This is a genomic window from Sphingobium sp. 22B, from assembly GCF_001580035.1.
Classification (GTDB): Bacteria; Pseudomonadota; Alphaproteobacteria; order Sphingomonadales; family Sphingomonadaceae; genus Sphingobium; species Sphingobium fuliginis.
This window is the reverse complement of the sequence record NZ_LTAB01000014.1, coordinates 1-55,609: the sequence shown is the minus strand read 5'-3', so window position 1 is coordinate 55,609 and position 55,609 is coordinate 1. Positions and strand designations below refer to the sequence as shown.

Here is a 55,609-nt window from a genome sequence, read left to right as displayed (position 1 = left end):
AAGCCAGCGCATTCCAAGCGCTCGAATACTGGCGGTACGATGCCGCTCCAGACCACCTTGCGGCGACATCAGCATGAACCGCCTCGTAAGGCTCCGCCGGAAAGTCGACGTGTGGAATGAGTCCGTTAGGCGCCAGCGGCGACATACCCAGCAACCATATGTGATCCTCCATTGACCGGCCAAGCCTGGTGATTGCAGTTAACTATTGCACTGTAAAGGCGACTGTCATGCTGACAGGGTGGTGAACGGCCTCGGTGTATTGTGGGGTGGTAGGGCCGCGGTTAATAGGCTGAATCTCAGTCAATCACTGGAGCAATATGACAGGCACATCCAGCACCCGCGGCACGGCTCGCCTTCGCCTGTTGCTAGCCCAACTCATCGCGGACCACTTCAAGGCTTACGATTTGCCGTTGCTTGGAGAGCGCCTAGGTCTCGCACCAGGTACTGAGGGCGAGGCGTTCAGCAGCAAAAGGATGTACATCAGCAAGCGACTGAATGCGTTGGATGATGCGGGAGTAAGACGCGCGGGGCGGGAGTTAGCCCGAGACATCGCGAACGATGAGTTGGACGAACTGGTGGGTAACGGCAGTCCGGCCGACGAGGCGATTTCCAACGCGCTACACCGCTTCGATCGCGAAGTAGTTCACCGGCGTTGGACTGACGCATTGGAACGGCGGGCCACCGATCCCGAGGGGGCGATCACTCTAGCCCGCACGCTGCTGGAGGACGTGATTAAATGGCTGCTATCGAAGCAGAATGTTGCATATGAAGAAAAAGCCGATTTGCCCGCGCTCTATCGGCTGATCGCGGCTGAGTTGCGCCTCGCTCCCGACGCGCATACCGAGGACGTGTTCAAGCGCATCCTGGGAAGCTGCCAATCCGTTGTGGAGTCGCTAGGTACGCTTCGGAACAGGCTAAGTGATGCGCACAGCGTTGGACCCATGCGTGTAAAACCGCACGGCCGGCATGCGGAACTCGCGGTCAACCTCTCGGGCACGATGGCTACCTTTTTGGTCGCTACCTGGGAAAGTCGCATGACATAAGGCCAATCGGCCAAAGGTCTGACACGAGATCCCGAGGTGACGCCTTCCGTGTCTCAATTGATTGGACATCCCGGCTTCTTTGGACCGGTGATTGGACCGCCCAATGCCGCAGAAATCCTAGCTTTTTATTCGCCGGTCCAATCAGTCCAATCAGTCCATAGAAAAGACTATACGTGAGTGAAATCCTGCCTCCAGCAATAGGCTAAATGGCGGTGCACCTGCAGACGGATTCAAAACGTATAAAAGATTTCCCCTGTGGACCGATGGGACACATTGGACATGCATTATATTTCAATAACTTATGCCTTAATCTGTTTGGACCGTTCATTGGTCCGCATTGGACCGGCTGAAAGCGCGACGGGTCCCTTTCCCTTATTCAGCCCTACGGCGGCGAGCGCTGAGCCGCGGATGCTGACAGCGGTCAACTACACGTAGGGGGCAGACGCAATTTTTCCGAAAGAACCGCTAGGGGCAGACGGCAATTAGATACCGCCTTGGGATATGGCACGGAAAATTCGACGCTGGAAACTGGTTTGCGGGTTTGCCTTCAACGTGAACCTTCTTCGCACCGATGCACTCAGCAAGGCTATAGCGCCCGCGCCTTGCCGCCCCTGCTGCCAAGTTTAGCAGCAGCGGATTTGATCGGCTCGCGTTTGTCCTCTTCTTCGCCTGTAGCAATGCGGGCGATCTTGATGGCGTTGCCGATCACATCCGCTGGGCGCTTCTCTCCGCGTGGACCTTAGGTATTTTTGTCCCCAACGCCCAACAGAAGCGCGTCGATGCTTTCAACAATCCGCTGGAACCGTTCCAAATTCTCAGCTCGGTCATCCTGCACCACACCACGCACACGGCGCTCAACCGGATAGGTTCCGGCTTTCACTTCTTCTATCCTCTCCGCATACCAATCGCGTTCGCGTATGAGATGGTCCATAACCTCTTTGTCAGCCGTCATATAGCCTCCATGCTTTCCGCTAAACATATAGGAAGCATGGGGCCGATGCGACACGCGATCCGTCAAAATTCAAACTGAGACACTACAAGGCTGGCTCATAATCGGGAATTGCCGCCTTCGTTTTCCCACTGGTCGATTGCCGCCTCCAACTGACGCTCGCGACCATGCACAGTGTGAGCTGCGCGAAACATGCGCTCCCGCGCTGCGCCCAAGGCAAAACCCTGTCGCTCAACGCTGGTGTGCAAATTGAGGCGTCGCGTTGATGGTGATGACAGAAAATTCGGTGAGACGGACATGTCGTGCTCCTTGCCAAACGGGAGCACAGGCCTCTCTCAGTCGCGGCATGTCTGGTACATGGAAGCCGTGATACCGCAGTATAACATATCGCGCGATGAAGGCCTAACCGTCTGCGTCGGCGTGATGCGCCTATGAAAGGAGTGCATTAAGGCAGCAGCCCCACTCTCAGAAGAGCAGGATGGTTGTATCCTTCGATATATTGTTCCGGTCGCGCAATTTCCGTCAAATTTCCGGCAACGAACATAACCGAGTCGCGCCAACATCATTCGCCTTCAGGGGGAAAGTGCGACATGGGTTATTTCAAGCTGGCGCTGGGGGCAGCGCTCACCATCATCCCTGCAATGCCGGTCCAAGCGCGTGACCCCGTGCTAATTCAGGCTTTGCAGGTGGGGCCGGAAACGGTGCGCTATTACAAGGGCAAGCCGACGCTGGATCTGGAACAGCAGTTGGGCGCGGTGCAGGTTTCACCCTTTACCATCGATCGAGGCAGCCTCGTCTTCACAGTGGCGGTGTTCAACCGCAGCGGGGCGCCCATCAATGTCGGTATCGAGAATGTGACGGCAACGGTTGATGGCGTGCCGCACAAGGTGATGACCGTCGAAGAGCTGATTAAGAAAGAACAGGACCGGGCGCGGTGGCAGCAGATCGGGCTGGCCTTTCTTGGCGGGCTGGCAGCGTACAGCGCGACGCGGCCGACGACATATCACAGCACCTATAGTTCGCCTTGGGGCAGGTCGACGTATACGGCGCGCTGGTCCAATCCTTATGCTGGATACAATGCGGCGGTGATCGGCGCAGGGACAGGCTTGGCTATCAACGCGGTTCAGGAACAGTTGGACCGCACCACGGATGCACTGGGCGAAAATGTCATGCAGATCACCACCGTCGACCCCGGCGACAGCTATGCCGGCAAAGTGGTGCTGGCCAAGCTGCGCGACAAGCGATTGCCCAAGCGGGTGCGTCTGCTCGTATCGGTGAGCGGCGAAACCTATCCGTTCGAATTCCAGGTGGTGAAGATGGGGACCCCGGCGCCGGTATTCGCCGCCGTGGCCCGAGAAGCACCACCGGCTGCACCGCCACCGGTAGCTCCCCCTCCGATGCCGGCGGTGCAGACCATTACGGCCCAGGCGCCGCCGACCGCTGTGATCCAAAGGGCCAGCATTCCAGCGCGACCCACTGTACCGCAGCCCGCAATGATCCCCGCAAAGCAGGACATCGTCGCACCGGCAGTCCCTGGCGGACCGCCGCGGCGATTGGCCAATACGGCGTCTGGCTACTGCCTCTTGGTCGGTCCGGACTATCGGGGCAGCGGTTCGCTTGACCGGCCAGCCGTGACAGATGCCCTGCCTCGATGCACCAACTGAGGCAGGCATGAGCCGGATATTTGTGCCCTCCAATGGGGCAGACGATTGGCAGCAGCTTCTGGCAAAGCCTGATTTGCATTGGGCGATCGGGTATAGCGCCCGAACCTTGGCGCATTCATGGGAGGCGGCGAACGGCTTCCCTCCCGAAGTGAGCCATGTTCTTTCTCAGGCACTCGGTCCCACGGAACTGCTGGTGGCCATGCCGGAATGGAAAACCCCGCTGCCAGGTGGGCGCAGGGAGAGTCAATCGGACGTCTTTGCGTTAGGCCGACATCCTACGGGCACGGTGGCTTGCGCGATCGAGGGGAAGGTTGATGAACCCTTTGGCCCGACGGTGGCTCAGCGGATGGAGAACGCCACGCCCGGCAGGGTAGAACGGCTGAGCTATCTTTGCGAAATGCTTGGGTTGGATGAATGCCCGGCCGATGTCCACTACCAGCTCCTGCACCGGACAGCGTCAGCCATCATCGAGGCTGACAGGTTCGGCGCGACGGATGCCGCCATGATTGTGCATTCATTTTCACCAGACCGCCGATGGTTTGAGGCGTTGTCGCGGTTCGCGGATGCGCTGGGCGTGAAATTGACGCCGGATGAACCGGTGAGCCTCACTACGCCCACTGGCCGCCGCCTGGTTCTGGCCTGGGCGACCGGAGATCAGCGTTTCCGGGCAATGTAGATTCGGATCAACGAATTGGGAGGCGCTCGATATGTCTGTTGGGCTGGGCAAACACTTTGCTTTCCTTAACGCCCCTCTTAGAAACAGCCGATGGTCGTGGGGATCGGAGCGCGATGATGGCACGATCGTCCTCCGTGTGTGGCAGGACCAGCGTCATCAGGCAGATGGTAAAAACTATGTGCGGCTAACCCACCACGAGGCCTACACTGACGATCCTGACAATCTCGGCCACCGCGAGCGCGTAACCCATGTGGAACGGGTCAAAGGAGGTGCTACTGCCTATGCGGTCATGTGCACCCCAAAGGATGCAATGGCGCGGCCGCGTGAAGTAGGATCATTCGACCGGCGCGAACTCATTCTCTTAGGCGAGTTGAGAGAAATCGGCGGAAATATCTGGGGTGAGATAGCCGGGCGAGTACCGGTCTCAATCGTGCGATGAATCATTTGCGCTGACGTCTGTGGCAGCACCGAAGCGAGGAAACGCGGGAATGCTGAAGTCGATTACCGCAGTGGAGATGGCGCGGGCAGCGCGGATTGAACCCAAACGATTCAGGGCGGCTTTAAGAGCGGCCCGCCTCCCTTGGCATCGCTACGTGATGCCTTGGATTGCAGTGGAGGGAAGCGTCGAACACCGTGACATGATCGCGGTTTTGAATTCCCTTATGGGTAGATTGGCGGCCCCCGTTTCCCGAAATGCGTCTCCGGCGCCTCGCGGGCGCTCTGTTCGGGCGGATTCAGACGAGCACTATATTATCGATTTGTGTGATCGCGCCCTGGGCAGCACCGCCTCCCGCGGTCACCGTTTCCCTTTTCTGTTGGGAGACCCTGATCGTAACGGAACACGTCGATCGCTTCCGGTCGATGCTTTTTACCCCGCTCATCAACTGGTCATCGAATATTGTGAGCGGCAGCATAGTGAGACAGTCCCATTCTTCGATCGCCGTGCAACCGTGTCCGGTATCTCCCGCGGCGAGCAGCGGAGGCTGTACGACCAGAGGCGCCGCGATATGCTGCCACAACACGGGCTGGTGCTGATCGAATTTCACTATTCCGATTTCAATCACAGTCCGGCCAAGCGCCTCCGGCGGGACACTGCTGATGCCGAGATTATTCTAGGTCGGCTGAAAACGGCTGGCTTTCTATAAGGCAGCGTTAGCTGTGTTGAACTATGGGCCTTCATAGCCAATCACAGCCGTTTTAGCCTAACCGCCAACCGCTGAAACCAACCTCCGATCCAAAGGAGGTTTTCAGTGACAGGGTATTCCACGATCTCAGCTCTACCGCCAGCGCTTCACCAACGCGGGCACGCTCTGGACCTGTACAACGAACGCGCCAATCGCCGTCGGTTCAACCGCTCAACTTACCTAAGTCGCCGCCCCGTGATCTGCTTCGGCTTTGAAGTTTTCCCCTGCGCACCGCGAGCGGCTGCTGGGGCTCATTGGAAAGGATTAAATGATGGCTGATTTTACGATCGGTGACTTACCTGAAGCGACCAGCGTCGGTGACGACGACCCCCTGGAATTGCAAACCACTGCAGGCAATTCGCGTAAGGTAAAAAGACGAACTTTGCTTGGCGGCGCGGGTCTTGGGGGCATCGGCGGCAGTTTTGATTCAGAGTATGCCGCGCTGGGGAGCTTCACCAACTGGACTGCGGCCAAGGCACGTGGCTCGACTGCACCGCTGGATCGCATTTATCGGGGATAGCAACGTCATGGGGGCTGGCGCAGGGATGGGCACGTTGAACCTGACGGGCGGGCTTGCCGCCGGCATGGCAAAATTATTCGCCACGGCAGCCGGGTATCATACAGACGCTTTCTTCGGAGAACAAAACGTCACAGGGGCGGGCGTTGCCGTTAACACTCACGACCCGCGATTGACCTTAGGGTCGGGCTGGGCGGCCGATACTACGGCAAGTATCGTTGGCGGAAGGTTCCTCATCGGAAACGCCGGTGCCTCGGGCAAGCTCCGGTTCACGCCGACTGGTTCATTCACCAAATTTCGCTTCTGGTATCCGACTGCGTCGATCTGCAACACCGCTCTGACAGTGTCGGTCAAAGGCAGTGTGATCGATACCTTCAATCAGACTGGCAGCAACAGCCTGACTTACCGCGACTACACGGCTGCGGGCAGTTATATCGAAATCGGCGGTGGGACGACCGGGAAAATGTATGCTGCGGGCATTGAGACTTTCGACGGCACGGCAACCCCGCTGTTGCTCACCTGCGGGTACTGGGGCGCCAAAGCCGTAGATTTGAACCTAACGGCTGATCCTTGGAGTCACAGAAACGAATTAGTGGCGTTGGACCCTGACTATGCCATCATCTATTGCACCATCAACGACACCGTGGCGGGCACGGCGGGAGACAGCTACTACGCCAGCATCGAAGGCACGGTCGCAGCACTGAAGACCGCGGGGGCGGATGGCTGCCTCGTCGTCGGGATGCCGCCGAACTCGAGCAACGCCACCGGATCTTATCTGGCCAACATCGCGCGGATTCTCCGCAACATTGCGCTCGACTATGGCTGGTCATTTTACGACAGCCGCACGGCCGTCGGCTTTTCGCAAGCTCGCATGATCGCCAGGGGATATCAATATGATGGCTCGCATCCCAACGTTGCTGGGCATTCAGCAATAGCAACTGGGCTTTACGCCTTCCTGAGTGCAAATGGCCTTTAAGTCGCTTGTATCGAGACACCAGGAATCGTTACAAAGTTGTAGGTTTTCATTCCAATTAAGTTGGTTTCATTGCGTATAATTTAAAATATAGGCGAAAAATTATTTTCCAATAAGCAAAATCAACTTTTACGTGCATTGACAAATAGAATGTTGATTTCTTGTTTGATTGATAGAGAGTATTTTATTTCATAGCATTATTGATAAGATATCTGCCGTGACGCAGAGGAGTCTTCCAGTGAACGAAGATATCGAATTCTGGCCAATTCGGAAGGTCATCCAAGCAGTGGGTCTCAGCAAAACAGAGATCTATCGCCGGATCGCAGATAATCGCTTCCCGCCAAGCCGTAGATATGGTGATGGCAGCAAGCGATGCTTCTGGCTGTCGACCGAAATCAAGGCTTGGCAGGAAACCATCCTCTCGGGTCAGTGAAGCCGCGCCCTCTTGTATGACGTGCGGCCTCAAGCAGTGCCGCCACTTCCGCCGGATTCATCACGTCATCCCACACCACACCATTTCCTTGGAAGCGCAGCCGCCACATCTCACCCTCTTGGGCAACCTGTTGCATCGTGAACTCGTCGACTACCAGAGACACATTCTCCTCGTACTGGCAGCTCACATAGCAATTATCGATGCGGCGCTGCGTCATCAATCGGCCTGAAGTCAGGCCGCCAGGATGCGAGTAGGTGCCGACGCTGTAGAAGCGCCAGCCACCGACATACCTGATGAAGCCGTTGATCTGGTAGATGGTACGGCCGGTTCTCTTATCGATGCCTGCCGCCAGCCACGTGTCACCTTCCCCTTTTGATTTATATGCCGCGTGTGGTGATGACGGCGACCGACTCCATATCGTCATCACGGATTTCGACAGCGCGGCGGAAATCGGCTGGAGACGTGGCCTCCATTTTCGCCCGGTTCCTCTCCATCTGCGATCCCGCCTAGGCAGGGACAGAGGATAACATTACCGCGCCGATCAGCAGGCCGATCAAAGACTTAGCCATAAATCCTCCTACATGCAGATGAGGGGCCGCTACAGCGCGGCTACGCATATCGTTGTGGCGAAACCGATCTCAAAGGCAGACCATTCGCCACCTTCAACCGCGTTGCGGATTGCGGATAGGATCAGGATTGGGTTGTCGGTGTCGCGCGCAACCGCAAGCAACTCCCGGGCTGCAGCCTCCCCGGCCGCACAATCCTTAGAGTAATCCCCCGAGCGAACGGGCAGCCACGCGAAGCGTTGTCCTTCGATCGGGTTAGCTGATTCGGCATCCATAGACAGAATATTCATTTTTAAACCCCCAAAAAGCTAAAGACGACTCGCCGCCTCCAAATCGAAAAATTCCACGAGTATGAAAATGAGTCAAACTATAAATTTCCCATATTGGACCATGCAGTCCCACAGTGTCTAAATCTACACTCACGTCAGACGTGACAAATCACCATTCAACGTGATTTTACTTGAACTCAGTAATTTGGTATTTCTGTCTTCAGGGGAACATGGAGACAGACACATGGCCAATCCCGTTACCCCGCAACATCTCAATCAACTTTTGGATAGTTTCCCGGAAGTGGCGGAACAGATCGCCGCTTGCGATCATGCCACCGAAACTCCGCTGGTGGAGAGGCTAACGCGCGTCATTTTTGAGAATGACGAACTGGTGCGCCACCTGGCAGCAATCGGCCGGGGAGTTTCCGTCGACGCGGTCAGGCTTGGCTCCATGCTGAACATGCTGTCCGCACTGGGTTGTCTCGCCGCCACAAGCCGCAGCCCGCATGTCGTCGAAATGGTGGAGATTGCCGAGGAAAGGCTATCGCCATCTACTGCCGTGAGAAATCATCTCCGTCTAATCGGGAGCAATGATCAATGAGCAGCCGTAACAGCGACGTTCAGCTAGTCATCAAGGCCCGCGACGAAGCCCAGAAGACGATTGACTCGGTTTCGGGTGCTCTGACGAAGTTGTTCGGCATCCAGAACAAGGTGTCGGGATCTGCGGAGGAGACCGGCGCCAATATCGGAAAGTTGGCGTCCGTTCTCGGTACGCTGGATAAGGCTTACTCATCGATCGCAGGTGTGACCGAGCGCGCCGAATCCGCGTTCAATCGGCAGAAGACGGCAATCGCCGGGCAAAAGGCCGAGTTGCAGGCCTTGCAGGCACAGGCCACCGCCGCCGCAGCGGCTCTCGAACGTCTCAACAGCGGCGACGCTATCGTCAACGCCGGACGCGATCAGGCGGGGCGCCTGTCACAACTCAAGGCGGTTCAGGCTGAATATGATCGGTTGAGCGGTCAGATCGACAAGCTGGCCCGCTCGATCGCGACGCAGGAGGCTGGTCTCAATACCGCCGCGTCGTCGCTCCAGCGTGTTGGCAGCACCGCCAATGCCGCTGAAGCAGCCGTGGCAGGCGCTCGCCGGGAGATCGAGCAGCAGACCAGGGCATTGCGCGAACAGGCGGCTGCCGCGGAGACCGCAGCCAATGTGCAACGCGTCACCGGCACCGGTCGAGGTGCGGCGGTCGACAATGGCGCCGGTTTCGAAGCCTTGGCGCAGCGCGAAATCCAGCTTCAGCGAGATCGGGAACAGGCAGCCCGCGAGGCTGCCGCCGCCGTCGCGGCATCGGTGCGCCAGTCGGTAGGTCTCGGCAGCGGCCGCGCCACCGACAATGGTGCAACCTTTCAGGCGCTGGCCGCCCGTGAGGAGGCAGCGGCGCTCAAGGAAGCCGGTATCGCGCATCAGATGTTCGAGAACCGGGTGAAGGAAGGCGTCGCCGCGATGGCGGAAGCCACCCGCCAGGAACAGGCGATGGCCGATGCCGCCGCGCGTTTGCGGGCGCAGCTTAACCCGATCGCAGACATTGAGGCCAAGCTCACTGTCGAACAGGGCAAGCTGAACAACCTGTTCGAAAATTTTAAGATTTCCGCAGACGAACTCAGCGCCGGCATGAAGTTGCTGCGTGGCAACGCCGATAACGCGATTAAGGCAATCAACGGGCAGAACGGCCTCGATTCCCGCGGCCGTCCGTCCATGTTCGGCCTCAAGCCGTATGAACTGACCAACCTTGGCTATCAGATTAATGACGTCGTGACGCAGCTTGCGTCGGGCACTTCTCTCGCGCAAACCTTGGGGCAGCAAGGTGGGCAGATCCTGCAACTGTTCCCGCGTGTTGGCGCAGCTATTGTCGGCGCATTGGCGTCCGGGCCTTTCCTTGCCGCTGGCGCAGCACTGACCGGCATCGTCGTTATCCTCAAGGATGCCTATGAACGGGCCGAACGCATCCGGCAGTTTGGTGGTCTGCTGACGCTGGCAGCCGGTTCCGGCAGCGACGCGACGGCCAAGGGGTTGAATGCCGCCACCGAAGCCTTGGACCACTATGGGCTATCGGCTGAGAAGGCCGTTGCCGTCGTCCGTACCTTGATGAAGGAGGGCTTCGACGAAGCTCAAATCGTCAAGTTCGGCAAGGCCGCGCAGGACATGGCTGATGTCCTCGGCATTGATGTGGTGGAAGCCGCCAAACAGATTGGTACCGCGTTCAACGGCGGCTACGAGTCGATCCTCAAACTCGGCAAGGCCACCGATGCTTACACCGCGGCCGAATATGCCCGTATCAAGGCGCTATTTGATGCTGGGAAGGCGGAAGACGCGCGTTCACTCGCATCCAGCATCTTCGTCAAACGGCAGGACGAAGCCGCGCAAAAGGCAGTCGGTCCATGGACGCACGCTGCGCGGACATTCGGTGATGCGTGGGATAGCGCACTTGCTGGCCTGGCGAACAGCAAGCCGGTGCAGGCGCTCGGCGGTTTCTTCGATGATCTGGCGAATTCGGTCAACAAGGCCGTCAACGCGCTCAAGAACATGGATGAGTCCGACTGGGTCAACGCACTGGCCAAGTTGAACAGTAAGCTTTCGTTCGGTCTCACAGATGCATTCAACCGGCAAGCCGGACTGCCTACCAGCACGGGACCGGAATTCCCGAACAGTTTGACCGGTGGCAAGTCTACCGGGATCGATCCGGCTGTCTTCAAGCAGCAACCAACAGCGAAGCCCGCTGCGCCAACCTACAACGCAGCCGCCACAGCCGCCGCGTCGAAGGCGGCTGATGAAGCGGAGCGCGAAGCCCGCGCGCAGGCCGAAGTAACCAGCGAAATCCAGATCCAGAACCGGCTGCGGGATCTGCGTATCAAGCTGCGCGAGCAGGCACAGGATCAGTTCGGCGCCAATGCCGACCCGAGGCAGGTCGACCGTTTCGTCAATGCGGGCGTCGATCAGGAGCGGATCAAGCTCGAAAAGCAACTGACCGAATATCGGGAGCGACAGAAGAACGCCGCCGAAGCCGCTGCCCGCGCCGATGAACAGGCGCTGCGCGCCTATGTGCAGCGCGTCGTCAAGGCCGAAAACAGTACCGGTCGCGCCGATGCCCGCAACCCGTCCTCTACCGCGACCGGCAACGGGCAGTTCATCGAATCGACCTGGTTGAGCCTGTTCCGGAAATATTTCCCACAGGAAGCCGCCAACATGGGTCGCGACGCGATCCTTGAATTGCGGAAGAATGCTGACGTTTCCGCGAAGTTGATCGAACTGTATGCGCGCGAAAATGCCGCCGCGCTGCAGAAGTCCGGTCAAGCGGTCACCGAAGCCAACCTCCAGCTTGCCCACTTCCTGGGAGCCGATGGCGCGGTCAAGGTGCTGAAGTCGGCCGCTGGCACGCGGATCGCCGACCTGTTCACCAGCGCCAAAGAGCGCCAGGCCATCGCCGCTAATCCGACCATTCTTGGCAACGGTGCCACCCGTGAGTCGGTGCTGGCCTACGCCGATCGTCGTGCCGGCGGGACCGGCAAAGGGAATGTCGGTTCCACGGTCCAGACCGCCATGGAAGGCGAGGCTGCCCTGCGGAAGATCGAGCAGGACCGCCTCGACGCTCAGGACAAGTTCAACGCGAAGGTCGACGATGAGAACGAGAAGCGGAAGCTCGGCATCGATTCGATGCGGGCGCAACTCGGACTGGTCGGCGAAGCACTGCTGGCGAAGCAGCGCGAACAGGCTATCAATGAAGCCGTCCTCGCGAAACAGCAAGAAATCGACAAGCTGAACGCCGATCGGACGGCCAAGGGGCTGCCCGAACTGGAGTTCACGGACAAGCAGCGCCAGGAGATCATCAAGACGACCGGCGCCTATTTCGACCTCGCACATGCGCGGGAGATGGCGACGGCGGCGGCCGATGACGTCCAGAAGCCCGTGGACGATCTGACGGCGCAGCGTGACGCCATCCAATCGCAGATGGATTTCCTGAAAAATCAGGGATTGGGTGAGGCGGCCAACGCGCTGCAGCCGACCCTGAATGCCATCAATGGGCAATTGGACACGGCCGTCCAGAAGGCGATCGAGTTTTATCGGAACCTCGACCTGGTGAACGATCCGCTCGGCCGCACACAGGCGCAGATTGACGCGATCATCACGCGACTGGAAACCGCCCAGGCCGGAACGACACAGTGGGTGAACATTCTCGGTGTCGGTGGACAGCAGATCGCGCAGGTGTTCGCCAACCAGGCCACCAATGCGATCGATAAATTCGCGCAGGCGGTGGCGGAAGGCAAAAACGTGTTCTCTTCGCTGAAGGATGCCTTCCTCAGCTTCGCGGCGGATTTCCTGCGGATGATCGCGCAGATGATCCTGCAGGCGATCATTTTCAACATCGTGTCCAGTTTCCTGCGCGCCGCTGGCGGCAGCGCGGCGGGCGGTGGTGGCGCAGCCCCCAGCGCTGGTAGCCTTCCCAGCAGCTACGGCCTCAACCCGAGTTTCGCGCACACCGGCGGCGTGGTCGGTGAAACCTCGCTGCTGTCGAAGCCGGTCAGTCCGGCATGGTTCGCCAACGCGCAGCGCTACCATGGTGGCGGCATCGCCGGGTTGCGGCCCGATGAGGTGCCTGCTGTCCTGCAACGCGGCGAAGAGGTGCTGACGGCTTCCGATCCCCGTCACCGGAACAACGGTTGCCTTAGTGGCGACGGGCAAAACATCAATATCGTGAACAGTTTTGATCCTGATGAAGCGGCACAGGCGATCCTCAATACCCCAGCCGGGGAAAAGGCCGTGCTGAACTTGGTCACACGGAATCGCCGTGCGTTTCAGAACGCCCTTAATGGATAGCTGATCGCCAGTTCCGCTGCCGCGAGGGACCGCCAATCAAAGGACAGCGGGAAACATCTCGCTTTCTCCAATTTCACTGGCCAACATCTGGTTCCTTCGGGAGAGGGTTTCGCGATACTCTTGCGCCTCGACGTCCCTGAAGAAGGTTGCATCGGGCGCGAGCCGCTGAACTGCAGCTTCAACATATTCAATCGGCGGAAAAACTCCTTCCGGAAGTTTTGCGCGTTGATTCGGGTACCTTCAAACTCGCCATGTAGAGCGCGTTCAAGCGCGGGTGCATCATCGCTGTAAATGATGGCGTGTGTATCGAAAACAAAGGGAACGCTGGCGTCACCCAGTTCGCGCATGCGCTCCTGGCGTGGCTTGCCATGCTCCGCGCCTTTCAACATTGCGCATCTGTAGCCGCCCCAGACCAGTCGATTGCCCACCATGGGGTGGTTGTCGATAATCCAACATAGCTGATACTTAATCCAGCGCGAGCGGTTAAGAGAGGGGGCACGAATGCAGCACCAAAGCCATCTGGAATTGAACGAGGATGAAAATCTGAACAGGACCGTCGCGCGCTATATGCTGGACACGCTCCAGGATCTCGCGAAAACCCTCACCGTAGAAACCGTCGCCGTTGCAAAATGGCTGCTTTCATCCTTGCTCGCCGTAAATGGTGCAGCGGCAGTAGCGACATGGCCCATCGCAATGTCGCCGGGCATCAAAATTGCTTCGTGTACTTCTTTCGCCATCGGAGTGCTTCTCCCACTACTGGCAGGTTACACATCACTGAAAACGTCCAAAACCATGTCGGCGGAAGTCGGGAAAATGATTGGTTACTGGCTGGCCGTGGCAGACGACGGCGAGCGAGTTGCATCTATTGAAGCTGAACACGCGGACCTTCCTCGGAAAGCAGAGCAGGCAGGGCAACCAGCAATGCGCCTTGGATGGACGTCTATTCTGGCGTTTGTCGTCGGTCTGATTTTCGCTGGCGTCGGGATAATCATCAACCGCTGACTTACCCAAAAGTTTTTATAGGCGACTCGGGTCAAAAACGGGGTCACTGGCCGCTTTGGTTTTCGCATTTTCCAGGTAGGACCCGCCAATTTTCCTTGCTTTCACGCGGGTTTCGGCGCGTCATCCCTCCATGCTCACAGTCCGCAACATGCCCGACGTCCTGGCGACCGTGCGCCTGTTCGCGCCGCCGGCATTACCCGAGCGTGACCCTCGTTTCGCGCATGGTCCTGCGGAACTCTGCGCGCTCGCTGTGAAGTGGGACGGCACGGTTCCGACTGGCGGGCTGATCGTGCAGGAGAAGTTGGACGGCATCCGCGCGCTATGGATCGACGGGCAACTGGTCACGCGCGGCGGCACCGCGATCGGCGGGACCAGCCATATCGCCGCAGCCCTTGCCCCGCTTGAACGGGTTTTCGGGCGGCCCATGATGCTCGACGGAGAGTTTCAAGTCGACGGCGCCTTACAGCCCACGCTCCGCCACTTCGCCAACGGTGGGCGCTATGGTGACGCTGGACGCCTATTCCTGTTCGACGCGGTGCCCTTGGACGACTGGAGGGCGGACAGATGCCCTATGCCTCTCACGGCCCGCCTGAATGCGCTGGACGCGGCCGGGGCTGCCTTAACTGGCGATGCCGTCTCTGTGCTGCCCTGGCGCCCCTGTTTGACCCCGGGCGCGGTGCAGGCAGAAGCGGCAAGGGTATAGGCGCGTAACGGGGAGGGGCTGGTCGCCAAGGTGCCCGGTTCGCTCTATCGGCGACGGCGTGACTCTGTATGGGTCAAGGTCAAGGACCAAAATGCCGAAGCAAAATGATTGCCGCTGGCTTACGAGAGTCCTCTAGCTGTCGGCAGATTTGTCGCCTGCCGATTGGCTTTGCGAAGATGGTGGCCCTTACTGAGCCTTCTTGCGCTTGCGCATGACTGGCGTGACCAAAAGAGGCTCTTGCAAGTCCATCGGCAACTGAGCGTTCGTCTTTCCGCCAGTAATGGGCATCGGTGGCAGTTGGGGCTCTCGACGGAGTTGCTCGGGAGTGGGGGCGGCTGGTTTAGTGCGCCTTCTCGCAGCCTTCGCCTCTTGGGCGGCTTGTACTGCATTGAGCTCAGTGAGAATTCCCAGATTGGGGCCTGCAATCAAGTCCTTGATGGTTAGAATTTGAATCTTTGACCGGGAGCCACCGGGTAGATCGATACGACCCGCGATTGCCGCCTCTTTTCGCATCTCGGTTGTTGGATTGTCTAGGCAAACCAGTACGCCGAGATCGGCCCTTTCCCTCTCCACCACACTTTTCAACACTCGCACAGCGTCAGGCCCAACCTGTCTTCCCGCCTTTACGGAAACAATCCCATGGCCATATTTTCGGGGACCAAGCAGGAAAGCAATTTCACCGTCGATACCTCTGTCAGGCCCCTTCCCACGAGATTGACCACCAACGCGGCCGACAGCCCACTCTTGGAAGGTGAAGGGATCGAGGCGCGCCAGTTGGCGACCAGCGAATTCGTCTTTGGGAATGCCATCGACGTCGTATTTGGCGTGCGGCAACCATGATTTGATGCGGTCCTGAATGACCTGGATTGCGAGGAAAGTCACGTCAATTCCGATCCACTGGCGGCCCTGCCGTTCCGCTGCATGAATAGCTGTTCCGCAACCGCAGAAAGGGTCGAGTATCAAATCCCCTGGGTTGGACGAGGCTTTTATAATCCGCTCTAGAAGGGCCAGGGGCTTCTGGGTCGGGTATCCAATTCGCTCTTTCGCCTGAGAATTTACCGGCGAAATATCATCCCACATGTCGCTCAGAGGCACGCCGGGCATTTCGTCGAGAAAATGACGTAGCCTCGGCATGCCAGACTTGGCGGCATATTGAAGCCGTCCCTCCTTTTCAAATCGCTCCATATTTGCGCGCGAATAAGCCCAGTAACGGCCGGTCGGTGGACGAACCCCTTTCCATTCATAGCTTACATCGCCGCCCGGTTTCGCTGCCGTCAAATCAGACGTTTTGTACCTCCGACCGTCTGGCATAACGTTGGAATAATGCTGCTTCTTGTAGCCATCGGAGTAATCGGAATATTGCAGATTCCATACGCCGCCCGCGCCTCTGCCATAAAACAAAATGACGTCATGAGTTCTGCCATATCGACTTAGGCCTTGTGCTGCATCATTATGAGAGCTGGTTCTTTTCCATATTATCTCATTTCGATAATTTTCTACGCCAAAGATCCCGTCTAATACGGCTTTGAGGTAATGGCTCGCCGTTGGATCGCAGTGTAAGTATAGCGTGCCGGTCGGCTTAAGGACACGGCGCATCTCAATCAGCCGAACTGTCATCATAGCCAAGTATGCCATCAGGTCACTTTCGCCGAGAAAATCTCTCAGAGACCTGAGCATCTTAAATACCTTGATGTCTCGGATTCGGACTTGATCCATGGCCTCTTCCGCGCCGTCTTCCCAGCGCCAAGTGTCCTCAAAGGCCTTCCGCTGAGCATCGGCGCCCACCGGGGATTTATAAAGAATGTTATAGGTAGCCTTCGAATTGAAAGGAGGGTCGAGGTAAATGAGCTGGATGGTTTCATCTGGTATGTGCTTACGAAGCACGTCAAGGTTGTCCCCGAAATACAGCCTATTCATTGAGTTGATCCCCCAAAAATCCACTCACAAGGGAATTATGTTACATCATTCTTTTATGGAAAGGGTTAACGCCATTCGGACAGGCAGGGAAGTTTAGGAGGCTGGCTCATGGAAGGCTTTGCCGCGTACATTTGTGGCGGCGATCACTTGCGTAGCATGGGGCGAAAAATAATTTGGGGGCCAGATAGGGGGCCACATGTCAAATCATATCTATAAAACGCACAGGAATTAGCCATTTTATAGGCATAATGTGTTGCCGTCCCCGGCACCATTTCCCGTATATTCCATAGGCCTATGACCGTCGGGAATGACGGTATATATTTGGCCGGCTTGCGGTATATCGTCCACTGCCATCCGGGGGATAGCTCCGCGACGATACTGGCGCACCCGTTCAAGCCACGCGCTTATTTCGGCTTTGGGAAAATCTGCATCACAGACAGATGAGGAAAAATGGTGCTGCCGGTGAGGATTGAACTCACGACCTCAGCCTTACCAAGGATGCGCTCTACCACTGAGCTACGGCAGCACTATTTTCAGTTCCATCCGGCTTATCGCGCCGGCGGAGCCGGGCCTATGGCTGCCTCCTCGCGCCATGTCAAGGCGGCTTGCGGCAGAAGATGCAATTTGATTATGGGCGGGCCATGACAAACGGTCAGGACGAACGGAAAGAGCGCTTGGCGCAGGCGTTGCGGGACAATCTGCGTCGCCGCAAGGCACAGTCCCGCGAATCGCGCGACGCGGAAACCCCCCGGCGCCCCGATGGCGCCAAGGGGTAATTCCGATCCGTTACAGCGGGGCGCAGGCCGCCTTCAGCCAGTCGAGCGCGCCGCCCTCCAGTTGCGGGCCGACGATCTCCAGCACCCGGGCGTGATAGGCATCCAGCCACGCGCGCTCCTCGTCCGTCAGCAACTCCGTCGCGATCGCATTCCGGTCGATGGGCGCGTAGGTCAGCGTTTCGAAGCCCAGCATCTCCCGCTCCGCTCCCGGCACGTCGCGGGGTTCGACCAGCACCAGATTCTCGATGCGGATGCCATATTCGCCGGTCTTGTAATAGCCCGGCTCGTTGGAAAGGATCATCCCCGCCTGAAGCGCTTCGTCCCCGCCGCCGAAGGTCGCGATCCGCTGCGGCCCTTCGTGCACCGACAGGAAGCTGCCGACGCCATGCCCGGTGCCATGGGCATAATCCAGCCCTTCCGCCCAAAGGAACTGACGCGCCAGCACGTCGAGCTGCCCGCCCCGCGTCCCCTTGGGAAACTGCGCGCGGGCAAGGGCGACATGCCCCTTCAGCACCAGCGTGAAGCGGCGCTTCATCTCCTGCGTCGGCGTGCCGATGGCGACGGTGCGGGTCACGTCGGTCGTGCCGTCGCGATATTGCCCGCCCGAATCGACCAGATAGAAGCTGCCCGTCTCGATCGGCCGGTTCGTCTTCTCCTCCACCCTGTAATGCACCACCGCGCCATTGGGGCCCGCTCCGGAAATGGTGTCGAAGGACAGGTCCTCCAGCAGCCCGGTCTCCTTGCGGAACGTCTCCAGCTTCGCCGCCGCGCCCAGTTCGTCGACGCCGCCCTTGGGCGCCTCGGTCGCGATCCAGTGCAGGAAACGGCTGAGCGCCGCGCCGTCCCGCGCCTGCGCCGCCTTGTGCCCGGCGATCTCGACCGGGTTCTTCACCGCCTTGGGCAGCACCGCCGGATCGCGCAACGCCAGCACATGCGCGCCGCCGGCCTCCAGGCCCGTGAAGATCGCCGCCACCGCCCGTTCGGGATCGGCGGCGACCGTCTTGCCCGCAAAGCCCGCCAGCGCATCCGCGAACGCCTCGCGGTCATGCACCCGCACCGCATTGCCCAGATGCTTCACCACCGCTTCGTCGATCTTCTCCGGCGCGACATAGAGGTCCGCGGTCGCATCGGCATGGACGATGGCATAGGCGAGCGCGACCGGCGTCCGCTCCACATCCTTGCCCCGGATGTTGAAGGTCCAGGCCAGCGAATCGAGTGCGGACAGCACCGCCGCATCGGCATGCTTCGCCACCAGCCAGTCGGCCATGGCCTGCCGCTTCTCCGCCGCCGACTGCCCGGCATAGCGGTCCTCATGCACTACCAGCTTGGCGTCGCTGGGCGCGGGGCGGTCGGGCCATATGGCGTCGACCGGATTGGTGTCCACCGCCACCAGTTCCGCGCCGCGTTCGGCCAAAGCCTCGCTCGCGGCCTTCACCCAGGCGCGCGTATGCAGCCAGGGATCATAGCCGATCCGCCCGCCGACCGGCGCATGCTCGCCCAGCCACGCCGCGACGGAGGTTTGCGGCACGCTCTCATATTGCCAGTGCGCGCCATCCACCTGCTCGCGCACCTGCAAGGTATAGCGGCCGTCCACGAAGATCGCGGCCTCCTCCGGCAGCACCACCGCGCTGCCCGCCGACCCCTGGAAACCGGTCAGCCAGGCCAGCCGCTGCGCATAGGCGCCGACATATTCGCTCATATGCTCATCGGTCAGCGGCACGACAAAGCCATGCAATTCATCGCGCACCAGTTGGGCGCGCAGGGCTTTCAGCCGGTCTTCATAGCTAGACATCAAATTTCCCTTGGACTTGCCGGCCCTCTTGCGCAGGGCCTATGGCCGCCAACATAAGCAGACCAGCACAGTTTCGCCAGATCAGGACATTGAATGACCGTTCCCGCCCAAGTCCCTGCCGCCGCCCGCCGCCCGCACAGCTTCACCCGTCACGGCATCACCGTGCAGGACCCCTATGCCTGGCTGCGCGATCCCGGCTATCCGGAGGTGAAGGACAGGGACGTGCTCTCCTATCTGGAGGAGGAGAATGGCTTCTTCGAGGCCGCGATGCAGCCGCACAAGGCGCTGACCGACCGCCTGTTCGAGGAGATGAAGGGCCGCATCAAGGAAGATGACAGCTCGGTCCCGCAGAAGGACGGCGACTATATCTACTGGCGCGCGTTCGAGGTCGGCGCCCAATATCGCAAATGGTATCGCAGGCCCGTGGCCGCCCGGGACGACGGCGCCGAGGATCAGCTCATCCTGGACGAACCCGCGCTGGCGGAGGGGCATGACTATTTCCGCCTCGGCGCCCTGTCGGTCAGCCCGGACGGCCGCTACCTCGCCTATGCCATCGACAATAATGGCTCCGAACGGTTCGAGGCGCGGATCAAGGATCTCTTCACCGGCGAAATCCTGCCGGAGGTGATCCCCGATACCCTATCCTCGCTGGTCTGGACGAGCGACAGCAGGGGACTGCTCTACGGCATCGCCAATGAACAATGGCGCACCGACAATGCCCGCCTCCACTGGCTGGGCCAGCCGGTGGAAAGCGACGTCGAACTCTTCCATGAGGATGATGAGGGCTTCCGCGTCTCGGTCGGCCTCACCTCATCCGAAAAATGGATCGTGATCGCGACCGGCGACCATGTGACCAGCGAGGTCTGGCTGCTCCCCGCCGACAATCCCGCCGCCCAGCCGCTGCTCGTCGCCCCGCGCAAGCCGGGCCGCGAATATGAGGTGGATGAGCATGAGGGCACGCTCTACATCCGCACCAACGACACGCATCCCAATTTCCGGCTGGCGAAGGCGTCGCTGGAAAATCCCGGCGACTGGGCCGAAGTGATCGCCCCGGACGCGCATTTCTACCTGACCGACTTCACGCTGTTCAAGGGCTTCTACGTCACGGAGGGGCGGCAGGACGGCCTCGACCAGATCGAACTGCGCGACTATGCGACCCACAGCGCCAGGCGCATTCCCTTCCCGGAGGCGAGCTATTCGGCGTCGCTGGACGATAATCCCGAATATGACGTGACGAAGCTGCGCATCGGCTATGAATCGATGGTCACGCCCGACACCATCTACGACTATCACCTCGCCACCGGTGAGCTGGAAGTGCTGAAGGTGCAGGAGATTCCCTCCGGCTATGATGCGACCCGCTACGCGACCGAGCGTCTCATGATCCCGGCCCGCGACGGCACGCCGATCCCGGTGTCGATCGTCTATCCCAGGGATCTGCCCCGCGACGGCAGCGCGCCGCTGCACCTCTATGGCTATGGCGCCTATGGCATTGCGATGGAGCCGGGCTTTTCCACCAGCCGCCTGTCGCTGCTGGACCGGGGCTTCGCCTTTGCGCTGGCCCATATCCGGGGCGGCGACGACCTCGGCCAGCAATGGTATCTGGACGGGAAGCTCGACAAGCGCACCAACACCTTCACCGATTTCGTGGACGTGGCGAAGGGGCTGATCGAGCGTGGCTACACCTCGAAGGGGCGGATCAGCATTTCCGGCGGATCGGCGGGCGGCGAACTGATGGGGGCAGTCATCAATTCGGACCCCGACCTGTGGGGCGCGGTGGTGGCGCATGTGCCCTTCGTGGACGTGCTCAACACCATGCTGGACGAAACGCTGCCGCTGACGCCGGGCGAATGGCCCGAATGGGGCAATCCGATCGAGGACAAGGCGGCGTTCGAGACGATCCTGTCCTACGACCCCTACAGCAATGTCAGCGCCCAGGCCTATCCGCCGCTGATGGTGACGGCGGGGCTCAACGACCCGCGCGTAACCTATTGGGAACCCGCCAAATGGGTGGCGAAGCTGCGCGCCACCAAGACGGACGGCAACATCCTGCTCCTGAAAACCAATATGGGCGCGGGCCATGGCGGCAAGTCGGGCCGCTTCGAAAGCCTCCACGAAACGGCGGAGGAATTCGCCTTCATCCTCTGGCAACTGGGTATCGAAGAAGCATGAAGGCGCCCGCCTCTCCTCCGTTCGCCCTGAGCTTGTCGAAGGGGCTCTCTTTTCTCGAAGAAGGAAGGGGCTTCGGCAGGCTCAGCCCGAACGGAGGGAGAGGATAATGCCCTCCACCTACACCACCCAATTCACCGCCGGTCCCGGGCATATCGACATTCTGGGCCATGTGAACAACGCTGTCTGGGTGCAGTGGATGGAGCAGGTCGCCACCGAGCATTGGACCCGCGACGCCGCGCCGGAGCATCTGGACGCCTATGTCTGGGTCGTGACCCGGCATGAGATCGACTATCGCGGCAATGTCCGGGAAGGCGAAACCGTCACCGCCCGCACCTGGATTCCCGAAGGCCCGCGCGGCGCCCGTTTCGACCGGCACATGGAATTCACCGGCCCGGACGGCAAGGTGAAGGTCGCGGCCAAGTCCACCTGGGCGATCATCGACCGGGAAACGGGCCGCATCCTCCGGGTTCCTCCCGAAGTCGCGGCCCGCTTCCTCACCTCCTGACCCCCTCCAACCCATGTCCGTCATCCCCGCGCAGGCGGGGATCCATCTCCCGGCATAAGGTGCGGACGCAAGGCCGAGGTGTCGCTTACGCCATCCGCTTTTCCTCTTCCCGCGTCTTCCACAGCGACCAGCCCACCCCCGCGCCGATCAGCGCGAAGGTGACGCCCAGGCTGAGGACCGGCGGAAACTTGTCGCCGCCTAGCAGGAAGTCCGCCACGAAGATCTTCGCTCCGATGAACACCAGGATCGCGGCCAGCGCATATTTCAGATAGTGGAAGCGGTGCACCATCGCCGCCAGCGCGAAATACAGCGCCCGCAGGCCCAATATCGCCATCACGTTCGACGTGTAGACGATGAACGTGTCCGTCGTGATCGCGAAGATCGCGGGCACGCTGTCCACCGCGAACACCAGGTCCGCGAAATTGATCACCACCAGCGCCAGCAGCAGGGGCGTCGCCGCCGTCACCGCCCGGCCGGTCTTCGGATCGGTCATGCGCGCCAGGAAATGCTCGCCATGCAGCTCCGGCGTCACCCGCATATGGCGGGAAATGAAGCGGATCGCCGGATTGTTGCCGACGTCCATCGGCTTGTCCCCGGTGAACATCATCCTGATGCCGGTGAAGATCAGGAAGGCGGCGAACAGGTACAGCACCCAATAGGCCTGATGCAGCAGCATCGCCCCGCCCGCGATCATCAGGCCGCGCAGCACGATCACGCCGATGATGCCCCAGAGCAGCGCGCGATACTGATATTTGGCCGGAATCGCGAAAGTGGAGAAGATCAGGCTGATGACGAAGACATTGTCGATGGACAGCGCCTTCTCGATGAAGAAGCCGGTGAAATATTGCATGCCCGGCTCAGGCCCGCGGACGAACCAGACCCAGAGGCCGAATGCGCAGGCGATGCTGATGTAGAAGACGGAAAGTTTCAGGCTCTCCCTGATGCCGATTTCCTTGTTCTCCTTGTGCAGGAAACCAAGGTCGAAGGCGGTCAGCGCCACGACGATGGCGAAAAAGGCGAGCCAGAACCAGGCGGGCGTCCCCAGCCAGTCCGTGACGAGAAATTCCATGGGATATGCTCCTCTCGTTCAACGACAAAGGTCGATCGGAGAATCCGCTGCCATGAATGGGGGATGGGGTGAGCCAGACCGCCATGCGCATCGGATAGTCCGATGCGGTCCGACATCACGCGCTGGGAAAAGCGCGCCAGAGGGGCCCGGTCCGCGAGGGGGGAGGATAAAGGGTGAGGCGGCAAAAATCAACCGGCCTGAGGTGTTCCGGCGGGTTTTGGCCAATTCAGGACTTCCCCTCCCGCAGGCGGGAGGGGTTAGGGGCGGGCGCGAGCGTAGCGAGCTTCTGACTTAGCCGTTGCAAAACAGCGCAGATCTCGCGCCAGCCCACCCCCTAACCCCCTCCCGCCTGCGGGAGGGGGAATGTCCGCTTCCCACCCAAGGCAGCCGTCACCCTCTCCCGCCAGGCCCTTCCACCACCTCAAACACATCCTCGATCCCCGGCTCGACCGGCATATCGTCCCGCTCGGTCGCCTGCCGCGCCCACATCGCCGCATAAAGCCCGTCCGCCCGCACCAGATCGCCATGCCGCCCGCGCTCGACCACGCGGCCCTTCTCCATGACGATGATCTCATCGGCATCGACCACGGTGGAAAGCCGGTGCGCCACGATCAGCGTCGTGCGCTTGCGCGCGATGCTGCGCAGCACGTCCTGAATCTCCGTCTCGGTCCGGCTGTCGAGCGCGCTGGTCGCTTCGTCCAGCACCAGAACCGGCGGGTCCTTCAGCAGCGTCCGCGCAATCGCCACCCGCTGCTTTTCGCCGCCGGACAGCTTCAATCCCCGCTCGCCCACCCGCGTCTCATAGCCCTGCGGCAGGCCCATGATGAAATCATGGATCGACGCAGCCTTTGCCGCCGCCTCGATCTCTTCCTGCGTCGCGCCCTCGCGCCCATAGCCGATATTATAGCCGACCGTATCGTTGAACAGCACCATGTCCTGCGGCACGATGCCAATCGCTGAACGCAGCGACTGCTGCGTCACCGCCGATATGTCCTGCCCGTCGATGCTGATCCGCCCACCCTGTATGTCGTAGAAACGGAACAGCAGCCGCGCGATGGTGGACTTGCCCGCGCCAGAAGGCCCCACAATCGCCAATGTCCTGCCGGCGGGCACGGTGAAGCTCACCCCGTGCAATATCTCCCGCTCCGGATCATAGCCGAAATGCACATGGTCGAAGCGCACTTCGCCCGCCTCGACATGCAGCATCGGGGCGTCCGGCGCGTCGCTGATCTCCGCCTGCGTGTCGATCAGCCTGTACATCGCCTCCATGTCGATCAGCCCCTGGCGGATGGTGCGATACACCATGCCCAACAGGTCGAGCGGCCGGAAAAGCTGGCTCAGCAGCGTGTTCACCAGCACCACGTCGCCGGTAGAGAACTGACCCCGGCTCCACCCCCAGACGGTATAGCCCATCGCCCCCGCCATCATCAGGTTGGTGATCAGCGACTGGCCGATGTTCAGCCAGGCAAGGCTGTTTTCCGACTTCACCGCCGCGTCGGCGTACCGCCGCATCGCCTTGCCGTAACGCGTGGCTTCGCGCTCCTCCGCGCCGAAATATTTGACCGTCTCGAAATTCAGCAGGCTATCGACGGCATGGGCGACCGCATTGGTGTCCATGTCCACCATGTCGCGGCGCAGCTGGTTGCGCCATTCGGTGATGGTCCGGGTGAACCAGATATAGAGCGCCACCATGACCAGCGTCGCCGCGACCAGCCCGGCTCCGAACTTCACGAAGAAGATCACGCACACCGCCGCCAGTTCCAGCACCGTCGGCGCGATGTTGAAGAGGAGGAAATAGAGCATCGTATCGATGCTCTTGGTGCCGCGCTCGACGATCTTGGTGACGGCCCCGGTACGCCGGTCGAGATGGAAGCGCAGCGACAGCCGGTGCAGGTGGACGAACACATCGTCGGCCAGCCGCCGCCCGGCTTCCTGCCCGACCCGCTCGAAAATGGCGTTGCGCAGATTGTCGAACAGCACGCTGCCGAAGCGCGCGCCCGCATAGGCGACGACCAAGGCGATGGCGAGGCCCGCGCCGGATTCCATGCCCGGCGCCATGCGGTCGATCGCGCCCTTATAGGCGAAGGGCATGGCAAGGCTGACGACCTTCGCCACCAGCACCAGCGCCATGGCGATGGCGACGCGCCGCCGCAGGGCCGGGGCGTCGGCTGGCCAGAGATAGGGAAAGAAGCGCCGCATCGTCGCCCAGACGGGCGGAAGGGGGCTATTGTCGGGCGTGGATGGCGGCATGGGGGTTATGTAATGGGGAAGCCTTCACCTCACAATAAGCCCCTCCCCTTCAGGGGAGGGGAGTGAGGCAGCCTTCAATCCCGCAGCAGCTCGTTGATCCCGGTCTTCGACCGCGTCTGCGCGTCGACCCGCTTCACGATCACCGCGCAATAAAGGCTCGGCCCCGGCGTCCCGTCGGGCAGGGGCTTGCCGGGCAGGGATCCGGGCACGACCACCGAATAGGGCGGCACTTCGCCGATGAACACTTCGCCCGTGGCGCGGTCGATGATCTTGGTGGACATGCCGATGAACACGCCCATCGACAGCACCGAACCCTTGCCGATGCGCACGCCCTCCACGACTTCGGACCGCGCGCCGATGAAGCAGTCGTCCTCGATGATCACCGGATCGGCCTGCAACGGCTCCAGCACGCCGCCGATGCCGACCCCGCCCGACAGATGGACATTCTTGCCGATCTGCGCGCAGCTTCCCACCGTCACCCAGGTGTCGACCATCGTGCCCTCATCGACGAAGGCGCCGATATTCACGAAGCTCGGCATCAGGATCACATTCTTGGCGATATGCGCGCCCGCGCGGGCGAACGACCCCGGCACCGCGCGGAAACCGGCGGCGCGAAAGGCGGCTTCATCCCAACCCGCGAACTTGCTCGGCACCTTGTCCCACCAGTGGCCCGCGCCCGGCCCGTTGCCGATCATGACATTGTCGTTGAGGCGGAAGGACAGCAGCACCGCCTTCTTCGCCCATTGATTGACCTGCCAGCCTTCAGCGGCCGGCTCCGCCACGCGCAGTTCGCCCTTGTCCAGCAGGGCAAGCGCCCTGTCCACCGCCTGACGGACCTCGCCCTGCGTCTGCAGATTGACATTGGCCCGGTCCTCCCAGGCGGCGTCGATGGTCGCGATCAGTTCGTTGCTCATGGCTGCTCCCCAAAAATATCCGCCAGAAACGGCGTCAGATGGTCGGTTTCGAAGTCGATGAAGTCGGGATGATGCTCGTGATTGCCCGCCTCGGACCCGTTATTGACCCAGATGGTGGTCATGCCGATCGCCTTGGCCGGGCGCAGGTTGCGCGCCATATCCTCGAAAAAGGCGGCGCGGCCCGGCTCCACATGATGCACCCGGCACAGTTCGGCATAGCCCGACGGATCGGGCTTGGGCACATATTGGCAGGCATGGATGTCGTGGATCAGCTCGAATGCGCCGGTCAGGCCCAGCTTGTCGAGCACCCGCGTCGCATAGGCGCCGTCGCCATTGGTGAAGATCAGCCGCCGCCCCGGCAGCGCCGCGATATGGGCGTTCAGCGTCTCGTCCACCTCCAGCCGGTCCATGGAAATGTCGTGGACATAGTCCAGAAAGGCCTGCGGCTCGATCCCATGATGGTGCATCAGGCCGGACAGGGTGGTGCCATGCTCCAGGAAATAGCGCTTCTGCGTTTCCTTCGCGACGACCGGATCGCAGCCGAGCAGGCCCTGGATGAACTCGCCCATCTTCACGTCGATCAGCGCGAAAAGGTCCGCCTTCGCCGGGTAGAGCGTGTTGTCCAGATCGAAGATCCAGGTGTCGACATGGGCGAGATCGGCGCGCATGGCCGGGCCCTAGTCCCGTGCGGCGGGCAGGGCAAGGGCCATGGCCTACTTCCCGACAGCCAATCCCGACCACGCTCCTGCGCGCGCAGGAGCGCGACGCGCATCACCCGCAGCCCGGCGCTTCCGAATCCTGGTAAAAGCTCTGCACCGCTTTCCACGCTTCCTCGGCCGTTTCCACCCAGGTCAGCAGGTTGAGGTCCGACGGAGAGATCACGCCTTCGTCCGCCAGCGCCTCGAAATCCACCACGCGCGTCCAGAATTCGCGCCCGAACAGCAGGATCGGGATCGGCTTCATCTTGCCGGTCTGGATCAGCGTCAGCAGTTCGAACATCTCGTCGAACGTGCCGAAGCCGCCGGGGAACACCGCCAGCGCCCGCGCCCGCAGCAGGAAATGCATCTTGCGCAGCGCGAAATAGTGGAACTGGAAGCTCAGCTCCGGCGTGACGAAGCGGTTGGGCGCCTGTTCATGGGGCAGCACGATGTTCATGCCGATGGTGGCGGCGCCCACATCGTCGGCGCCGCGATTGGCCGCCTCCATGATCGAGGGGCCGCCGCCCGAGCAGACGACGAAATGGCGGCATCCCGCCTCGTTCACCGGATATTGCGCCGCGATCCGGGCCAGCTTGCGCGCCTCGTCATAATAGCGCGCCTTTTTGCCCAGATTTTCCGCGATCCGCCGCTGTTCGGGCGTGGTCGCGGCGTCGATGCGCGCCTGCGCCTGCTCCGGTTCGGGAATGCGCGCCGATCCGTAGAAGACGAAGGTCGATTCGATCTTCGCCTCGTCCATCAGCAATTGGGGTTTCAGCAATTCCAGCTGGAACCGCACCGGCCGCAAATCCTCCCGCAGCAGGAATTCGGTGTCCTGAAAGGCCAGGCGGTAGGCGGCGCTGCTGGTCTGCGGTGTTTCCACCCCCTTGCGGGCGTCGGCGGCTTCCTGACGGGCGGGGCGGAATTTGCGTTCTTCGATTTCTTTTCTGGTCATTTTCACCAAGGTAGGCGGCCAAGGCGGCAAAGCCAAGGCGGTTAAGATTAAATGCCGTTAAGTTCGGCCCGCTTCTTCCGCCCGCCCAGCGGCCAAAGCCGCCGCGTTCCCGTTTCCGCTCAGCGGCAGAAGCCGCCGCGGCCGCCCATGTCGAAGTGAAAATGGTCGTGATGGGCGGCGTTGTAATCGGGGCTCAGCACCGTGCGGAACCGCTTGCAGGCGCTGGCGTGGATGATCTCCAGAAACTGGCGGACGCGCCGGTCGCCGTTCCAGTCGTTCTGGATGGTGATGCGCCGCCCGTCGCTCAGCACGAATCCCGACACGTCGACCGCATTGCTGTGGGCATGTTCGCTCAGCTTGCCGCTGCCCGCGATCGGCCGGCAATTATAGGTGCCGAACGTCTCGATCTTCTCGACCTCCGCCCCCAGGATCAACCGGGCGGCAGGCTGCACGCCGAAGCGGGCCCAGGCCGCGAAATTGGCCGCCAGATTGCAGGTCATCGCACCCAGATTGGTCGCGGGCACGCCGATGTCGAGCAGCTTGACGCTGCCATAGGCGCTGCACCCGCCGCCGAAATTCTGGTCCGGAAGGGGCGTGAAGAGGACGGATTGCGATTGCAGCTTCGCCATGCACTGCCGCACTTCCATGGGCGGCGGGGCGGCTGGCCGGGCGGTCTTAACGGGCCTTGCCGGGCGTTCCACCCGGCCGCGCGGGACGAGGTCGCCGCCGCAGCCTGCCAGCGTCAGCGCGGCAGCCGCTGCGGCCGCCAGCGCCAGGCCGCGAAAAATCGCTTTCCCCCTAACCCGCTCGATCATGACGGGACCATTTACCACGTCCGGCTGGCCCAAGGGTTAACGGCATGCTCGGTTCATCGCGTCCAGACATTCAACTTGACTCTTTGGCCGGAGACTTTAGGGCGGCCAGCGGGCCACGCGGTCCCAACGCCGCGCGTGCTCTCTGTAAGGAGACGCATTACATGACTGACCTGACTGCCGTTGACGCCACCCTTGCGCCTGCTGAAAAGCCCGCCAACCGTCCGGCCAAGAAACCCGAGCGCCCCTATTTCTCTTCCGGTCCCTGCGCCAAGCCTCCGGGCTGGAGCGCCGACAAGCTGAGCGCCGACTCCCTCGGCCGCTCGCACCGCGCCAAGATCGGCAAGACCCGCCTCGCTTATTGCATCGACCTGATGCGCGAGCTGCTGAACCTGCCCGAAACCCACCGCATCGGCATCGTCCCCGGTTCCGACACCGGCGCCTTCGAAATGGCGATGTGGACGATGCTGGGCGCCCGCCCGGTGACGACGCTGGCCTGGGAAAGCTTCGGCGAAGGCTGGGTGACGGACGCTGCCAAGCAGTTGAAGCTCGATCCGACGATCATCCGCGCCGACTATGGCCAATTGCCCGACCTGAACGGTGTGAACTTCGCCCATGACGTGCTGTTCACCTGGAACGGCACCACCTCCGGCGTGCGCGTGCCGAACGCCGACTGGATTCCGGCCGACCGCGAAGGCCTGACCTTCGCCGACGCCACCAGCGCGGTCTTCGCCTATGAGATCGACTGGACCAAGATCGACGTCGCCACCTTCTCCTGGCAGAAGGTGCTGGGCGGCGAGGGCGGTCATGGCGTGCTGATCCTCGGTCCCCGCGCGGTCGAGCGCCTCGAAACCCACACCCCGGCCTGGCCGCTGCCCAAGGTCTTCCGCCTGATGGCGAAGGGCAAGCTGGCCGAGGGCATCTTCAAGGGCGAGACGATCAACACCCCCTCCATGCTGGCGGTCGAGGATGCGATCTTCGCGCTGGAATGGGGCAAGTCGATCGGCGGCCTCACGGGGCTGATCGCGCGCAGCAACGCCAATGCGGCGGCGCTGAACAGGATCGTCGAGGAACGCGACTGGCTTGGCCATCTCGCCGCCGATCCCGCCTCCCGCTCGACCACCAGCGTCTGCCTGACCGTCGAGGGCGCGGACGAAGCCTTCATCAAGAGCTTCGCGGCCCTGCTGGAGAAGGAAGGCGCCGCCTATGACGTCGCGGGCTATCGCGACGCCCCGGCGGGCCTGCGCATCTGGTGCGGCGCGACGGTCGAGACCGCCGACATCGAAGCGCTGGGGCCTTGGCTCGACTGGGCCTACGCCACCGTCAAGGCTGCTTGATCTTTATTTGAAGCCGTCATTCCCGCGCAGGCGGGAACCCATCTCCTGAACGTCCCGCTTGACGCTTCTTATGGGAGATGGGTCCGCGCTTCCGCGGGGATGACGGGCATATTTCCAAAGGAAACACAGATGCCCAAGGTACTCATCAGCGACAAGATGGACCCCCGCGCCGCCGCGATCTTCCGGGAGCGCGGCGTGGAAGTCGATGAAATCACCGGCAAGACCCCCGAAGAGCTGAAGGCGATCATCGGCCAATATGACGGCCTCGCCATCCGCAGCTCGACCAAGGTGACGAAGGACATTCTCGACCACGCCACCAACCTGAAGGTCATCGGCCGCGCTGGCATCGGCGTCGACAATGTCGACATCCCGGCCGCCTCGTCCAAGGGCGTGATCGTCATGAATACGCCGTTCGGCAATTCCATTACCACCGCCGAACACGCCATCGCGCTGATGTTCGCACTGGCCCGCCAGTTGCCCGAAGCCAATGCCCAGACGCAGCAGGGCCTGTGGCCGAAGAACGGCTTCATGGGCGTGGAAGTCACCGGCAAGACGCTGGGCCTGATCGGCGCGGGCAATATCGGCTCCATCGTCGCCAGCCGCGCCCTGGGCCTCAAGATGAAGGTCGTCGCCTTCGACCCCTTCCTGACCCCGGAACGCGCCGTCGAGATGGGCGTGGAAAAGGCCGATCTGGACACGCTGCTGGCGAAGGCGGACTTCATTACCCTGCACACGCCGCTGACCGACCAGACCCGCAACATCCTGAGCAAGGAAAATCTGGCCAAGACGAAGAAGGGCGTGCGCATCATCAACTGCGCGCGCGGCGGCCTGATCGATGAAGCCGCGCTCAAGGAAGCGCTGGATTCGGGCCATGTCGCTGGCGCCGCGCTCGACGTGTTCGTGACCGAGCCGGCGAAGGAATCGCCGCTGTTCGGCACGCCGAACTTCATCTGCACCCCGCATCTGGGCGCGTCGACCGACGAAGCGCAGGTCAATGTCGCGCTCCAGGTGGCGGAACAGCTCAGCGACTATCTGCTCGACGGCGGCATCACCAATGCGCTGAACGTGCCCAGCCTGTCGGCGGAGGAAGCGCCGAAGCTCAAGCCCTATATGGCGCTGGCTGAAGAACTGGGCAGCCTTGTGGGCCAGCTTGAGGGCGACCGCATCCAGAGCGTCTCGGTCGAGGTCGAGGGCCATGCCGCCGAACTCAACCAGAAGCCGATCACGGCCGCGGTGCTGGCCGGGCTGATGCGCGTCTATTCGGACACGGTGAACATGGTCAACGCGCCCTTCCTGGCGAAGGAACGCGGCCTCGACGTGCGCGAAGTGCGCCATGACCGTGAGGGCGACTATCAGACGCTGGTGCGCGTGACCGTGAAGACCGAAGGCGGCGACAAATCCGTCGCCGGCACGCTGTTCGGCAATGCGCAGGCGCGCCTGGTCGAACTGTTCGGGATCAAGGTCGAGGCGGATCTTGCGGGGCACATGCTCTACATCGTCAACCAGGACGCGCCGGGCTTCATCGGCCGCCTGGGCTCGACCCTGGGCGAGGCGAACGTCAACATCGGCACCTTCCACCTTGGCCGCCGCAACCAGGGCGGTGAAGCCGTGCTGCTGCTGTCGGTCGACGGCGTGGTCAATGAAACCGTCCTCAACGACATCTGCAAGCTGGCAGGCGTCAAGACGGTGAAGCTCCTCCGCTTCGCCTGACACCGGTTCGGGCCTGACACCGGTTCGGGCCTGACACCGGTTCGGGCCTGATATGGTTCGGGCTGGCCTTGCGCGCATAATCCGCTAAAGGCCAGCCCATGACCACGATCCCGCCCGGCCTTCTTCCCGAAGGACTTTCCGACCGCCTGCCGCCGCAGGCAGAGGCTTCCGCGCGTCTTGCGCGCCGCGTGCTCGATACCGTCGCCGCCCATGGCTATGAGCGGGTGATGCCGCCGATCGCGGAGTTCGAGGATTCGCTGGTCGGCCGCCTGAAATCGATGAAGGCGCAGGATCTTGTCCGCGCCATCGATCCCGTATCCCAGCGCAGCCTGGCGCTGCGTCCGGACATGACCGCGCAGGTGGGCCGCATCGCCGCCACCCGGCTGGCTGCCGCACCGCGTCCGCTGCGCCTGTCCTATGCCGGGCCGGTGATCCGCCTGCGCGCGAATCAGCTTCGTCCGGAACGGGAGCGCTTCCAGGTCGGTGCCGAACTCATCGGCAGCGACCGCGTCGCCGCAGCCGTGGAGATCGTGAACGTCGCCATCGAAGCGCTGCAGGCGGCGGGCGTCACCGGCATCACCATCGACTTCACCTTGCCGGACCTGATCGACACGCTGGCCGCCGGTCCGCTGCCTCTCGCCCCGGAAGAGATAGAAGCCGTCCGCGCCGAGCTGGACGCCAAGGATGCGGGCGCGCTCGCGGCGATCAGCCCGGCCGCCGCCGCCTATCTGCCGCTGATAGAGGGCACCGGCCCCTTCCACGCGGCGATGGAGCGTCTGGAAGCGCTCAACGCGGAACTGGGCGGCGCCATCGACAGCCGGATCGCCGGCCTGCGCGCCATTGCCAGGCCCATCGGCTGGGACATCACCCTGACGCTCGATCCCACCGAGCGGCATGGCTTCGAATATCAGAACTGGTTCGGCTTCTCGATCTTCGCGGACGGCTTCACCGGAGAGATCGGCCGGGGCGGCAGCTATGCGATCATCCGCGCCGACGGGTCGGAGGAACCGGCCATGGGCTTCTCCCTCTATCCCGATCCGTTGATCGATGCCGGCTTCGGCGGCCAATCCCCCAAGCGCCTGTTCCTGCCGCTGCACTATGACGCGGCGCGCGCGGCGCAGTTGCGCGCCGAAGGCTGGCAGACCATCGCCGCGCTGACGGGTGAGGAGAATGGCGAAACGCTGCGCTGCTCCCACTGGCTCGACGGCGCAGAACCCCGGCCTTACTGACCGAAGCGGCGGCTCAGATATTGGTCGACGATGGCGGTTCCGGGATAACCGGGATCGCCCATCGCCCGGTTGATCTGCATATGCCCGCGCAGGCCCCGGCCCGCCAGCGCAGTCATCTCCACCGGCGTTCCCGCCTTGCGCAGCGCCGCCGCCAGCGCCTCCGACTGCGCCGTGCCGTCCGCGCGGTCGACATGCAGGATCAGGAAGCCGGGCGCATTGGGTTGCCCGGCGTGCAAGGTCGGCGACAGCGCCTTCTGCCGCGCCGGATCGGTGCCGAAGGCCTGTTCATAGGTGCCCGCCATGAAACGCCCGCCCTCCGCCATTTGCCTGCCGACATCATAGGCCGCGCCGTCCAGCAGGATCACCCCACGCACGGCATCCGGCCTCAGTCCCGCCCTGGCGAAATAGCGCATGTCCGTCCCCACCAACGCGGCGAGATGCGCACCCGCGCTATGCCCCATCAGCACGATCCGGTCCGCATCGAAGCCCAGGTCCATTGCCTTCGCTCGCAAGAAGGCCAGCGCGTCGGCCACGTCCTGCGCCTGTTGTTCCACCGTCGCGTTCGGCACCAGCCTGTAGTCGACGGAGGCGAAGGCATAGCCAAGCCCATGATAATGTTCGGCCTTGGCGGCTCCGGTGGCATTGTCCTTGCTCCCGCGTTTCCACCCGCCGCCGTGCACGAAGACGACCAGTGGCGCCTTTTGCGATCGGGCGGGCCAATAGTCCAGAACCTGCAGGCCATCCCTGCCATAGGCCATGGTCTGTCCGCCCGGCGCATTCTGCTGCCCCTCCACCATCCGCGCCCGCCAGCGTTCGCGCAGGCCCTGCGCCTCGCTGCCCGATGCGACCAGCATCAGGGCCAGCATCGCTCCCGTTGTCAATCGCCGCATTCAGCCGCCCTTTCGCGTTCCCGAGCGGAAGCTTGCCAGACCGGCCGGCCGCGTAAAGCCATCCCGCTGTATCAAAGTGTAACCCCTTCGCCTTGACGCGCCCGCCATGCCCCGCTAACGCGCGCCCCGCACAGGACGGCCATCATCAACCGGGGCGTCCACCCTATCCCACCGGCATGCCGAGTCCCGTCGAAGGGCATGGCCGGTCCGCGCGGCGGGCGGAGGACTGTAACTGTGGCAAATGTGACCGTGATCGGCGCCCAATGGGGCGACGAAGGCAAGGGCAAGATCGTCGACTGGCTGTCGGAACGCGCCGACGTCGTCGCCCGGTTCCAGGGCGGCCACAATGCCGGCCACACGCTGGTCGTGGGCGAGAAGGTGTACAAGCTCTCCCTGCTCCCCTCCGGCATCGTGCGCGGCACGCTGTCGGTGATCGGCAATGGGGTGGTGCTGGACCCCTGGCACTTCCGCGACGAGGTCGCGAAGCTGAAGGGGCAGGGCGTGGAGATCACGCCCGACAATCTCCAGATCGCGGAAACCTGCCCGCTGATCCTGCCTTTCCACCGCGACCTGGACGGCCTGCGGGAGGATGCTTCGGGCGCGGGCAAGATCGGCACCACCCGCCGCGGCATCGGCCCGGCCTATGAGGACAAGGTCGGCCGCCGCGCCATCCGCGTCTGCGACCTCGCTCATCTGGACGATCTGGGCCCGCAACTCGACCGCCTGACCGCGCACCACGACGCGCTGCGCGCCGGGTTCAACGAAGCGCCGATCGACCGCGACGCGCTGATGGCGGAGCTGCGCGACATCGCCGGCTTCATCCTGCCCTTCGTCAAGCCCGTCTGGCTGACGCTGAACAAGGCGAAGGCGGAAGGCAGGCGCATCCTGTTCGAAGGGGCGCAGGGCACGCTGCTCGACATCGACCATGGCACCTATCCCTTCGTCACCTCGTCCAACACCGTGGCGGGCACGGCGGCGAGCGGCACCGGCCTTGGCCCATCGGGCGCGGGCTTCGTGCTGGGCATCGTCAAGGCCTATACCACCCGCGTCGGCTCCGGTCCTTTCCCGACCGAGCAGGAAAATGACGTCGGCCAGCGTCTGGGCGAACGCGGCCATGAATTCGGCACCGTCACCGGCCGCAAGCGCCGCTGCGGCTGGTTCGACGCCGTGCTGGTGCGCCAGTCGGTCGCCGTATCGGGCGTCACCGGCATCGCCCTTACCAAGCTGGACGTGCTGGACGGTTTCGAGGAACTGAAGATCTGCGTCGGCTACAGGATCGGGGACCAGAGCTTCGACTATCTGCCCGCCCATGCGCAGGACCAGGCCAAGGCGGAACCGGTCTATGAGACCATCGAAGGCTGGCAGGACACCACGGCGGGCGCCCGCAGTTGGGCCGAACTGCCTGCCCAGGCGATCAAATATATCCGGCGGATCGAGGAACTGATCGGCTGCCCGGTCACGCTCGTCTCCACCAGCCCCGAGCTCCAAGCAGATGGAATCATCTGCTGACTCGGAAAACGCGACAAAACAAAAACTTAGAGCAGTCGAGCCGATGCAATCGGATCGGAATCTGCTCTAGAAGGAAATCCGATGGCCGGCGACCGCTTCGAGCGTCACAAGCAACCCTGGACGGCGGACGAGCTGCAAAAGCTCCACACGCTGGCGAAGAAGGGCATGGCGCTGAAAGCCATCGCCAAGGCCCTGACCCGCAGCGAGGAATCCGTGAAGGCCCGTGCCAAGCAGGACGGGCTGAACATCGCGAAGTTGCGTTAATTCAGCCAAGGACCATGCCGTGTTCCCGCAAGCGCGGGGGCACGGCACGCCTTATGGCGGCAACGGGCCCGATTCAACGCAGCGCGCCCTAGCCCTTTTCCTCTTCCTCCACCATGTCGGGCGCCAGTTCCAGCCCGGCTCGGCCGTGCGCGGCGGTATGCGCCGGCGCCTTGGGGTGGGGCACATATTCGGGTTCCTCGACCTCCAGCATGCCTTCCCATTTGGTGATGACGGATGTGGCGATGGCATTGCCCAGCACGTTGGTCGCGGTGCGGCCCATGTCCATGAAATGGTCGACGGCCAGGATGAAGGCCACGCCCTCCACCGGCAGGTCGAACTGCCCCAGCGTCGCGGCGACCACCACCAGCGACGCGCGAGGCACGGCGGCGATGCCCTTGCTGGTCACCATCAGCACCAGCAATATGGTGATCTGCGTGGCGATCGGCAGGTCGATGCCATAGGCCTGGGCGATGAAGATCGTCGCGAAGGTCGAATACATCATCGACCCGTCCAGATTGAAGCTGTAGCCCAGCGGCAGCACGAAGCTGTAGATGCGGCGCGGCACGCCGAAGCGGTCGAGCTGCTCCAGCATCTTGGGATAGGCGGCCTCCGACGAGGCGGTGGAGAAGGCGATCAATATCGGCTCGCGCACATAGCGGATCAGCTTCACCATCCGCTTCCCCAGGAAGATCGATCCCGCCGCGAACAGCAGCAGCCAGAGCGCGATCAGCGACAGGTAGAATTCGCCCACCAGTTCGCCGAAGGTCTTGAGCACGCCCAGCCCCTCGGTCGTCACCACCGACGCCAGCGCGCCGAACACGGCGAGGGGGGCGACGCGCATGACATAGCCGGTCACCTGCAGCATCAGTTCCACCATCGCCTCGATCACGGTGACGACCGGCTTGCCCTTCTCACCGATGGCGGTCAGCGCGATGCCCACGAACAGGGAGAAGACGACGATCTGCAGGATCGAATTTTCCGCCATCGCCCCGACCATGGAGGTCGGAAAGACATGCAGGATGAAGTCGCGGAAGTTGAGCGCCTCCGTATTCACGCCCGAATCCGCGCCCGACCGGACGAGGTTCAATCCCTCGCCCGGCGCGAAGAAATTGACGAAGATGAGGCCGAGCGTCAGCGAGATCAGGCTGGCGATGATGAACCAGGCGAGCGCGCGCCCGCCGATCCGCCCCAGCGCGGCGCTGTCGCCCATATGCGCGATGCCCGCCACCAGCGTGGAGAAGACCAGGGGCGCGATGATCATCTTGATCAGATGCAGGAAGATGTCCGCCAGCAGGTGGTAGTAGCCCGCCACATCCTTCGCCAGCGCCTTGTCGCCACCCACCCAGATATTGGTGGCAAAGCCCACGATCACCCCCAGAACCATGCCCGTCAGGATGAACGCCGTCAGTCGATTTCGCATCTCGTTCCTTTAACCGGCGCGTGGGCGCACCGCATTCATGGTCTGTCCCAAATGGTGGCTACACCTAACAGCCACCCGCAGCGCCCGCAATCGAAGGCGCGCGCCTGCCGTCATCGGGTTAGACGAATGAGGAATTAGATTCCGCGCCCCGTCCGGCGCCGGAAAAGCACGGCCTCAGGGGTAGAGCAGCCCCTCGCGCCAGCCGTCGCCGGTCCGTTCGAACAGGCGGCGCTCATGCAGGCGATGTTCGCGATCCTGCCAGAATTCGATTCGTTCGGGGATGAGGCGGAAGCCCGACCAATGCGGCGGGCGCGGCACCGGCCCGCCCTCGAAGCGCAGGCTGACTTCCTCATATCGCGCCATGAACACGTCGCGCGATTCCAGCGGGCGCGACTGGTCGGATGCCCAGGCGCCCAACTGGCTGTCACGGCTGCGCGTCGCGAAATAGGCGTCGGCCGCGGCCTCGTCCACCGGGCCCACCGCCCCCTCGATCCGGACCTGCCGCCGCAGCGACTTCCAGTGGAACAGCAGCGCCGCATGAGGATTGGCGTGCAGCTCCTCCGCCTTGCGCCCCTCGAAATTGGTGTAGAAGACGAAGCCGTCCGGCCCATGCCCCTTCAGCAGCACCATCCGCACCGAAGGCCGCCCGCGCGCATCGGCAGTGGCCAGCGCCATGGCGTTGCTGTCGTTGATCTCGGTTTCGCGCGCCTCGACATACCAGGCATCGAACAGGACGAAGGGATCGGTCATGCGCGGTGATGTACGCCCCTCATAAAGCCATGTCGATAAGGCTTTCCCACGCTTGAACGACGCCGCGCCTTTCGCCACATAAGGCGCAAACGGTTTTTCATGCAAAAGGATATGTTGGCGGCAATGGCTGATCCCTACTCCACCCTGGGCGTCGCGCGCAGCGCGAGCGAGGCAGAGATCAAATCGGCCTATCGGAAGCTCGCCAAGGAACTGCATCCCGACAGGAACAAGGACAATCCGAAGGCGGCGGAGAAATTCTCCGCCGTCACCAGCGCCTACGACCTGCTGTCGGACAAGGACAAGCGCGCGCGCTTCGACCGGGGCGAGATCGACGGCGAGGGCAATCCGACCGCGCCCTTCGGCTTCGGCGGCGCCGGGGCGGGCGGCTTTCGGGGCCGGCCGGGTCAGGGCGGCGGGTTCGAGTTCCAGGAAGGTGGCGCCGATTTCGGGGACATATTCGAAGGCCTGTTCGGCGGCGGCGCAGGCCGCCGTGGCGCGGCGGGCGGGGGCTTTGGCGGTTTCGGCCGTGGCGCGCCGCCGCAGAAGGGCGCGAACGTCACCTATCGCCTCGCCGTCCCGTTCGTCGACGCCGCGACGCTCGCGCCCCAGCGGATCACGCTTCAGGACGGCAAGACCATCGACCTCAAGCTCCCCGCGGGGGTCGAGACGGGCACGCAGATGCGGCTTTCCGGCAAGGGGCAGCAGGGTCCCGGCGGCGCGGGCGACGCGATCGTCACCATAGAGGTGAAGCCGCACCCCTTCTTCACCCGCGACGGCGACAATGTGCTGCTCGACCTGCCCATCACCCTGGACGAGGCGGTGCAGGGCGCGAAGGTCAAGGTGCCGACGGTCGACGGCCCGGTCATGCTGGGCGTGCCGGCGGGCGCATCCTCCGGCAAGACGCTCCGCCTGCGCGGCAGGGGCTTCACCGGCAAGACCGGCCAGCGCGGCGACCAGCTCGTCACCCTGCTGATCGACGTGCCCGCCGACGATCCGGCGATCAAGGCGCTGGTGGAAGGCTGGCGGGACAGCCGCGCCGTGCGGACCCATCTGGGCGTTTGAGGGGTTAGGGGGGAATGCCGCAGCCGTCCCCCTATTCACCGGAGTCCCGTCGCCAGCGGCTCACCGAAGAAGCCCGCACCAAGTTCCACCGCCAGATCGCCCGGGTGCGCCCCGGCAGCCATGCCTTCGAAATCGCGAAGCGGGTGGCGGTCGGCACCTATAGCGACGGTTTCATCCATGCGGGGAACCTTGCCTATCTCTCGCTGATGACTTTGTTCCCTTTCTTCATCGTGGCGGCGGCGGTGGCGAGCATCTTCGGCCGGTCGCAGGACGGGCTGGCGGCGGTCGGCGCCTTTCTGGAAACGGTGCCGCCCGGCGTCGCGGAGGTGGTGCGCCAGCCGATCGTCGATGTGCTCAACGCCCGCACGGGGCCGCTGCTCTGGCTGGGCGGGCTGGTCGGGCTGTGGACCGTCGGCAGCCTCATAGAGACGATCCGCGACATATTGCGCCGCGCCTATGGCACCAGGAGCACGCGCCCCTTCTGGCATTATCGCCTGACCGCCATCGGCATCACCCTGGTCAGCGTGTTCGCGGTGATGTTCGCCTTCTCCATGCAGGTGATCATCACCGGCATCGACCAGTTCCTGCACCAGATCCTGCCCTTTGCCGACCAGGCGATACAGATCGTCGGCCTGACCAAGCTTGCGCCCATGGCGATCCTGTGCGTCGCGCTCTATTATCTCTACGTTTCCCTGACCCCCAGCCTGTACAAGGATCCGCGCTTCCCGAAATGGCCCGGCGCCATCGCCACGGCGCTCTGGTGGTACGGCGTCACCCTGCTGCTGCCAGTCACGCTTTCCATGCTCGGCGGCTATGACATGACCTATGGCAGCCTGGCCGGCGTGATGATCACCCTCATTTTCTTCTTCCTTGTCGGGCTTGGCGTGGTAATTGGCGCGGAATTGAATGCGGCGCTGGCGGAGTTCCCGGAAGAGGAAGCCGCGGCCGCCGCGCAGGCCGACAAAGGGAATGGGACGACGAAATGACAGGCTTGATGGCGGGAAAACGCGGTCTGATCATGGGGCTGGCGAACGACAAGTCGCTGGCCTGGGGCATATCGAAGGCGCTGCACGCCCAGGGGGCGGAACTGGCCTTCTCCTATCAGGGCGACGCGCTGGCCAAGCGGGTCAGGCCGCTGGCGGAGGAACTGGGTTCCGACTTCCTGATCGACTGCGACGTGTCGGACATGGAAAAGCTCGACGCCGCCTTCGAAGAAGTCAAGGCGAAGTGGGGCAAGCTGGACTTCGTCGTCCACGCCATCGGCTTTTCCGACAAGAATGAACTGCGCGGCAAATATGTCGACACCAGCCTGGAGAATTTCCTGCTGACGATGAACATCTCCGCCTACAGCTTCGTCGCCGTCGCCAAGCGCGCGCGGGCGCTGATGGCGGAGGGCGGCAGCCTGCTGACGCTCAGCTATTATGGCGCGGAAAAGGTCATCCCGCATTACAACGTCATGGGCGTGGCCAAGGCGGCGCTGGAAACCAGCGTCAAATATCTGGCGATGGACCTGGGTCCGGAAAATATCCGGGTCAACGCCATCTCCGCCGGACCGATCAAGACGCTGGCGGCGAGCGGCATCGGCGATTTCCGCTACATCATGAAGTGGAACGAGCTGAACAGCCCGCTCCGCCGCAATGTGACGATAGAGGATGTGGGCGGCGCCGGCCTCTATCTCCTCTCCGACCTGGCGGCGGGCGTGACCGGCGAAGTCCATCATGTCGACGCGGGCTACAATGTCATCGGCATGAAGGCCGAGGACGCCCCCGACATCGCGCTGGACAAGTAACAAAACCCTCTCCCGCCGGGAGAGGGAGGGTCCGGCGCGAAGCGCTGGGAGGGTGAGGGCGAACCACCTCACCCAAAGGGCAGGGATCATGAGCTTCAACACATTCGGCCGCGTCTTCCGCTTTTCGACCTGGGGCGAGTCCCATGGTCTCGCCATCGGCGCGATGGTCGACGGCTGCCCTCCGGGCCTGTCGCTCAGCGAAGCCGACATCCAGCCCTTCCTCGACAAGCGCAGGCCCGGCACCTCCAAATTCACCACCCAGCGCCGCGAGCCGGATGAGGTGCGCATCCTCTCCGGCGTGTTCGAGGGGCGGACCACCGGCACCCCGATCAGCCTGATGATCGAGAATATCGACCAGCGTTCCAAGGATTATGGCGAGGTCGCCAAGGCCTATCGCCCCGGCCATGCCGACTATGCCTATGACGCCAAATATGGCTTCCGCGACTATCGCGGCGGCGGGCGATCGTCGGCACGGGAAACCGCCAGCCGCGTGGCGGCGGGCGCGGTGGCGCGGCTCGTCATCCCCGATGTCGACATCTTCGCCTATGTCAGCGAAATCGGCGGCGACGCCATCGATCCGGCTCGTTTCGACGCGGGCGAGATCGACAGCAACCCCTTTTTCTGCCCCGACCCGGAAGCGGCGAAGCGTTGGGAGAAACTGGTCGATGACGCCCGCAAGGACGGCTCGTCGCTCGGCGCGGTGGTCGAATGCGTCGCCAGCGGGGTTCCGGCGGGCTGGGGCGCGCCGCTCTATGCCAAGCTGGACAGCGAACTGGCCGCCGCAATGATGAGCATCAACGCGGTTAAGGGCGTGGAGATCGGTGACGGCTTCGCCGCCGCCCGCCTGCGCGGCGAACAGAATGCCGATCCGATGCGGCCCAATATGGACGGGGGCAATGACGGCAACCCCGTCTTCCTCGCCAACCACGCGGGCGGCATTGCGGGCGGCATCTCCACCGGGCAGCCGGTCAAGGTCCGCATCGCCTTCAAGCCGACCAGCTCGATCCTGATCCCGGTCGAAACCGTCACCCGCGAAGGCGAGGCGTCGGAGATCATCACCAAGGGCCGCCACGACCCCTGCGTCGGCATTCGCGGCGTGCCGGTGGTGGAAGCGATGATGGCGCTGGTGCTGGCGGACCAGAAGCTGCTCCACCGCGCGCAATGCGGTGAAGTCTGAGTCAGGCGTCCCCATGCTCCTGCAAGGGCAGGAGCCCGCAGGAGAACCGCGTTCACCGCCGCAATATAACGCGCCGAATCGAGCCATTCTTTCGATAAAGGCAGGATTTGCGCGAGACGACTCAGCCAATCTGCGGTAACATCATCGTCACAGATCGCCCGCGGGAGGGCGAGCGGCAGTGCGTAAGCCTGGGGAGCGTCACCATGGTTTCCATGGATTGACGGTCAAAACGTCCCCTTCAGCCGCGAACACGGGCCAGCCATGCAACCATGGCTGGCCCATTTCGTTCAGGCAGGACGCGAAAACGCGATCCGGGGCATAAGACGCATGCATTTCATCACCGCGCTGATCGGCATCTATCGCGCGGAAATCGGACTTCTCATCCTCGCCCTGATGTTCGTCGCCTTCGTGCGCGAACGCTATTCGCCCACGGTCGTCTCCGTGGTCGGGGCGTGCGCTTTCGCGGTGCTGGGCCTGCTCGACGAAAAGGACCTGTTCTCCGTCTTCTCCAACAGTGCGCCGCTGACGGTGGGCGCGATGTTCGTGCTTTCCGGCGCGCTGATCCGCACGGGGACGATCAATCGCGTTGCCGACCTGGTCATGGCCCGCGCCCAGCGCCACCCGCGCCTGGCGCTGGCCGAAGTCACGCTCGGCACAGTCATCCTCTCGGCCTTCCTCAACAACACGCCCGTGGTGGTGCTGCTGATCCCGATCATGTTCAAGCTGGCGCAGGCGACCGGCTATCCGGTGAAGAAGCTGCTGATCCCGATGAACGCCGTTGCCGTGATGGGCGGTTGCGTGACGCTGATCGGCACATCGACCAACCTGATCGTCGCGGGCATCGCCGCCGATCAGGGCATGGCGCCCTTCGGCATATTCGACATCACGCCCTATGGGTTGGCCGGGGTCGCGGCCGGCGTCGCCGCGCTGGCCGGCCTGTCCTTCCTGCTTCCCGGCGATCCGCCCTCCATCGCGGGGGAGGATGGCGGCAATGTGCAGGATTATCTGACCGAACTCACCCTTTCGCGCGACAGCGACCTCATCGGCCGCACGGTCGGCTCCCTGTCGATCATCGGCCGCTCCGCCAGCCTGCTCGGCCTCAAGAGGGCGGGGGAGATACGGCGCCGGGGGATAGAGGAAGAGGAACTGCACGCCGGCGACCGCCTGCTGGTCCATGCCGACGGCGCGACGATCATGACCCTGCGCGAATCCGGCGATTTCGAAATCGGGCTGGCCGCGGCGTCGGAGACTCCGGGCAGCGGCACCGTCATCGAAGCGATGATCGCGCCCAGCCATCCGTCCATCGGGGAACGGCTGATCGACATTCCCTTCCTGCACGCGCTGCGGGTGCGGATCATCGGCATCCACCGGGCGCGTCACCTGCCGGGGCCGGACCTCAGCGAAACCCGCGTGCGCGGCGCCGACCGCCTGCTGATCGCGGGCAGCGACGACAGCATCCGTTCGCTCAAGGACAATGCCCATCTGATCGGCGTCGACATCAGCCGCGCCCGCGCCTTCCGCCCGCGAAAGGCATGGATCGCCATTCTTGCCCTGACGGCGGTAGTGCTGCTCTCGGCCGTCGATCTCATCGGCATCGGCCTTGCCGCCTTCATCGCCGTGGGCGTGATCCTCGTCACCCGCTGCATCGACCCGGAGGAAGCCTGGGCCGCCATCGACGGCGACGTGCTGATCCTGATCTTCGCCATGCTCGCGGTCGGGCTGGCGCTCGAACAGGCGGGCAGCGTCGCGCTGATGGTCGGCTGGATCGAGCCGCTGCTCGCCGCCGCTCCGGCATGGACGCTGGTGTTCCTCATCTATTTCTTCGCGCTTCTGCTGTCGGAACTGCTCAGCAACAATGCGGTCGCGGCGCTGCTCACGCCGCTCACCATCGCGCTCGCCCATCAACTCGGCGCCGATCCGCGTCCGCTGGTGATCGCGCTGATGATCGGCGCGTCGGCCTGCTTCGCCACGCCGATCGGTTATCAGACCAACGCCCTTGTCCATGCGGCGGGCGATTATCGCTTTTCCGATTTCGTGCGCATCGGGATTCCGCTCAACCTGATCGTCGGACTGGCGGTCTGCACCACGCTCACCCTCCTGGCTTGAGGAGCGGGCCTGGCCTGAGGCCGGGCCACGCCAAGCCATTTTCGGCGGACCGGCCCTGTCCCCGCACCGAACGCATCGTCATGATGGCCCGAAACCAAAGGATTGCCCGTGACCAGCCTGCCCATCATTCAGGTCGACGCCTTCGCCGACGCTCCCTTCACCGGCAATCCGGCCGCGGTCATGCCGCTTGGTCGATGGCTGGACGATGCGACGCTTCAGGCGATAGCGGCGGAAAATAATCTGTCCGAAACCGCCTTCACCGTGCCCACGCCCGACGATCCGGAGGCGGACTATGCGCTGCGCTGGTTCACGCCCGCCGTGGAGGTCAAGCTCTGCGGCCACGCCACGCTGGCGAGCGGCCATGTGCTGATGGGCGGGCGTACCGCCGTCCGCTTCCGCACGCGGGAAGCGGGCATCCTGACCGTATCGCGGGACCGCGACGGCTATGGCCTCTCGCTCCCGGCCTGGCCGACCGCGCCCAGCCCGCTGCCGGAGCTGGCGGCGGCGATGGGCGGGGACGTCCTCGAAACCCAGTGGCGCGAGGGCGGCTTCGCGATCTTCGTCTATCGCGATGCCGCCGCGATCCATGCGCTGGAACCGGACTTCGCGACGCTGAAGAAGGCGGGGCCCCTGCTGCTCATCGCCACCGCACCCGGCGAGGACAGCGACATGGTGAGCCGCGTCTTCGTCCCCGGCGCGGGCATAGACGAAGACCCGGTGACCGGCTCCGCCCATTGCCTGCTCACGCCCTATTGGGCGAAGCGGCTCGACAAGATCAGGCTGACGGCATTTCAGGCATCGCAGCGCGGCGGGCGCTTAACGTGCCGGCTTTCAGGCGACCGGGTGATCCTGACGGGCGCCTGCCGCACGGTGATCGAAGGCAATTTCCTGCTTTGAGAGGTGGCGATGGCTGAGGCCATCCGGCCAATTCCAGCCAACCGGCGACCCTGCGCAAAGAAAATAAAGGTCAGTTCACCGCGAATAAAGCCCGACGAGCTTCGCCAGCCCCGTCTTCAGCGCATCGCGCTCCGCCTTCGTGGGCGACATGCCCAGCCGCACGACCGTCAGGCGCTGCGAAGGCGAAACCAGTATATATTGCCCGCCATGCCCGACGCAGCCGAACAGGCTGCGCGGCGCCTGCCCCGGCATCAGCGCGCTGTCCTCGCTGTCCCGGTTCAGCCACAGATGCGCACCATAGGCGGCATTGCGGGGCGAGGGCGCGCGCATATAGTCGATCCACTTTTCCGGCACGATCTGATGCCCCGCCACGCCGCGCCCGTGATTGCGCAGCAATTCCCCGAAGCGGGCATAATCCCGCGCCGTCATATGCATGAAGCTGCCGCCGATCATCGTCCCGGCCGCATCATATTCCACCGCCAGGCTGTCGAGGCGCGCCGGAATCTTCAGCCGCCCGTCGATGAACATCTGCATCGCCCGCCGCCGCACGTCGGGATCGGTGCTGTTGGTCAGCATCCGCGCCATCAGGTCGGCCAGGATGACGCTGTTGCCGGTCGAATAGGAAAAGGCGGTCCCAGGCGCATGGGCAAGCGGCTTGGCCTCCGCAAAGGCGCCCATGTCCTGCGCTCCGTCGGTGAACAGCATCCTTATCGTGTCGGCCTCCGCCAGCGGTTCCCTGTCCTCGACATGATCGAGGCCCGACGTCATGGCCAGCAACTGCCGCAGGGTGATGCGCCCTCGCGGATCGCCCGGCTGCCCCCAGGCCGCGACCGGCACCGGCGAATCGAGCGCCAGCCGCCCGTCCGACACCATCAGCCCGATCAGCACCGCCGTCACGCTCTTGGCCGTGGACCAGGACGGCAGCTTCGTCCGCGGCCCATAGCCCGGCGCATAGCGCTCCGCCACGATTTCGCCATCGTGCATGACGACCAGCGCCCGGGTCTCGCCCACCGCATCCTCGAACAAAGGATCGATGGCCGCGCGCAGGGCGGCGGCGTCTGCGTCCGAATCGCCTGCGACATGGTAGACCGGCTCCGGCCCGGCGGCGCGCACCGTCCACAACCCGGCCACGGCCAGAATCGCCAAAATCCCGCCCGGCATGCCAAGGCGCTTTACGCTGTTCCGCTCAAGCCTCATAAGCCGCGGCCTTAGCATGGAGCGCGGGAAAGGGGAGCATGTCCGGTCGCCGGAAATGGATTTATGGGGTTTTGGCGGTGGCCCTGCTGCCGCTGGCGCTGCTGGCGTGGAACTGGAGCGCCCTTCGCGCCCATGCCCAGGTCGGCGCGGGCTTCGGCGCGCGCGTCACCTGCTCCTGCCGCTATGTGGAAGGCCGGTCGATGGAAAGCTGTCAGGGCGACAAGGAACCCGGCATGTGGGCCGTGTCGCTGAAGGACATGCCCGAATCGCAATCGGTCAACGCGGCGGTTCCGCTGCTCGCTTCGCGCACGGCGCGCTATCGCAAGGGCTGGGGCTGCCTGCTGGAGCCTTGAGCTTCCATGGTCATCCCGGCTTTCGCTGGGATGACCATGTGGGAAGCTGGCCCCAATCCCCTCAAAGCGCTACAGCCCCTTCCCATGCGTCCCGACATCCCGACCCTCCTCCACGATGTTTTCGGCTTTCCCGGCTTCCGGGGCGTGCAGGAACAGGTGGTCAGCCGCATCATGGCGGGGCAGGCGACGCTGGCGATCATGCCGACCGGCGCGGGCAAGTCGCTCTGCTACCAGCTTCCCGCCGTCGCGCTCGAAGGCTGCTGCGTCGTCATATCGCCGCTGATCGCGTTGATGCACGACCAGCTTCGCGCCGCGCAGGCGGTCGGCATCCGCGCCGCCAGCCTCACCAGCGTCGACGCCGACTGGCGCGAGACGCAGGACCGGCTGCGCAATGGCGATCTCGACCTGCTCTATGTCGCGCCCGAACGCGCCAGCGGGGAGGGGTTCCGCAACCTCCTGCGCGCCGCGAAGATCGCCCTCTTCGCGATAGACGAAGCCCATTGCGTCTCCGAATGGGGCCATGATTTCCGCCCGGACTATCGCCTGCTGCGCCCGCTGCTCGATGAATTTCCGGACGTTCCCCGTCTCGCGCTGACCGCGACCGCCGACCACCACACCCGCGACGACATCCTCGTCCAGCTTGGCATTCCGCGCGAAGGCCTGATCATCGCGGGCTTCGACCGTCCGAACATCCGCTACGCCGTCCATCCCCGCGATGGCCTGCCCCGCCAGCTTTCCGACCTGATCGCCGGCCAGACCGGCCCCGGCATCGTCTACGCCCCCACCCGCGCCGCGACCGAGAAGCTGGCCGAAACCCTCAGCAAGACCGGCCGCCCGACCCGCGCCTATCATGCCGGACTCGACCCGCAGGTCCGCGCCGCCAACCAGGCCGCCTTCATCGCCAGCGAGGATATGGTGATGGTCGCGACCATCGCCTTCGGCATGGGCATCGACAAGCCCGACGTCCGCTTCGTCGCCCATGCGGCGCTGCCCAAGTCGATCGAGGGCTATTATCAGGAATCGGGCCGCGCAGGCCGCGACGGAGAACCCGCCGAAGCGCATCTTTTCTGGGGCGCCGACGATTTCGCCCGCGCCCGGCAGCGCATCGGCGAGCTCGATCCCCTGCGCCAGCAGGGCGAGCGCGCCCGCATCACGGCCCTGGGCGGGTTGGTGGAGACCGGCACCTGCCGCCGCGCCATATTGCTCTGTCATTTCGGGGAGAATCCCCCGCCGGGCTGCGGCAATTGCGACAATTGCCTCAATCCGCCGCCCAGCATCGACGCGACCCAGACGGCGCGCAAATTCCTGTCCGCCGTCTACCGCACCGGCCAGAGCTTCGGCGTCGGCCATATAGAGCAGGTGCTGACCGGCGCCGTCACCGACAAGATTCGCGAGCGCGGCCATGACAGGATTTCGGTCTACGGCATCGTCGACGGAGAGGAGACGGCACTGCTGCGCCCCGTCTCCCGCGCCCTGCTGGTGCGCGACGCGCTCCAGACCAACGAGCATGGCGGGCTGGAATTCGGCCCCAATGCCCGCCCGATCCTGCGCGGGGAGGAGGAGGTCAGCCTGGTCCTCCCGCCCCGCAGGGAACGCCGCCGCAAGAGCGCCCGCAACGGCAGCGCGGAAAATCCGGTGGGCGATCCGCTGTTCGACGCCCTGCGCGCCTGCCGCCGCGCACTGGCGCAGGAGGCGGGCGTGCCGCCCTATGTGATTTTCCACGATTCGACCCTGCGTGAAATGGCGGAGCAGCGTCCGACGAGCCTCACGGAACTCGGCCACATCAGCGGCGTGGGACAGCGCAAGCTCGACGCCTATGGCGACGCCTTCCTCGCGGCGATCCGCCCTTATCTTTAGAACGGAAGAATTGACCTGCTCCTGCGAAGGAGCATGCTGCTCTGTGGCCTACCCTCTTGAATCCCGCCGCCCACAAGCGCAAGGAGACCCGAAAAGGAGTCCCGCCCATGTTCCGCCAGCTCACCAAAAGCCTCTACGTCTCCCCGCAGATCAGCGTCGATCAGGTGGCGGAAGCCAAGGCGCTGGGCGTGACGGTGATCATCAACAACCGCCCCGACGACGAGGAGCCGGGCCAGACCAACGGCGCGGAGATCGAAGCCGCAGCCAGGGCCGCCGGCATCGCCTATGCCGCCGTCCCCGTGGCCCATGGCGGCTTCGCGCCCTGGCAGCTCGACGGCATGGCCGCCGCGCTGGAACAGGCGGGCGAGGGCAAGATACTCGCCTATTGCCGCTCCGGCACGCGCAGCACCTTGCTCTGGGCGCTGACCCGCGCCCGCGCGGGCGACCATCCGGCGGCGCTGACCGAGCAGGCCGCCTCCGCCGGCTATGACGTCACGCCCGTCCGCCAGATCATGGACGCGCTCGCCGCCGGTTGATGGCTTCCCCAGCGGAAACCTATGACGCCATCGTCCTGGGCGCTGGCGGCGCTGGCCTGATGTGCGCGGCCATGGCGGGCCAGCGGGGCAGGCGCGTCCTCGTCATCGACCATGCCGATCAGGCAGGGAAGAAAATCCTGATTTCCGGCGGCGGCCGCTGCAACTTCACCAATATCCACACCGCGCCCGACCGCTACCTGTCCGCCAACCCTCATTTCGCCAAATCTGCGCTGGGCCGCTACACGCCGCAGGATTTCCTCGGGCTTGTCGAACGCCACGGCATCGCCTGGCACGAAAAGACTCTGGGCCAGCTCTTCTGCGACCAGAGCGCGCGCCAGATCGTCGCCATGCTGCTGGCCGAATGCGAGGCGGGCGGCGTCGCCATCCGGCTCGACCACGCCATCGCCGCCGTCACCCATGCCGATGGCCGATACTGCGTCACCCATGGCGACAGGACCGTCACGGCCCCGGCGCTGGTCATCGCCACCGGCGGCCCCTCCATCCCCAAGATCGGCGCAACCGCCCTTGCCTATGACCTCGCCCGCCAGTTCGGGCTCAAGGTGGTGGAACCCCGACCGGCGCTGGTGCCCCTGACCCTCGGCGGCGAAGAACTGCTCTTCCGCTCGCTCTCCGGCGTCTCGACCGAGGTCATCGCACGCCATGGCAAGACCGCCTTCCGCGAAGCCGCGCTGCTCACCCACCGGGGCCTGTCCGGCCCAGCGATTCTGCAGATTTCATCCTATTGGCGGCATGGCGATGCCATCGCTCTCGACCTCCTGCCCGACCAGCCGCAAGGCTGGCTGACGGAGGCGAAGCGCGGCAGGCCGCGCGCCACGCTGACGCAATGCCTGCGCGGCCACCTGCCCGACCGTCTGGCCGACGCCCTGGCGGAGCGGCTGGCGCTTCCCGGCGACCTGGGCAACGTCCCGGATCGCAAGCTGCAGGACGCCGAACGCCGCCTGTCGGCCTGGCCTTTCACGCCCAATGGCACCGAAGGCTTCGCCAAGGCGGAGGTCACAATCGGCGGCATTTCGACCGCGGGATTGTCCTCGCAAACGATGGAAGCGCGCCACCTGCCCGGCCTTTACGCCATAGGGGAAGCGGTCGACGTCACCGGCTGGCTGGGCGGCTATAATTTCCAATGGGCCTGGGCAAGCGGCTGGGTAGCGGCCCAATATCTCTAGAGCGCGCTGCGTTAAATCAGACGCAGGCCGCGCGCTCTAAGCTTTTGTTGTCGCATCGTTTAAGCGCAAAACCGATTCCCACTTTTGCGCACGATGCTCTTAAAAAAGCAGCCCCGGCGCAAGGGAACGCCGGGGCCACAAAGAGGGATGTCCCGGCGGGAGGGGGGGAGAAGCCGGGACAAGAGGGAAATAGGAAGAGCTATTTCAGTTTCAAGATGCTACGGAGAATTTTCTTCGGGCTGATGCGTCTACTTCGCGCCTCGCAATGGCTGATAGGGAACAGTCGCCATTCAAACCCTATCATGAGGATGGAGCCAGCGCCGGTCATCCCCGCCTTGGCTTCAACATCGACCGAGCGTCAGGATATCTCCCTATGCATTTCCGCCGGAGCCGACCCGAACGCCATCAGAGCCGCATTGATCATCTGCCGGTGGGCGTCGCTTCCCCTTGCCACATCCCGCCAATCCTGCCCGGTCATCGATCCATGACTGTCCTGCCAGATTTTGGAGGCGACCGAGTCCACTTCATCGGCGGTGGGCCTTCGCTGTTCAGCGAAACATTCCATCAAGAGGGCGTGAAAAACCTTTCCCGCAAACGGCTTTGCAACCGGCATAAGGCCTCCTCTCCGACAGTATTTTATAGATTTCCGTAAGGGAAATTGAATGGCCGCCCGAGTCGAGTCAAGCCATGCCGATCTGCCATCGTGGTGAATTGCCGCCTTAACCAGGCGGTTTCGCTGCTCTAACTCTTAAGGATTATCTCTTCGGTAAGGGAGTCTGCGACGGTTATCCGCACTCCACCGTCACATGCTCCATGCGCGGCAGGGCGCGGACCTGGCGGCGCACGGCGGCGACATCGGCGCCGGGGGCCAGGCTGACGATCGCGGCATGGGCGTGCGGCCCGATGCGCCAGACATGCAGGTCGCGGATGGTCGCCCCTTCCGCCTCGGCCAGTGCCTTGATCCGCGCCATCAGCGCCGGTTCGGCCGTGTCGAGCAGGATCGCGGCGGTATCCTTCATCAGCCCCCAGGCCCAGCGTGCGATCACCACCGCGCCCAGCAGGCCGACGGCGGGGTCCAGCCACCACCAGCCCATATAGCGCCCCGCCAGCAACGCCATGATCGCCAGCACCGACGTCAGCGCGTCGGTCAGCACATGCACATAGGCGGCGCGCAGATTATTGTCGGCATGGCCATGCCCGTGATCATGGCTATGGTCGTGTCCCAGCAGCAGGGCGCTGATCAGGTTGATGACCAGGCCGATCACCGCGACCAGCGTCGCTTCGCCAAAGGCCACCTTCACCGGTTCGAAGAAGCGCATCACGGACTCGACGGCGATGAACAGGGCGGTGAAGGCCAGGATCAGCGCGGATGCGAAGCCGGACAGGTCGCCCACCTTGCCTGTCCCGAACGTATAGCGCGGGTTGCGCGCATGCCGCCGGGCATAGCCATAGGCGGCGGCCGCCACCGCCAGCGCGCCGGCATGGGTCGCCATGTGGAAGCCGTCGGCCAGCAGCGCCATCGACCCGGTCAGCCAGCCGAAGACGATCTCGACCACCATGGTCGCCGCCGTCAGCCACACCACCCAGATCGTCTTGCGGGCATTCTCGTCATGTCCGCGCGTCAGGTAGATATGGTCGAAATAATGGCTTTCCTCGCCATCATCCGCATTGGCCACCGGAATGCCATGCACATGATCATGGTCCTCAGGATGATGGTGGCCGCCATGGCCATGGTCGTCGTGCATGCTCATTTCCCGTAGCGCCGGATCAGCGCCAGCATTTCCTCCGCCGCAGCCTCTCGCGCTGCGTCGCTGATGCCCGGCCGGGCGACATGTTCGCGCATATGCTGCTCGATCAATTCTTCCATCAGGCTGCCGACCGCACCCCGCACGGAGGCGACGAGTTGCAGCGTTTCCGAACAACCCGCGTCGCCCGACAATTGCCGTTCTACGGCGCCGATCTGCCCCGCGATGCGCCGCACCCGCGCCAGCAGCTTGTCCCGATCCGCCACGATATGCATAGGGTACCCCCCTATACTATGCCGGTCTGAAAATCAATCCGTGCATTTCCCCGCACAGCCCCTAACAAGGGTGCGATGGCGACCATGACCGATTGCGACGTAGCGATAGTGGGCGGCGGCCTTGCCGGCTGTCTGACCGCGCTCGCCCTCGCGGCGCGCCACCCGCATGTCTCCCTGAGGCTGCTGGAAAGCGGCGACAGGTTGGGCGGCAATCATATCTGGTCCTTCTTCGACAGCGACGTGGATGCCGGGGACCGCTGGCTGGTCGAGCCCCTGATCGCCCATCGCTGGCCGGAGGGTTATGAGGTCCGCTTCCCCGGCCACTGCCGCCAACTTGCCGTGCCTTATAACAGCATCACCTCGGCGCGCCTCGACGCCCATGTCCGGGAGCGGCTTGGCGATGCCGTGCTGACCGGCGCGCAGGCCACCGGGCTGACGCCCACCAGCGTCACCCTGTCCGACGGCCGCGTCATCCGCGCCAAGGCCGTGCTCGACGCCCGAGGGGGCGGCGATCTTTCCGCCCTGCGCTGCGGCTGGCAGAAATTCGTCGGCCAGACCCTGCGCCTGCATGCTCCGCACGGCCTTTCCCGCCCGGTCATCATGGACGCCACGGTCGAGCAGATGGACGGCTATCGCTTCGTCTATCTGCTGCCCTGGGACGAACGGACCGTCTTCGTCGAGGACACCTATTATAGCGACACGCCGGACCTCGACGTGCCCATGCTCGGCGCCCGGATCGCCGCCTATGCGCGGGCACGGGACTGGCAGGTGGAGGAGGTCGTCCATAGCGAGAGCGGCGTCCTGCCAGTCGTCCACGGCGGCGATTTCGACCGCTTCTGGCCGCACGACGATCCGGTCGCGCGGCTGGGGGCAAGGGCGGCGCTATTCCAGCCCATGACCGGCTATTCCCTGCCCGATGCGGTGCGCTTCGCGCTGCGCCTGGCGAATGAATGGCCGGTGGAGGGGCAACTGCTCGCCCAGGCCACGCGCGGTTGGGCGCGGGACCATTGGCGGCAGGGCGCTTATTACCGGTTGCTCGGCCGCATGCTGTTCGGCGCGGCCAGACCGGACCAGCGCTGGCGCATCTTCGAACGTTTCTATCGGCTTGATCCCTCCCTTATCGGCCGCTTCTATGCGGGCCGCTCGACGCTCGGGGATCGCATCCGCATCTTGTGCGGGCGGCCCCCCGTGCCCATAAGGGACGCCATGCGCGCCCTGTTGAGCCCTCCCGCCTGATGAACCGGACCCGATGAACCGGAAAGCGATCGTCATCGGCGCGGGCTTCGGCGGCCTTGCGCTGGCCATCCGCCTGCAATCCGCCGGAATCGACACCACTCTGGTGGAGGCGCGGGACCGTCCGGGGGGCCGCGCCTATATGTGGGAAAAGGACGGCTTCGTCTTCGACGCCGGGCCGACCGTCATCACCGATCCCGATTGCCTGGGCGAGTTGTGGCGCCTTTCGGGCCACGACATGGCGGAGGATGTCAGCCTCGTCCCCGTCTCCCCCTTCTACCGGCTCAACTGGCGCGACGGCACGAATTTCGACTATTCCAACGACGAAACCGCCCTCCGCGCCCAGATCGCCCGGCTCAATCCGGAGGATGTCGCGGGCTATGAAAGCTTCCTCGACTATGCCGACGGCGTTTATCAGGAGGGGTATCGCAAGCTCGGCTCGGTCGCCTTCCTCGACTTCGCCTCCATGGTCCGCGCCGCGCCCGCGCTGATGAAGCATCAGGCGTGGCGCTCCGTCTATTCCGTGGTTTCCTCCCATGTGAAGGATGAGAAGCTGCGGCAGGCGCTCTCCTTCCACACGCTGCTGGTCGGGGGCAATCCGATGCAGACCAGCTCGATCTACGCCCTGATCCACAAGCTCGAGAAGGATGGCGGCGTCTGGTTCGCCAAGGGCGGCACCAACCGCCTCGTCCAGGCGATGGCCACGCATTTCGAGCGGCTGGGCGGCACGCTGCGCCTCGCCGATCCGGTGGTGCAGATCGAAACCTATGGCGACCGCGCCGTCGCCGTGCGCACCGTTTCGGGCTGGCGGGGGGAGGCGGATGCCGTCGCCTCCAACGCCGACCTGATGCACAGCTATCGTGACCTGATCGGCCATCATCCCAGGGGCGAGAAACAGGCGGCGAAGCTTGCCCGCAAGCGCTGGTCGCCCAGCCTGTTCGTGCTGCATTTCGGCATCCGGGGAAGCTGGCCGGGCATCCCGCACCATATGATCCTGTTCGGCCCGCGCTATGAAGGGCTGCTGACCGACATCTATGATTATGGCGTGCTGCCGCAGGATTTTTCGCTCTATCTGCACCATCCGACCGTCACCGACCCCAGCATGGCGCCGGAGGGCCATTCGACCTTCTACGCGCTTGCCCCGGTGCCGCATCTGGGCAAGCTGCCTATCGATTGGGACCGTTTCGCGCCGGCCTATGCGGAACGTATCCTAGACGAGATCCAGCATCGCCTGATTCCGGACATCCGCTCGCGCATTGTGACGCGGTTCCATTATGCGCCGCCAGACTTTCGTCGCGACCTGTCGGCGCATCTGGGCAGCGCATTCAGCCTGGAGCCGCTGTTGACCCAGAGCGCCTGGTTCCGCGCGCATAATCGCGACGACGTCATTCCCAACCTCTATCTGGTAGGGGCGGGCACGCATCCGGGGGCGGGCATTCCCGGCGTGGTCGGCAGCGCCAAGGCGACGGCCGCGTTGATGCTGGAAGACCTGGCCTGACTCATGAAGGATTTATGAAGAGACTGGCTGTCTATTGCGGCTCGGCCACCCCGGCCGATCCCGCCTATGTCGAATCCGCCCGCCATGTCGGACGCATCCTCGCCGAACGGGGCATCGGCGTCGTCTATGGCGGTGGCCGGCTGGGACTGATGGGCGCGGTGGCCGATGCGGCGCTGGAAGCGGGTGGGGAGGTGATCGGCGTCATCCCCGAAGCGCTGGTCGGGGCCGAAGTCGCCCATCGCGGCTGCACGGAACTGCACGTCGTCCAGACCATGCACCAGCGCAAGCAGCTTTTCACCGACCTGTCCGACGGCTTCGTGACCTTGCCGGGCGGCGTCGGCACGATGGATGAATTGTGGGAAGCGATCAGTTGGGCGCAGCTCGGCTATCACCGCAAGCCGGTCGGCCTGCTCAATGTCGCGGGCTTCTATGACCAACTCATCGCCTTCAACCAGCATATGGTGGAGGCGGGCTTCATCCGCGCGCAACACGCCAATATCCTGATCCATGCCAACGCGATCGAGGCATTGCTCGACAGGATGGCGGCCTATCAGCCGCATGAAACCATCTTCGCGATGAAGGCGGATCGGTTGTGATCCCATAGCAAGACCCGTTCCGAGAAACGGGAAGCGCTGAGCCACGCTGCGGACAAGTTCGGAATGTGGGGAAATGGCCAATCCAAGACATTCCCCTCCCGCAGGCGGGAGGGGTTAGGGGTGGGCGCGAGCGTAGCGAGCTTCTGACTTAGCCGTTGAAAACTCACGCAGATGCCGCGCCAGCCCACCCCCTAGCCCCCTCCCGCMKGCGGGAGGGGAATGTCTTGGATTGGCCATTTCCCCACATTCCGAACTTGTCCGCAGCGTGGCTCAGCGCTTCCCGTTTCTCG

55 protein-coding genes and 1 tRNA gene (1 of these 56 cut by a window edge) are annotated in these 55,609 nt (G+C 63.4%); 33 read left to right on the top strand and 23 right to left on the bottom strand.

Annotation, left to right across the window (positions count from 1 at the left end; all coding sequences use genetic code 11):
- Positions 1-154, bottom strand: partial view of a hypothetical protein gene (locus tag A0J57_RS13995; protein ID WP_153017850.1) — the 5' portion only. The gene continues 542 nt to the left of window position 1, outside the view; the window shows 154 of its 696 coding nt (coding positions 1-154); its start codon is at positions 152-154; its stop codon lies off the left edge, out of view.
- A 163-nt stretch (positions 155-317) separates the two neighbouring features.
- Here A0J57_RS13995 and A0J57_RS13990 point away from each other — a divergent pair, with 163 nt between their 5' ends.
- Positions 318-1,043: an abortive infection family protein gene (locus A0J57_RS13990; protein WP_061938584.1), complete on the top strand. Its 726-nt coding sequence runs from the start codon at positions 318-320 to the stop codon at positions 1,041-1,043.
- A gap of 586 nt (positions 1,044-1,629) precedes the next feature.
- On the opposite strand, the gene A0J57_RS27195 is transcribed toward A0J57_RS13990, so the two are convergent.
- From A0J57_RS27195 to A0J57_RS26910, 3 genes are all read right to left on the bottom strand, one after another.
- On the bottom strand, positions 1,630-1,752 hold the full coding sequence (locus A0J57_RS27195; protein ID WP_268873888.1) for a hypothetical protein: 123 nt from the start codon (positions 1,750-1,752) through the stop codon (positions 1,630-1,632).
- Positions 1,753-1,782: 30 nt separating this feature from the next.
- Positions 1,783-1,995, bottom strand: coding sequence for a hypothetical protein (locus A0J57_RS13985; protein ID WP_061938581.1), 213 nt, complete (start codon positions 1,993-1,995; stop codon positions 1,783-1,785).
- 95 nt (positions 1,996-2,090) lie between these two features.
- Positions 2,091-2,291 (bottom strand): hypothetical protein, encoded by a 201-nt coding sequence (locus tag A0J57_RS26910; RefSeq protein ID WP_153023169.1) that lies wholly within the window; start codon positions 2,289-2,291, stop codon positions 2,091-2,093.
- 291 nt (positions 2,292-2,582) lie between these two features.
- Between A0J57_RS26910 and A0J57_RS13980 the strand changes: the two genes are divergently transcribed.
- The 7 genes from A0J57_RS13980 (at position 2,583) to A0J57_RS13960 (ending at position 7,439) form a co-directional block, all read left to right on the top strand.
- The gene (locus A0J57_RS13980; protein WP_061938577.1) at positions 2,583-3,656 is read left to right on the top strand and encodes a hypothetical protein; all 1,074 of its coding nucleotides are present in this window, start codon (positions 2,583-2,585) and stop codon (positions 3,654-3,656) included.
- 7 nt (positions 3,657-3,663) lie between these two features.
- Positions 3,664-4,332: a hypothetical protein gene (locus tag A0J57_RS13975; RefSeq protein WP_061938574.1), complete on the top strand. Its 669-nt coding sequence runs from the start codon at positions 3,664-3,666 to the stop codon at positions 4,330-4,332.
- Between the two features lie 31 nt (positions 4,333-4,363).
- Positions 4,364-4,771, top strand: coding sequence for a hypothetical protein (locus tag A0J57_RS26015; RefSeq protein WP_076605772.1), 408 nt, complete (start codon positions 4,364-4,366; stop codon positions 4,769-4,771).
- A 49-nt stretch (positions 4,772-4,820) separates the two neighbouring features.
- Entirely contained in the window at positions 4,821-5,477 is a 657-nt protein-coding gene (locus A0J57_RS26635) for a hypothetical protein (RefSeq protein ID WP_201030942.1), read from the top strand.
- Positions 5,478-5,787: 310 nt separating this feature from the next.
- The gene (locus A0J57_RS26385) at positions 5,788-6,036 is read left to right on the top strand and encodes a hypothetical protein (protein WP_158298525.1); all 249 of its coding nucleotides are present in this window, start codon (positions 5,788-5,790) and stop codon (positions 6,034-6,036) included.
- Between the two features lie 34 nt (positions 6,037-6,070).
- Entirely contained in the window at positions 6,071-7,009 is a 939-nt protein-coding gene (locus A0J57_RS13965; RefSeq protein WP_235600874.1) for an SGNH/GDSL hydrolase family protein, read from the top strand.
- Between the two features lie 235 nt (positions 7,010-7,244).
- Complete coding sequence (locus A0J57_RS13960) at positions 7,245-7,439, top strand: AlpA family transcriptional regulator (RefSeq protein WP_061938565.1); 195 nt, start codon at positions 7,245-7,247, stop codon at positions 7,437-7,439.
- Here A0J57_RS13960 and A0J57_RS26010 read toward each other — a convergent pair.
- Both A0J57_RS26010 and A0J57_RS13955 read right to left on the bottom strand, forming a co-directional pair.
- Positions 7,402-7,863, bottom strand: a complete 462-nt coding sequence (locus A0J57_RS26010) for a hypothetical protein (protein ID WP_153017849.1) — start codon at positions 7,861-7,863, stop codon at positions 7,402-7,404. The two genes, A0J57_RS13960 and A0J57_RS26010, sit on opposite strands and share 38 nt — an antisense overlap.
- A 174-nt stretch (positions 7,864-8,037) precedes the next feature.
- A complete protein-coding gene (locus tag A0J57_RS13955; RefSeq protein ID WP_153017848.1) occupies positions 8,038-8,295 on the bottom strand; it encodes a hypothetical protein in 258 nt (85 codons plus the stop codon).
- A gap of 223 nt (positions 8,296-8,518) precedes the next feature.
- Here A0J57_RS13955 and A0J57_RS13950 point away from each other — a divergent pair, with 223 nt between their 5' ends.
- Complete coding sequence (locus A0J57_RS13950; protein ID WP_061938559.1) at positions 8,519-8,875, top strand: hypothetical protein; 357 nt, start codon at positions 8,519-8,521, stop codon at positions 8,873-8,875.
- Positions 8,872-13,146 carry a phage tail length tape measure family protein gene (locus tag A0J57_RS13945; RefSeq protein ID WP_061938551.1) on the top strand — a complete coding sequence of 1,425 codons (4,275 nt, stop codon included), beginning with the start codon at positions 8,872-8,874 and terminating at the stop codon, positions 13,144-13,146. The genes A0J57_RS13950 and A0J57_RS13945 overlap by 4 nt, the downstream gene beginning before the upstream one ends.
- On the opposite strand, the gene A0J57_RS25330 is transcribed toward A0J57_RS13945, so the two are convergent.
- Positions 13,125-13,493 carry a GIY-YIG nuclease family protein gene (locus A0J57_RS25330; RefSeq protein ID WP_201030941.1) on the bottom strand — a complete coding sequence of 123 codons (369 nt, stop codon included), beginning with the start codon at positions 13,491-13,493 and terminating at the stop codon, positions 13,125-13,127. The two genes, A0J57_RS13945 and A0J57_RS25330, sit on opposite strands and share 22 nt — an antisense overlap.
- Before the next feature lie 154 nt (positions 13,494-13,647).
- On the opposite strand from A0J57_RS25330, the gene A0J57_RS13940 reads away from it, so the two are divergent.
- Both A0J57_RS13940 and A0J57_RS13935 read left to right on the top strand, forming a co-directional pair.
- A complete protein-coding gene (locus A0J57_RS13940) occupies positions 13,648-14,148 on the top strand; it encodes a hypothetical protein (protein WP_061938548.1) in 501 nt (166 codons plus the stop codon).
- A 130-nt stretch (positions 14,149-14,278) separates the two neighbouring features.
- Positions 14,279-14,851 (top strand): hypothetical protein, encoded by a 573-nt coding sequence (locus tag A0J57_RS13935; protein WP_062017248.1) that lies wholly within the window; start codon positions 14,279-14,281, stop codon positions 14,849-14,851.
- Positions 14,852-15,037: 186 nt separating this feature from the next.
- On the opposite strand, the gene A0J57_RS13930 is transcribed toward A0J57_RS13935, so the two are convergent.
- Both A0J57_RS13930 and A0J57_RS13925 read right to left on the bottom strand, forming a co-directional pair.
- Positions 15,038-16,768 carry a site-specific DNA-methyltransferase gene (locus tag A0J57_RS13930; protein WP_061938681.1) on the bottom strand — a complete coding sequence of 577 codons (1,731 nt, stop codon included), beginning with the start codon at positions 16,766-16,768 and terminating at the stop codon, positions 15,038-15,040.
- Between the two features lie 451 nt (positions 16,769-17,219).
- Positions 17,220-17,294 (bottom strand) — tRNA-Thr (locus A0J57_RS13925).
- A 115-nt stretch (positions 17,295-17,409) separates the two neighbouring features.
- Between A0J57_RS13925 and A0J57_RS27190 the strand changes: the two genes are divergently transcribed.
- A complete protein-coding gene (locus A0J57_RS27190) occupies positions 17,410-17,544 on the top strand; it encodes a hypothetical protein (RefSeq protein WP_255309048.1) in 135 nt (44 codons plus the stop codon).
- A 10-nt stretch (positions 17,545-17,554) separates the two neighbouring features.
- On the opposite strand, the gene A0J57_RS13920 is transcribed toward A0J57_RS27190, so the two are convergent.
- Positions 17,555-19,336 carry an aminopeptidase P family protein gene (locus tag A0J57_RS13920; RefSeq protein ID WP_048576412.1) on the bottom strand — a complete coding sequence of 594 codons (1,782 nt, stop codon included), beginning with the start codon at positions 19,334-19,336 and terminating at the stop codon, positions 17,555-17,557.
- A gap of 93 nt (positions 19,337-19,429) precedes the next feature.
- Here A0J57_RS13920 and A0J57_RS13915 point away from each other — a divergent pair, with 93 nt between their 5' ends.
- Together A0J57_RS13915 and A0J57_RS13910 are read left to right on the top strand one after the other, a co-directional pair.
- Positions 19,430-21,505: a S9 family peptidase gene (locus A0J57_RS13915; protein ID WP_048576413.1), complete on the top strand. Its 2,076-nt coding sequence runs from the start codon at positions 19,430-19,432 to the stop codon at positions 21,503-21,505.
- Positions 21,506-21,611: 106 nt separating this feature from the next.
- A complete protein-coding gene (locus A0J57_RS13910) occupies positions 21,612-22,010 on the top strand; it encodes a thioesterase family protein (RefSeq protein WP_025549770.1) in 399 nt (132 codons plus the stop codon).
- A gap of 85 nt (positions 22,011-22,095) precedes the next feature.
- Here A0J57_RS13910 and A0J57_RS13905 read toward each other — a convergent pair whose 3' ends face one another.
- The 6 genes from A0J57_RS13905 to A0J57_RS13880 all read right to left on the bottom strand — a co-directional run bounded on the left by A0J57_RS13905 (position 22,096) and on the right by A0J57_RS13880 (position 28,708).
- A complete protein-coding gene (locus tag A0J57_RS13905; protein WP_061938542.1) occupies positions 22,096-23,079 on the bottom strand; it encodes a TerC family protein in 984 nt (327 codons plus the stop codon).
- A 390-nt stretch (positions 23,080-23,469) separates the two neighbouring features.
- Positions 23,470-25,329 carry an ABC transporter ATP-binding protein/permease gene (locus A0J57_RS13900; RefSeq protein WP_048578824.1) on the bottom strand — a complete coding sequence of 620 codons (1,860 nt, stop codon included), beginning with the start codon at positions 25,327-25,329 and terminating at the stop codon, positions 23,470-23,472.
- A gap of 74 nt (positions 25,330-25,403) precedes the next feature.
- Positions 25,404-26,243 (bottom strand): 2,3,4,5-tetrahydropyridine-2,6-dicarboxylate N-succinyltransferase, encoded by an 840-nt coding sequence (gene dapD, locus A0J57_RS13895; protein WP_061940097.1) that lies wholly within the window; start codon positions 26,241-26,243, stop codon positions 25,404-25,406.
- On the bottom strand, positions 26,240-26,911 hold the full coding sequence (locus A0J57_RS13890) for a pyrimidine 5'-nucleotidase (protein ID WP_061940095.1): 672 nt from the start codon (positions 26,909-26,911) through the stop codon (positions 26,240-26,242). Before A0J57_RS13890 ends, dapD begins: the two co-directional genes overlap by 4 nt.
- Before the next feature lie 103 nt (positions 26,912-27,014).
- Positions 27,015-27,893, bottom strand: coding sequence for an LOG family protein (locus A0J57_RS13885; RefSeq protein ID WP_025551839.1), 879 nt, complete (start codon positions 27,891-27,893; stop codon positions 27,015-27,017).
- A gap of 119 nt (positions 27,894-28,012) precedes the next feature.
- Positions 28,013-28,708: an extensin family protein gene (locus A0J57_RS13880; RefSeq protein WP_061940093.1), complete on the bottom strand. Its 696-nt coding sequence runs from the start codon at positions 28,706-28,708 to the stop codon at positions 28,013-28,015.
- Between the two features lie 161 nt (positions 28,709-28,869).
- Here A0J57_RS13880 and A0J57_RS13875 point away from each other — a divergent pair, with 161 nt between their 5' ends.
- From A0J57_RS13875 to A0J57_RS13865, 3 genes are all read left to right on the top strand, one after another.
- Positions 28,870-30,042: a phosphoserine transaminase gene (locus tag A0J57_RS13875; protein ID WP_061940091.1), complete on the top strand. Its 1,173-nt coding sequence runs from the start codon at positions 28,870-28,872 to the stop codon at positions 30,040-30,042.
- 129 nt (positions 30,043-30,171) lie between these two features.
- Positions 30,172-31,752, top strand: coding sequence for a phosphoglycerate dehydrogenase (gene serA, locus A0J57_RS13870; protein ID WP_048577887.1), 1,581 nt, complete (start codon positions 30,172-30,174; stop codon positions 31,750-31,752).
- Between the two features lie 98 nt (positions 31,753-31,850).
- Positions 31,851-32,981, top strand: a complete 1,131-nt coding sequence (locus A0J57_RS13865) for an ATP phosphoribosyltransferase regulatory subunit (RefSeq protein ID WP_061940089.1) — start codon at positions 31,851-31,853, stop codon at positions 32,979-32,981.
- Here A0J57_RS13865 and A0J57_RS13860 read toward each other — a convergent pair.
- On the bottom strand, positions 32,975-33,778 hold the full coding sequence (locus A0J57_RS13860; RefSeq protein WP_061940100.1) for an alpha/beta hydrolase: 804 nt from the start codon (positions 33,776-33,778) through the stop codon (positions 32,975-32,977). The two genes, A0J57_RS13865 and A0J57_RS13860, sit on opposite strands and share 7 nt — an antisense overlap.
- A 327-nt stretch (positions 33,779-34,105) precedes the next feature.
- Here A0J57_RS13860 and A0J57_RS13855 point away from each other — a divergent pair, with 327 nt between their 5' ends.
- Entirely contained in the window at positions 34,106-35,380 is a 1,275-nt protein-coding gene (locus tag A0J57_RS13855) for an adenylosuccinate synthase (protein WP_062017245.1), read from the top strand.
- Between the two features lie 81 nt (positions 35,381-35,461).
- A complete protein-coding gene (locus A0J57_RS13850; RefSeq protein ID WP_007685461.1) occupies positions 35,462-35,644 on the top strand; it encodes a hypothetical protein in 183 nt (60 codons plus the stop codon).
- Between the two features lie 88 nt (positions 35,645-35,732).
- On the opposite strand, the gene A0J57_RS13845 is transcribed toward A0J57_RS13850, so the two are convergent.
- The gene (locus A0J57_RS13845) at positions 35,733-37,064 is read right to left on the bottom strand and encodes a dicarboxylate/amino acid:cation symporter (protein WP_061940087.1); all 1,332 of its coding nucleotides are present in this window, start codon (positions 37,062-37,064) and stop codon (positions 35,733-35,735) included.
- Positions 37,065-37,238: 174 nt separating this feature from the next.
- A complete protein-coding gene (pdxH, locus tag A0J57_RS13840; protein WP_061940085.1) occupies positions 37,239-37,814 on the bottom strand; it encodes a pyridoxamine 5'-phosphate oxidase in 576 nt (191 codons plus the stop codon).
- 123 nt (positions 37,815-37,937) lie between these two features.
- Between pdxH and A0J57_RS13835 the strand changes: the two genes are divergently transcribed.
- The 6 genes from A0J57_RS13835 to A0J57_RS13810 all read left to right on the top strand — a co-directional run bounded on the left by A0J57_RS13835 (position 37,938) and on the right by A0J57_RS13810 (position 44,845).
- Positions 37,938-38,876, top strand: a complete 939-nt coding sequence (locus A0J57_RS13835) for a DnaJ C-terminal domain-containing protein (RefSeq protein ID WP_061940083.1) — start codon at positions 37,938-37,940, stop codon at positions 38,874-38,876.
- Positions 38,877-38,890: 14 nt separating this feature from the next.
- Positions 38,891-39,862, top strand: coding sequence for a YihY/virulence factor BrkB family protein (locus A0J57_RS13830; RefSeq protein ID WP_061940081.1), 972 nt, complete (start codon positions 38,891-38,893; stop codon positions 39,860-39,862).
- Positions 39,859-40,665, top strand: coding sequence for an enoyl-ACP reductase FabI (gene fabI / locus A0J57_RS13825; protein WP_061940079.1), 807 nt, complete (start codon positions 39,859-39,861; stop codon positions 40,663-40,665). Before A0J57_RS13830 ends, fabI begins: the two co-directional genes overlap by 4 nt.
- An 88-nt stretch (positions 40,666-40,753) precedes the next feature.
- A complete protein-coding gene (gene aroC, locus A0J57_RS13820; RefSeq protein ID WP_061940077.1) occupies positions 40,754-41,842 on the top strand; it encodes a chorismate synthase in 1,089 nt (362 codons plus the stop codon).
- A gap of 327 nt (positions 41,843-42,169) precedes the next feature.
- Positions 42,170-43,948: an SLC13 family permease gene (locus A0J57_RS13815; protein WP_061940074.1), complete on the top strand. Its 1,779-nt coding sequence runs from the start codon at positions 42,170-42,172 to the stop codon at positions 43,946-43,948.
- A 108-nt stretch (positions 43,949-44,056) separates the two neighbouring features.
- Positions 44,057-44,845 carry a PhzF family phenazine biosynthesis protein gene (locus A0J57_RS13810; RefSeq protein ID WP_044661243.1) on the top strand — a complete coding sequence of 263 codons (789 nt, stop codon included), beginning with the start codon at positions 44,057-44,059 and terminating at the stop codon, positions 44,843-44,845.
- Between the two features lie 75 nt (positions 44,846-44,920).
- Here A0J57_RS13810 and A0J57_RS13805 read toward each other — a convergent pair whose 3' ends face one another.
- Positions 44,921-46,042, bottom strand: a complete 1,122-nt coding sequence (locus A0J57_RS13805; protein ID WP_025551871.1) for a serine hydrolase — start codon at positions 46,040-46,042, stop codon at positions 44,921-44,923.
- Between the two features lie 38 nt (positions 46,043-46,080).
- On the opposite strand from A0J57_RS13805, the gene A0J57_RS13800 reads away from it, so the two are divergent.
- The 4 genes from A0J57_RS13800 to A0J57_RS13785 all read left to right on the top strand — a co-directional run bounded on the left by A0J57_RS13800 (position 46,081) and on the right by A0J57_RS13785 (position 49,972).
- Entirely contained in the window at positions 46,081-46,395 is a 315-nt protein-coding gene (locus tag A0J57_RS13800; RefSeq protein WP_048577894.1) for a hypothetical protein, read from the top strand.
- A gap of 84 nt (positions 46,396-46,479) precedes the next feature.
- Entirely contained in the window at positions 46,480-48,252 is a 1,773-nt protein-coding gene (gene recQ, locus A0J57_RS13795) for a DNA helicase RecQ (protein WP_061940098.1), read from the top strand.
- 107 nt (positions 48,253-48,359) lie between these two features.
- Entirely contained in the window at positions 48,360-48,788 is a 429-nt protein-coding gene (locus A0J57_RS13790) for a TIGR01244 family sulfur transferase (protein ID WP_025551865.1), read from the top strand.
- Positions 48,788-49,972 carry an NAD(P)/FAD-dependent oxidoreductase gene (locus tag A0J57_RS13785; RefSeq protein ID WP_061940073.1) on the top strand — a complete coding sequence of 395 codons (1,185 nt, stop codon included), beginning with the start codon at positions 48,788-48,790 and terminating at the stop codon, positions 49,970-49,972. The genes A0J57_RS13790 and A0J57_RS13785 overlap by 1 nt, the downstream gene beginning before the upstream one ends.
- A 358-nt stretch (positions 49,973-50,330) precedes the next feature.
- Here the strand turns inward: A0J57_RS13785 and A0J57_RS13780 are convergent, their stop codons facing one another.
- The 3 genes from A0J57_RS13780 to A0J57_RS13770 all read right to left on the bottom strand — a co-directional run bounded on the left by A0J57_RS13780 (position 50,331) and on the right by A0J57_RS13770 (position 51,992).
- Entirely contained in the window at positions 50,331-50,585 is a 255-nt protein-coding gene (locus tag A0J57_RS13780; RefSeq protein ID WP_044661247.1) for a hypothetical protein, read from the bottom strand.
- A 172-nt stretch (positions 50,586-50,757) separates the two neighbouring features.
- Positions 50,758-51,723, bottom strand: coding sequence for a CDF family Co(II)/Ni(II) efflux transporter DmeF (dmeF, locus tag A0J57_RS13775; RefSeq protein ID WP_061940070.1), 966 nt, complete (start codon positions 51,721-51,723; stop codon positions 50,758-50,760).
- Positions 51,720-51,992 carry a metal/formaldehyde-sensitive transcriptional repressor gene (locus A0J57_RS13770; RefSeq protein ID WP_025552137.1) on the bottom strand — a complete coding sequence of 91 codons (273 nt, stop codon included), beginning with the start codon at positions 51,990-51,992 and terminating at the stop codon, positions 51,720-51,722. Before A0J57_RS13770 ends, dmeF begins: the two co-directional genes overlap by 4 nt.
- A gap of 75 nt (positions 51,993-52,067) precedes the next feature.
- On the opposite strand from A0J57_RS13770, the gene crtY reads away from it, so the two are divergent.
- Genes crtY through A0J57_RS13755 form a run of 3 tightly spaced genes read left to right on the top strand, consistent with a single transcriptional unit; the run spans position 52,068 to position 55,319 of the window.
- Positions 52,068-53,228 carry a lycopene beta-cyclase CrtY gene (gene crtY / locus A0J57_RS13765; RefSeq protein WP_061940068.1) on the top strand — a complete coding sequence of 387 codons (1,161 nt, stop codon included), beginning with the start codon at positions 52,068-52,070 and terminating at the stop codon, positions 53,226-53,228.
- A 13-nt stretch (positions 53,229-53,241) separates the two neighbouring features.
- Complete coding sequence (locus tag A0J57_RS13760; RefSeq protein WP_061940066.1) at positions 53,242-54,723, top strand: phytoene desaturase; 1,482 nt, start codon at positions 53,242-53,244, stop codon at positions 54,721-54,723.
- A gap of 14 nt (positions 54,724-54,737) precedes the next feature.
- Positions 54,738-55,319: a TIGR00730 family Rossman fold protein gene (locus tag A0J57_RS13755; protein WP_025552142.1), complete on the top strand. Its 582-nt coding sequence runs from the start codon at positions 54,738-54,740 to the stop codon at positions 55,317-55,319.
- Positions 55,320-55,609: the final 290 nt, after the last annotated feature.

What these genes read in the sequence shown, in the direction of transcription:
- A0J57_RS13770 (WP_025552137.1), bottom strand. Translation starts at nt 51,992, where the DNA reads ATGCATATCGTGGCGGATCGGGACAAGCTGCTGGCGCGGGTGCGGCGC.
- A0J57_RS13780 (WP_044661247.1), bottom strand. Translation starts at nt 50,585, where the DNA reads ATGCCGGTTGCAAAGCCGTTTGCGGGAAAGGTTTTTCACGCCCTCTTG.
- A0J57_RS13845 (WP_061940087.1), bottom strand. Translation starts at nt 37,064, where the DNA reads ATGCGAAATCGACTGACGGCGTTCATCCTGACGGGCATGGTTCTGGGG.
- crtY (WP_061940068.1), top strand. Translation starts at nt 52,068, where the DNA reads ATGGCGACCATGACCGATTGCGACGTAGCGATAGTGGGCGGCGGCCTT.
- A0J57_RS13785 (WP_061940073.1), top strand. Translation starts at nt 48,788, where the DNA reads ATGGCTTCCCCAGCGGAAACCTATGACGCCATCGTCCTGGGCGCTGGC.
- A0J57_RS13830 (WP_061940081.1), top strand. Translation starts at nt 38,891, where the DNA reads ATGCCGCAGCCGTCCCCCTATTCACCGGAGTCCCGTCGCCAGCGGCTC.
- pdxH (WP_061940085.1), bottom strand. Translation starts at nt 37,814, where the DNA reads ATGACCGATCCCTTCGTCCTGTTCGATGCCTGGTATGTCGAGGCGCGC.
- A0J57_RS13920 (WP_048576412.1), bottom strand. Translation starts at nt 19,336, where the DNA reads ATGTCTAGCTATGAAGACCGGCTGAAAGCCCTGCGCGCCCAACTGGTG.
- A0J57_RS26635 (WP_201030942.1), top strand. Translation starts at nt 4,821, where the DNA reads ATGCTGAAGTCGATTACCGCAGTGGAGATGGCGCGGGCAGCGCGGATT.
- A0J57_RS13760 (WP_061940066.1), top strand. Translation starts at nt 53,242, where the DNA reads ATGAACCGGAAAGCGATCGTCATCGGCGCGGGCTTCGGCGGCCTTGCG.
- A0J57_RS13850 (WP_007685461.1), top strand. Translation starts at nt 35,462, where the DNA reads ATGGCCGGCGACCGCTTCGAGCGTCACAAGCAACCCTGGACGGCGGAC.
- A0J57_RS13915 (WP_048576413.1), top strand. Translation starts at nt 19,430, where the DNA reads ATGACCGTTCCCGCCCAAGTCCCTGCCGCCGCCCGCCGCCCGCACAGC.
- A0J57_RS13905 (WP_061938542.1), bottom strand. Translation starts at nt 23,079, where the DNA reads ATGGAATTTCTCGTCACGGACTGGCTGGGGACGCCCGCCTGGTTCTGG.
- A0J57_RS13860 (WP_061940100.1), bottom strand. Translation starts at nt 33,778, where the DNA reads ATGGTGGAGGGGCAGCAGAATGCGCCGGGCGGACAGACCATGGCCTAT.
- A0J57_RS13930 (WP_061938681.1), bottom strand. Translation starts at nt 16,768, where the DNA reads ATGAATAGGCTGTATTTCGGGGACAACCTTGACGTGCTTCGTAAGCAC.
- A0J57_RS13990 (WP_061938584.1), top strand. Translation starts at nt 318, where the DNA reads ATGACAGGCACATCCAGCACCCGCGGCACGGCTCGCCTTCGCCTGTTG.
- A0J57_RS27190 (WP_255309048.1), top strand. Translation starts at nt 17,410, where the DNA reads ATGACAAACGGTCAGGACGAACGGAAAGAGCGCTTGGCGCAGGCGTTG.
- A0J57_RS13880 (WP_061940093.1), bottom strand. Translation starts at nt 28,708, where the DNA reads ATGATCGAGCGGGTTAGGGGGAAAGCGATTTTTCGCGGCCTGGCGCTG.
- A0J57_RS13875 (WP_061940091.1), top strand. Translation starts at nt 28,870, where the DNA reads ATGACTGACCTGACTGCCGTTGACGCCACCCTTGCGCCTGCTGAAAAG.
- dmeF (WP_061940070.1), bottom strand. Translation starts at nt 51,723, where the DNA reads ATGAGCATGCACGACGACCATGGCCATGGCGGCCACCATCATCCTGAG.
- A0J57_RS13945 (WP_061938551.1), top strand. Translation starts at nt 8,872, where the DNA reads ATGAGCAGCCGTAACAGCGACGTTCAGCTAGTCATCAAGGCCCGCGAC.
- A0J57_RS13940 (WP_061938548.1), top strand. Translation starts at nt 13,648, where the DNA reads ATGCAGCACCAAAGCCATCTGGAATTGAACGAGGATGAAAATCTGAAC.
- serA (WP_048577887.1), top strand. Translation starts at nt 30,172, where the DNA reads ATGCCCAAGGTACTCATCAGCGACAAGATGGACCCCCGCGCCGCCGCG.
- A0J57_RS13865 (WP_061940089.1), top strand. Translation starts at nt 31,851, where the DNA reads ATGACCACGATCCCGCCCGGCCTTCTTCCCGAAGGACTTTCCGACCGC.
- A0J57_RS13985 (WP_061938581.1), bottom strand. Translation starts at nt 1,995, where the DNA reads ATGACGGCTGACAAAGAGGTTATGGACCATCTCATACGCGAACGCGAT.
- A0J57_RS13935 (WP_062017248.1), top strand. Translation starts at nt 14,279, where the DNA reads ATGCTCACAGTCCGCAACATGCCCGACGTCCTGGCGACCGTGCGCCTG.
- A0J57_RS13975 (WP_061938574.1), top strand. Translation starts at nt 3,664, where the DNA reads ATGAGCCGGATATTTGTGCCCTCCAATGGGGCAGACGATTGGCAGCAG.
- recQ (WP_061940098.1), top strand. Translation starts at nt 46,480, where the DNA reads ATGCGTCCCGACATCCCGACCCTCCTCCACGATGTTTTCGGCTTTCCC.
- aroC (WP_061940077.1), top strand. Translation starts at nt 40,754, where the DNA reads ATGAGCTTCAACACATTCGGCCGCGTCTTCCGCTTTTCGACCTGGGGC.
- A0J57_RS13900 (WP_048578824.1), bottom strand. Translation starts at nt 25,329, where the DNA reads ATGCCGCCATCCACGCCCGACAATAGCCCCCTTCCGCCCGTCTGGGCG.
- A0J57_RS26385 (WP_158298525.1), top strand. Translation starts at nt 5,788, where the DNA reads ATGGCTGATTTTACGATCGGTGACTTACCTGAAGCGACCAGCGTCGGT.
- A0J57_RS25330 (WP_201030941.1), bottom strand. Translation starts at nt 13,493, where the DNA reads ATGCGCGAACTGGGTGACGCCAGCGTTCCCTTTGTTTTCGATACACAC.
- A0J57_RS13955 (WP_153017848.1), bottom strand. Translation starts at nt 8,295, where the DNA reads ATGAATATTCTGTCTATGGATGCCGAATCAGCTAACCCGATCGAAGGA.
- fabI (WP_061940079.1), top strand. Translation starts at nt 39,859, where the DNA reads ATGACAGGCTTGATGGCGGGAAAACGCGGTCTGATCATGGGGCTGGCG.
- A0J57_RS13885 (WP_025551839.1), bottom strand. Translation starts at nt 27,893, where the DNA reads ATGACCAGAAAAGAAATCGAAGAACGCAAATTCCGCCCCGCCCGTCAG.
- A0J57_RS13755 (WP_025552142.1), top strand. Translation starts at nt 54,738, where the DNA reads ATGAAGAGACTGGCTGTCTATTGCGGCTCGGCCACCCCGGCCGATCCC.
- A0J57_RS13800 (WP_048577894.1), top strand. Translation starts at nt 46,081, where the DNA reads ATGTCCGGTCGCCGGAAATGGATTTATGGGGTTTTGGCGGTGGCCCTG.
- A0J57_RS26010 (WP_153017849.1), bottom strand. Translation starts at nt 7,863, where the DNA reads ATGACGATATGGAGTCGGTCGCCGTCATCACCACACGCGGCATATAAA.
- A0J57_RS13980 (WP_061938577.1), top strand. Translation starts at nt 2,583, where the DNA reads ATGGGTTATTTCAAGCTGGCGCTGGGGGCAGCGCTCACCATCATCCCT.
- A0J57_RS13805 (WP_025551871.1), bottom strand. Translation starts at nt 46,042, where the DNA reads ATGAGGCTTGAGCGGAACAGCGTAAAGCGCCTTGGCATGCCGGGCGGG.
- dapD (WP_061940097.1), bottom strand. Translation starts at nt 26,243, where the DNA reads ATGAGCAACGAACTGATCGCGACCATCGACGCCGCCTGGGAGGACCGG.
- A0J57_RS26015 (WP_076605772.1), top strand. Translation starts at nt 4,364, where the DNA reads ATGTCTGTTGGGCTGGGCAAACACTTTGCTTTCCTTAACGCCCCTCTT.
- A0J57_RS13910 (WP_025549770.1), top strand. Translation starts at nt 21,612, where the DNA reads ATGCCCTCCACCTACACCACCCAATTCACCGCCGGTCCCGGGCATATC.
- A0J57_RS13950 (WP_061938559.1), top strand. Translation starts at nt 8,519, where the DNA reads ATGGCCAATCCCGTTACCCCGCAACATCTCAATCAACTTTTGGATAGT.
- A0J57_RS13835 (WP_061940083.1), top strand. Translation starts at nt 37,938, where the DNA reads ATGGCTGATCCCTACTCCACCCTGGGCGTCGCGCGCAGCGCGAGCGAG.
- A0J57_RS13890 (WP_061940095.1), bottom strand. Translation starts at nt 26,911, where the DNA reads ATGCGCGCCGATCTCGCCCATGTCGACACCTGGATCTTCGATCTGGAC.
- A0J57_RS13815 (WP_061940074.1), top strand. Translation starts at nt 42,170, where the DNA reads ATGCATTTCATCACCGCGCTGATCGGCATCTATCGCGCGGAAATCGGA.
- A0J57_RS13790 (WP_025551865.1), top strand. Translation starts at nt 48,360, where the DNA reads ATGTTCCGCCAGCTCACCAAAAGCCTCTACGTCTCCCCGCAGATCAGC.
- A0J57_RS26910 (WP_153023169.1), bottom strand. Translation starts at nt 2,291, where the DNA reads ATGTCCGTCTCACCGAATTTTCTGTCATCACCATCAACGCGACGCCTC.